Annotated in this window: 48 protein-coding genes (1 of these 48 cut by a window edge); 10 read left to right on the top strand and 38 right to left on the bottom strand. The window is 34.2% G+C overall.

Features of this window, described 5'->3' with window-relative positions; all coding sequences use genetic code 11:
- Positions 1-206: 206 nt before the first annotated feature.
- The 14 genes from CSW08_RS01740 to asnB all read right to left on the bottom strand — a co-directional run bounded on the left by CSW08_RS01740 (position 207) and on the right by asnB (position 17,608).
- On the bottom strand, positions 207-1,598 hold the full coding sequence (locus CSW08_RS01740) for a sugar transferase (protein ID WP_106658186.1): 1,392 nt from the start codon (positions 1,596-1,598) through the stop codon (positions 207-209).
- Positions 1,599-1,655: 57 nt separating this feature from the next.
- Positions 1,656-2,666 (bottom strand): glycosyltransferase family 4 protein, encoded by a 1,011-nt coding sequence (locus CSW08_RS01735; protein WP_106658185.1) that lies wholly within the window; start codon positions 2,664-2,666, stop codon positions 1,656-1,658.
- The gene (locus CSW08_RS01730) at positions 2,626-3,990 is read right to left on the bottom strand and encodes an O-antigen ligase family protein (RefSeq protein WP_238987177.1); all 1,365 of its coding nucleotides are present in this window, start codon (positions 3,988-3,990) and stop codon (positions 2,626-2,628) included. The genes CSW08_RS01735 and CSW08_RS01730 overlap by 41 nt, the downstream gene beginning before the upstream one ends.
- Positions 3,987-5,129 carry a glycosyltransferase gene (locus CSW08_RS01725; RefSeq protein ID WP_106658184.1) on the bottom strand — a complete coding sequence of 381 codons (1,143 nt, stop codon included), beginning with the start codon at positions 5,127-5,129 and terminating at the stop codon, positions 3,987-3,989. Before CSW08_RS01725 ends, CSW08_RS01730 begins: the two co-directional genes overlap by 4 nt.
- A gap of 565 nt (positions 5,130-5,694) precedes the next feature.
- The gene (locus CSW08_RS01720) at positions 5,695-6,807 is read right to left on the bottom strand and encodes a glycosyltransferase family 4 protein (RefSeq protein WP_106658183.1); all 1,113 of its coding nucleotides are present in this window, start codon (positions 6,805-6,807) and stop codon (positions 5,695-5,697) included.
- Positions 6,804-8,132, bottom strand: coding sequence for a glycosyltransferase family 2 protein (locus CSW08_RS01715; protein WP_106658182.1), 1,329 nt, complete (start codon positions 8,130-8,132; stop codon positions 6,804-6,806). The genes CSW08_RS01720 and CSW08_RS01715 overlap by 4 nt, the downstream gene beginning before the upstream one ends.
- Positions 8,122-8,967, bottom strand: coding sequence for an FkbM family methyltransferase (locus CSW08_RS01710; RefSeq protein WP_106658181.1), 846 nt, complete (start codon positions 8,965-8,967; stop codon positions 8,122-8,124). The genes CSW08_RS01715 and CSW08_RS01710 overlap by 11 nt, the downstream gene beginning before the upstream one ends.
- Entirely contained in the window at positions 8,957-9,976 is a 1,020-nt protein-coding gene (locus tag CSW08_RS01705) for an exostosin domain-containing protein (RefSeq protein ID WP_106658180.1), read from the bottom strand. Before CSW08_RS01705 ends, CSW08_RS01710 begins: the two co-directional genes overlap by 11 nt.
- A gap of 7 nt (positions 9,977-9,983) precedes the next feature.
- A complete protein-coding gene (locus CSW08_RS01700; protein WP_106658179.1) occupies positions 9,984-11,159 on the bottom strand; it encodes a glycosyltransferase family 4 protein in 1,176 nt (391 codons plus the stop codon).
- Positions 11,156-12,337, bottom strand: coding sequence for a glycosyltransferase family 4 protein (locus CSW08_RS01695; protein ID WP_106658178.1), 1,182 nt, complete (start codon positions 12,335-12,337; stop codon positions 11,156-11,158). The genes CSW08_RS01700 and CSW08_RS01695 overlap by 4 nt, the downstream gene beginning before the upstream one ends.
- 2 nt (positions 12,338-12,339) lie before the next feature.
- Positions 12,340-13,782: an asparagine synthase-related protein gene (locus tag CSW08_RS01690; RefSeq protein ID WP_238987176.1), complete on the bottom strand. Its 1,443-nt coding sequence runs from the start codon at positions 13,780-13,782 to the stop codon at positions 12,340-12,342.
- A complete protein-coding gene (locus CSW08_RS01685; protein WP_106658177.1) occupies positions 13,736-14,818 on the bottom strand; it encodes a glycosyltransferase in 1,083 nt (360 codons plus the stop codon). Before CSW08_RS01685 ends, CSW08_RS01690 begins: the two co-directional genes overlap by 47 nt.
- Positions 14,811-15,764, bottom strand: coding sequence for a glycosyltransferase (locus tag CSW08_RS01680; protein ID WP_106658176.1), 954 nt, complete (start codon positions 15,762-15,764; stop codon positions 14,811-14,813). Before CSW08_RS01680 ends, CSW08_RS01685 begins: the two co-directional genes overlap by 8 nt.
- Positions 15,761-17,608 carry an asparagine synthase (glutamine-hydrolyzing) gene (gene asnB / locus CSW08_RS01675; RefSeq protein ID WP_106658175.1) on the bottom strand — a complete coding sequence of 616 codons (1,848 nt, stop codon included), beginning with the start codon at positions 17,606-17,608 and terminating at the stop codon, positions 15,761-15,763. Before asnB ends, CSW08_RS01680 begins: the two co-directional genes overlap by 4 nt.
- Positions 17,609-17,886: 278 nt before the next feature.
- On the opposite strand from asnB, the gene CSW08_RS01670 reads away from it, so the two are divergent.
- The 8 genes from CSW08_RS01670 to CSW08_RS01635 all read left to right on the top strand — a co-directional run bounded on the left by CSW08_RS01670 (position 17,887) and on the right by CSW08_RS01635 (position 25,691).
- A complete protein-coding gene (locus CSW08_RS01670) occupies positions 17,887-18,666 on the top strand; it encodes a class I SAM-dependent methyltransferase (RefSeq protein WP_106658174.1) in 780 nt (259 codons plus the stop codon).
- Positions 18,654-19,394 carry a glycosyltransferase gene (locus tag CSW08_RS01665; protein WP_106658173.1) on the top strand — a complete coding sequence of 247 codons (741 nt, stop codon included), beginning with the start codon at positions 18,654-18,656 and terminating at the stop codon, positions 19,392-19,394. Before CSW08_RS01670 ends, CSW08_RS01665 begins: the two co-directional genes overlap by 13 nt.
- Entirely contained in the window at positions 19,387-20,745 is a 1,359-nt protein-coding gene (locus CSW08_RS01660) for a hypothetical protein (RefSeq protein WP_106658172.1), read from the top strand. Before CSW08_RS01665 ends, CSW08_RS01660 begins: the two co-directional genes overlap by 8 nt.
- 3 nt (positions 20,746-20,748) lie before the next feature.
- A complete protein-coding gene (locus tag CSW08_RS01655) occupies positions 20,749-22,185 on the top strand; it encodes an MBOAT family O-acyltransferase (protein ID WP_106658171.1) in 1,437 nt (478 codons plus the stop codon).
- 3 nt (positions 22,186-22,188) lie between these two features.
- Positions 22,189-23,148 (top strand): hypothetical protein, encoded by a 960-nt coding sequence (locus tag CSW08_RS01650; protein ID WP_106658170.1) that lies wholly within the window; start codon positions 22,189-22,191, stop codon positions 23,146-23,148.
- Between the two features lie 143 nt (positions 23,149-23,291).
- Positions 23,292-24,224: a hypothetical protein gene (locus CSW08_RS01645; RefSeq protein WP_106658169.1), complete on the top strand. Its 933-nt coding sequence runs from the start codon at positions 23,292-23,294 to the stop codon at positions 24,222-24,224.
- Between the two features lie 69 nt (positions 24,225-24,293).
- Positions 24,294-24,977 carry a class I SAM-dependent methyltransferase gene (locus tag CSW08_RS01640; protein ID WP_106658168.1) on the top strand — a complete coding sequence of 228 codons (684 nt, stop codon included), beginning with the start codon at positions 24,294-24,296 and terminating at the stop codon, positions 24,975-24,977.
- Complete coding sequence (locus CSW08_RS01635; protein ID WP_106658167.1) at positions 24,978-25,691, top strand: hypothetical protein; 714 nt, start codon at positions 24,978-24,980, stop codon at positions 25,689-25,691. It begins immediately after the preceding gene.
- A 4-nt stretch (positions 25,692-25,695) separates the two neighbouring features.
- Here CSW08_RS01635 and CSW08_RS01630 read toward each other — a convergent pair whose 3' ends face one another.
- The 18 genes from CSW08_RS01630 to CSW08_RS01545 form a co-directional block, all read right to left on the bottom strand.
- Entirely contained in the window at positions 25,696-27,285 is a 1,590-nt protein-coding gene (locus tag CSW08_RS01630; protein WP_162495536.1) for a glycosyltransferase, read from the bottom strand.
- 5 nt (positions 27,286-27,290) lie between these two features.
- Positions 27,291-28,256, bottom strand: coding sequence for a glycoside hydrolase family protein (locus tag CSW08_RS01625; RefSeq protein WP_106658165.1), 966 nt, complete (start codon positions 28,254-28,256; stop codon positions 27,291-27,293).
- Positions 28,243-28,797 carry a GNAT family N-acetyltransferase gene (locus CSW08_RS01620; RefSeq protein ID WP_106658164.1) on the bottom strand — a complete coding sequence of 185 codons (555 nt, stop codon included), beginning with the start codon at positions 28,795-28,797 and terminating at the stop codon, positions 28,243-28,245. The genes CSW08_RS01625 and CSW08_RS01620 overlap by 14 nt, the downstream gene beginning before the upstream one ends.
- Before the next feature lie 4 nt (positions 28,798-28,801).
- Positions 28,802-29,551: an SDR family NAD(P)-dependent oxidoreductase gene (locus tag CSW08_RS01615; protein ID WP_106658163.1), complete on the bottom strand. Its 750-nt coding sequence runs from the start codon at positions 29,549-29,551 to the stop codon at positions 28,802-28,804.
- Between the two features lie 3 nt (positions 29,552-29,554).
- On the bottom strand, positions 29,555-29,776 hold the full coding sequence (locus tag CSW08_RS01610) for an acyl carrier protein (protein ID WP_106658162.1): 222 nt from the start codon (positions 29,774-29,776) through the stop codon (positions 29,555-29,557).
- Positions 29,777-29,782: 6 nt separating this feature from the next.
- The gene (locus CSW08_RS01605) at positions 29,783-30,469 is read right to left on the bottom strand and encodes an acetyltransferase (RefSeq protein ID WP_106658161.1); all 687 of its coding nucleotides are present in this window, start codon (positions 30,467-30,469) and stop codon (positions 29,783-29,785) included.
- Entirely contained in the window at positions 30,466-32,025 is a 1,560-nt protein-coding gene (locus CSW08_RS01600; protein WP_106658160.1) for an amino acid adenylation domain-containing protein, read from the bottom strand. The genes CSW08_RS01605 and CSW08_RS01600 overlap by 4 nt, the downstream gene beginning before the upstream one ends.
- On the bottom strand, positions 32,026-32,730 hold the full coding sequence (locus CSW08_RS01595; protein ID WP_106658159.1) for a WbqC family protein: 705 nt from the start codon (positions 32,728-32,730) through the stop codon (positions 32,026-32,028).
- A complete protein-coding gene (locus CSW08_RS01590; protein ID WP_106658190.1) occupies positions 32,727-33,800 on the bottom strand; it encodes a DegT/DnrJ/EryC1/StrS family aminotransferase in 1,074 nt (357 codons plus the stop codon). The genes CSW08_RS01595 and CSW08_RS01590 overlap by 4 nt, the downstream gene beginning before the upstream one ends.
- 8 nt (positions 33,801-33,808) lie before the next feature.
- Positions 33,809-34,450: a sulfotransferase gene (locus CSW08_RS01585; RefSeq protein WP_106658158.1), complete on the bottom strand. Its 642-nt coding sequence runs from the start codon at positions 34,448-34,450 to the stop codon at positions 33,809-33,811.
- On the bottom strand, positions 34,443-35,363 hold the full coding sequence (locus CSW08_RS01580; RefSeq protein WP_262496528.1) for a glycosyltransferase family 2 protein: 921 nt from the start codon (positions 35,361-35,363) through the stop codon (positions 34,443-34,445). The genes CSW08_RS01585 and CSW08_RS01580 overlap by 8 nt, the downstream gene beginning before the upstream one ends.
- A 55-nt stretch (positions 35,364-35,418) precedes the next feature.
- A complete protein-coding gene (locus CSW08_RS01575) occupies positions 35,419-36,441 on the bottom strand; it encodes a glycosyltransferase family 2 protein (RefSeq protein WP_106658156.1) in 1,023 nt (340 codons plus the stop codon).
- A gap of 3 nt (positions 36,442-36,444) precedes the next feature.
- Positions 36,445-37,323, bottom strand: a complete 879-nt coding sequence (locus CSW08_RS01570; RefSeq protein ID WP_106658155.1) for a glycosyltransferase family 2 protein — start codon at positions 37,321-37,323, stop codon at positions 36,445-36,447.
- The gene (locus CSW08_RS01565; protein WP_106658154.1) at positions 37,316-38,398 is read right to left on the bottom strand and encodes a glycoside hydrolase family 99-like domain-containing protein; all 1,083 of its coding nucleotides are present in this window, start codon (positions 38,396-38,398) and stop codon (positions 37,316-37,318) included. Before CSW08_RS01565 ends, CSW08_RS01570 begins: the two co-directional genes overlap by 8 nt.
- Positions 38,391-39,179, bottom strand: a complete 789-nt coding sequence (locus CSW08_RS01560) for a class I SAM-dependent methyltransferase (protein WP_203226831.1) — start codon at positions 39,177-39,179, stop codon at positions 38,391-38,393. Before CSW08_RS01560 ends, CSW08_RS01565 begins: the two co-directional genes overlap by 8 nt.
- A 3-nt stretch (positions 39,180-39,182) precedes the next feature.
- Positions 39,183-40,310 (bottom strand): glycosyltransferase family 4 protein, encoded by a 1,128-nt coding sequence (locus CSW08_RS01555; protein ID WP_106658153.1) that lies wholly within the window; start codon positions 40,308-40,310, stop codon positions 39,183-39,185.
- Positions 40,311-40,318: 8 nt separating this feature from the next.
- On the bottom strand, positions 40,319-41,167 hold the full coding sequence (locus tag CSW08_RS01550) for a hypothetical protein (RefSeq protein ID WP_106658152.1): 849 nt from the start codon (positions 41,165-41,167) through the stop codon (positions 40,319-40,321).
- Between the two features lie 62 nt (positions 41,168-41,229).
- The gene (locus CSW08_RS01545; RefSeq protein WP_106658151.1) at positions 41,230-41,922 is read right to left on the bottom strand and encodes a sulfotransferase family 2 domain-containing protein; all 693 of its coding nucleotides are present in this window, start codon (positions 41,920-41,922) and stop codon (positions 41,230-41,232) included.
- 105 nt (positions 41,923-42,027) lie between these two features.
- On the opposite strand from CSW08_RS01545, the gene CSW08_RS01540 reads away from it, so the two are divergent.
- A complete protein-coding gene (locus tag CSW08_RS01540) occupies positions 42,028-42,705 on the top strand; it encodes a hypothetical protein (RefSeq protein WP_106658150.1) in 678 nt (225 codons plus the stop codon).
- A 12-nt stretch (positions 42,706-42,717) separates the two neighbouring features.
- On the opposite strand, the gene CSW08_RS01535 is transcribed toward CSW08_RS01540, so the two are convergent.
- Together CSW08_RS01535 and CSW08_RS01530 are read right to left on the bottom strand one after the other, a co-directional pair.
- Positions 42,718-43,923: an ABC transporter ATP-binding protein gene (locus CSW08_RS01535; RefSeq protein ID WP_106658149.1), complete on the bottom strand. Its 1,206-nt coding sequence runs from the start codon at positions 43,921-43,923 to the stop codon at positions 42,718-42,720.
- Between the two features lies 1 nt (position 43,924).
- Positions 43,925-44,764, bottom strand: a complete 840-nt coding sequence (locus tag CSW08_RS01530) for an ABC transporter permease (RefSeq protein WP_157831410.1) — start codon at positions 44,762-44,764, stop codon at positions 43,925-43,927.
- Between the two features lie 1,323 nt (positions 44,765-46,087).
- On the opposite strand from CSW08_RS01530, the gene CSW08_RS18410 reads away from it, so the two are divergent.
- On the top strand, positions 46,088-46,210 hold the full coding sequence (locus tag CSW08_RS18410; protein WP_262496525.1) for a hypothetical protein: 123 nt from the start codon (positions 46,088-46,090) through the stop codon (positions 46,208-46,210).
- A 253-nt stretch (positions 46,211-46,463) separates the two neighbouring features.
- Here the strand turns inward: CSW08_RS18410 and CSW08_RS01525 are convergent, their stop codons facing one another.
- The 4 genes from CSW08_RS01525 to CSW08_RS01510 form a co-directional block, all read right to left on the bottom strand.
- Positions 46,464-46,817 (bottom strand): GIY-YIG nuclease family protein, encoded by a 354-nt coding sequence (locus CSW08_RS01525; RefSeq protein ID WP_106658147.1) that lies wholly within the window; start codon positions 46,815-46,817, stop codon positions 46,464-46,466.
- A gap of 500 nt (positions 46,818-47,317) precedes the next feature.
- Positions 47,318-47,902, bottom strand: a complete 585-nt coding sequence (cysC, locus tag CSW08_RS01520; RefSeq protein WP_106658146.1) for an adenylyl-sulfate kinase — start codon at positions 47,900-47,902, stop codon at positions 47,318-47,320.
- 7 nt (positions 47,903-47,909) lie between these two features.
- The gene (cysQ, locus tag CSW08_RS01515; RefSeq protein ID WP_106658145.1) at positions 47,910-48,701 is read right to left on the bottom strand and encodes a 3'(2'),5'-bisphosphate nucleotidase CysQ; all 792 of its coding nucleotides are present in this window, start codon (positions 48,699-48,701) and stop codon (positions 47,910-47,912) included.
- A 40-nt stretch (positions 48,702-48,741) separates the two neighbouring features.
- Positions 48,742-49,341: the 3' end of an exopolysaccharide transport family protein gene (locus CSW08_RS01510; protein ID WP_106658144.1), read on the bottom strand. Its footprint extends 1,869 nt past the window's final position; the window shows 600 of its 2,469 coding nt (coding positions 1,870-2,469); the start codon falls outside the window, past its right edge; its stop codon occupies positions 48,742-48,744.

The following is a 49,341-nucleotide window of genomic DNA, read 5'->3' as shown; positions in this document are numbered from 1 at the left end:
GACCCAACAGCTAACGGCTAACAGCTAACAGCTAACAGCCAAAACCCAAGACCCAACAGCTAACGGCTAACAGCTAACAGCCAACGGCTTACAGCCAAAACCCAAAACCTTGAACCCAAAACCTTGAACCCAAGACCCAACAGCTAACAGCTAACAGCCAACGGCTAACAGCCAAAACCCAGAACCCAGAACCCAGAACCCACCAGCTACTGCCCCCTAAAAAATATCATGGTACTCAAGGTTTTTATCATAATATTGATGTCCAAGAAAAAACTTCTGTGTTTTATATAATACAAATCGTATTGTAATTTAAGCAGACTATCATCTACAGAAGCGCCATATCTGGTGTTAACTTGTGCCCAACCTGTAAGTCCTGGTTTTACAATATGCCTAGTTTCATAAAAAGGCAAGGTCTTCGATAATTCATTCACAAATCTTGGGCGCTCTGGTCTGGGGCCAATCAAACTCATGTCACCTTTTAAAATATTTAAAAACTGGGGGATTTCATCCAACCTCGTATTTCGCAAAAATTTCCCAAATTTCGTAATCCTTGAATCATTTTTTTCAGACCAAACGGCACCATTCATTTCGGCATTTCTAATCATGGTCCTAAATTTAATTATTTTAAAAATATGTCCATTTTTACCGACGCGCTCTTGTATATAAAATAAGGGGCCTTTACTGGCAAGAGCATTCCCCAAAAGAATCATTGGCATTAAGATAATCCCTCCTAAAATACCAATTACAGAAATTATGATATTAAATAAACTATTAAAAAACAGGTACATTTTGTTTTGGTTACTTCTGCTAAATGGGAAATACTTATAAAAATCCTTACCAACAAATTGAACAGGCACACGTTGTGTCATATCCTCATACACTTGTGTATACTCTTTTATAGAAAATCCGCTTTCCAGAAGCGTCATAAGATCTTTATAAATATCGGATGTTATGGTTTCAGCATTGTAACTGGCAATGACAATTTCCGATATGTTTTCTTCCTTAATTATCTGAAGCATGTCTTTTGGGCTATATTCCTTTATGCCTTTAAATGCTATGCTTTTGGTAGTATCGACTTCACAATTAACAAATCCTATAATTTTATAATTAGGGTCGGAATCATTAAACGCCTTAATAATGGTTTCAATGTTTGATGTTTCACCCACTATTAATACTTTTTTATAAAATCTGGGCGACACAACAAAACTGACATAAACAAATCGCCATATAAAAAGTGCCAAAATGATGGCTAAATAAAAGTATACTATTTGAAGCCTATTGTCCGGTAAAAAGGGTGTGAAATACGGCGTTAAAAAATAGAATAATACCGTCACCGAAGCCGTTAAAATAATATTGCCATAAATCAATTCAAATTTACTTGACTTTTGTAAATCATAAAGTTCGAAGATGGTTCCAAATATGGATAGGTATATAACAAGCACAAAAACCCAAATCCAATTTTCTTTGGTAATCGTTATATAATCAAACGCAAACGTCCGACTTACAAAATATAAAACAACCAGTACAGATAAAATATCAACAAGACGTAAAAGAATTTTTCGTTCTGAAATATTGAAATGGATACCTTTATGAGACATTTTGGATTTTTTTTGAGAGCGTTTAAAGGTAGTAAGAAATTTCAATTAACTGAAAAACTATCGTAAAAGTGAATGCCATTCCCGTTTAACGACCTCCCAATCAAATTGTTCCACCTTCTTCCTAGCATTTAAAGCCATCTTTTTAGTGTCATTTGGATGCGCGACTATCCATGTGATCGCGTTTACAAATTCATCCATGCTATTTGGATGTACCAACATCCCATCATGACCATGTTCAATCAAAAAAGGCATGCCTCCCACATTTGTGGAAACAATGGGCAAGCCTAAAGCCATGGCCTCTATAACGCTCACGGGCATATTATCAAAATTCGTGGTATTAATAAAGATATTATAGTCTTTTGAAAGTGCTATCCATTCTGGTTTTGTGAGCTTACCAGTAAACATGACTTCTACTTGCAATTTTTTAGCCAGTGCTTTAACTTCAGCTAAAGACCCATCAACATCTGGCCCCACCATACACAAGGAGGCTGTTATGCCTTTATTTTGTAAGGTTTTAAGTGTCTTTACCGCCAATGAAGGATTGTATATTTTTGAAAATGCACGTACCCAAAATAGTTTAACTTCTAGAAACCCACGTTGTTTAAAATCGTATAATTGTAACTCTATGGCATTAGGAATATAAACAATATTTGAATAACCGAATGCTTCGAAAGCATTTTTTAAATACAGTGAGGGAGACACATTTTTATAGGCATTTTTAAAAATGAGTTTACAAAACATGGCGTTTTCTCTAAGGCGTTTTGGTAAATTACCCCCATTTAAACTAGGAATATAATTTAGTTTTAAAATTCGACATAACTGGCTACATAAAAGAGCATAATAAAAATTCAGTGTACTATAGGTGTCTATGATAACAAAATCGACCTGCTTTCTATAACGAATGCAAGCCAAAAGCATTTCAAAAAGTCTTAAGCCTTTATTTATTCTAGACGAAGCATAGTAGAGCGTGTAACCTTCATTCTCAAATAAAGGTACCAAAGTATCAATAGATGTCACATTACTTTTCTTACTGTTTAATTTGTTTCCTATATAGAGTATTCTTTTCATTGGTCACATTTAAAAGTGTTAAGGCATAAATAAAAGATGGTGCGGCAATTCGCATCCCGGAGTGGTTGATGGTAGCAAACCAGAAAAAGTAAAATGCATAAAAAAACAGATTTTTTTTGTTTGAGCTATGGTAAGCAAGGGGCTTGATGACCAAAATCAAAATAATAAGAACCCCAAAAAATCCATGTTCTGATAGCAATCGCCCTATTTCATTGTGTGAAGGCAAATGACCTATGCCTTCTACTACACGAATATCCTTACCTCTGCTAGCGCCAATCCCTAAAAAAGGACTGCTTAAAAAACCATCAATCTCTTCCATAAAAATTTCCATTCGTCCTGTGGTGACATCACTTTTTTCACGCCCAAGGGCGTCTTCATTAGCATAACGTTTATCAATAAGTCCATAGGTTTGGTTGGAACTGATAACCCAAGTAATTAAGATGGCCATAGTAAATAATATAAAGGAGCCAATAATCCGTCCTTTTTGTTGATAACTGGACCTTAAATACAAAATCCATAAAAATGCAGCAATACAAATCATGGCCGCAATAACCCCTCCACGACTAAAAGTGACAATGGCACGAAAGGTCATGGCCCCTAAAATAATGAGATTTAAGAGTTTAAGAAATAAGCTAGGCGATTTTAAAAATATGCGTATTGTCATTACAAGCATCCCTAAACCTAAAATGGTAGCAACTTGATTGGGGCCAAAACCACCTGAAGCTTCAAGATTCGAAGCAGTTCCTGATAAAGTATCTCTGATACTCGGATTATATAAAAACAGATACGTGGTGGTTGTAATGGCTGGATAGACCATGAATTTAATAACATCTTGAAGGAGGTTATAGCTCACCTTTCTGTCATAACAGAACAAAGCGGCAATTCCCAAACAGACTGGGCCACTCAACACAAAAGCAATATTGGTCCTAAATCTTGCATCAAAGCTTAAAGTGATAGAAGCTACCAAAATAGAAGGAACAAGAACAATCAAATAAAAGAAATAGGGATAGCCTTTACCGGATAGCCCTTTAAAGAACATCCCCATCAACATAAACAGAATGACCAGATATTTAGACGCCTCATAAGCTATTCCGCCTTCGGTCATTCTAAACAGTACTTCAGCTCCTGTAAAGTAAGCACAGCCTATTAAAACTGCTTTTGTTTTTTCAGCATTTGAACTGACGATGATCCTCCAAATAAAATAAATCATGGCCATCATAAAATACAATTTGGACAAAGGCTCAATAATAAAAATTGCAATGCCTATCCCAATGTGCGCAAGCACTTGAACAACATATTTATCTTTTAAATAATGGGGCTTCAATGTATTTTATCTTCAGTTAATACTTGGGTTTTAAGTTGATAATGATAATGGGCAAAAGTAAAACGTTGTACAATCACTTCTTGTAAAGATAACATTCTTGTATAAATGTCCTGATCCAAATTAAAAAGAGTTCTAAGTTGCATAACCAAAGTATTTGCATCTACCTGATTCAATAAAAAACCCTGTTCTTGATGTTTGATATATTGACCAATGGACGAAATAGACGAAACAATGGGAATACATCCAAAAGCCATGGCTTCAGCCAAAACCTTAGGAAAGCCTTCAGAGGCCGTGGTGGGCAATAAAATGCTATGAGACTCACTATAAATCTCAAATACTTTATGCCTTGATAAAGCACCATGAAAATGAATAGGAATATTAATTTTAGCGGCTTGTAATTTAAAATCGTTTAGGGCAGATCCTGCTCCCACAAAATGTACCTTAGCAATGCGCTTTAATTCGGAATCCGACAATAGTTGTAGCGCATCAAGGATGCATCCTACTCCCTTTTCCGCTTCCAAGCGACCAACAAAACAAAGGGTCAATGGTCCGCTCATGGATTTTTTTTGACTCACTTTTAACCCCGTTGCCAAGTCTTCATCAGTCAAACAGGGATTTTCAAAGCTCAAACAATGGGAAGGTTGATCTGGCCATGACCCATTGATGGTCACCTTACGAGATTGGTGCTTTAGTATAAACCGTTGTAATCTATAACCTAAAGGTGGGTGTTTTTGATTCCAGTTACCAGCATATTTATACCAGCCGTTTCGTTTAGAAAACAAGGTAAGATAAGGGATTAAAAATACCCCGATACCAGTTGGGGTACGCAATTGAAAACGATCAACCTCTTTCAACACCTTTGATACTGTTTTGATAATTTTAGGAATATACCACAATACCACTAACTTATCAAATAGTGTATGACCACCAATAGCAGGAATTGAAATAAAAGTAATTCTGTTAGATTTATAAGCCATAGTACTTAAAGGAGGTACTGTTTCGTTTAACATAGCAATATGAACAATAGAATCAAATATTTCTAGCAAGTGATTAATTTCATTAACAGTAGGACTCCAACCCACAAGAGTGCCGTCATTGGCGGTATAATGTTCGGTATGGGAGATAATGGCTAAAGTCATATTTTGGTCATGTCAAGAGCAGTCAAGACAAATCTAATAAATTTCATTATTAATGTGGCCATGTCATGTGTAATCATGTTGAATTAAATTTTAATAGAAGTGATTTAAACTTTTCGCGTTTAAGCGAAAATTAGCTTTTTTTGTTCATTTGAAAGCTTTTTTGAGATACATAGCTGAGCTACGGAACGAAAAAAAGATGAAGAAGGGGCAAAAAGAGCAATTTTTTAGCAAATTGGAAAAGTTTAAATGACTTCATAATCAAAAATAGAATGTCCTTGCTAGCGTAACGAATTAATCTATCCAACAACAACCAAATCCAACCGTTGTCAAGTCAACCAAAGTTTAAACAAACAAAACTTCTTATCATTAAACCTGTTTCAGCATTCCTCTCTAATAATTAATAATGTCACTTTAAGCGTGTCACACGGAGTCTACCTGTCTTGAGCATTACAGAACAGCAAAATATACTTTGCTAAGAAGCGAGCGAGCAAAGCTTGTTGGCAGGTGTATCGATATACCATATCTCAAATTAATATTGAAACTCTTATAAAAACAAAAAATATAATTATATCAACGACTCAATAACCTCAACATAACGTTTAACAATCCAAGCCCATTCATGTTGTCTTGCCCATGCTTTAGCCCTGATTTCAAACCCATCCCTATCCTTTAAAAGGGTTTGTACAGCACTGATAAAAGCAGAACTATCTTCATAAGCAATGAGCAGTCCACTGTCACCATCCACAATAGCATCTGCGATACCGCTTCCGGTTGCCCCAATTGCGGGCAAACCAAAATAATTAGCTTCTAGAATGGCTATACCAAAGCCCTCAACATCTCCACTTTTAGTTGGATGACTTAACATCACAAAAATATCACTAGACTGATAAAAGGCTTTTAACTCGGCTTGGGTCTTAAGGCCATGAAACGTAACATAGGCGGTAACACCTAACTGTGCTGCTACAGCCATAAAACGAGAGGATTCAGTAGCAATACCAACACAATGGTAGTGAATCTCTGGATACACTGAAATCAATTTGGGCAAGTGCTTGATAACCTCCAGTTGCCCCTTACGATTACTTAATTGACCGACGGTTAAAAGTTTGGGAAATCCTTTTAAACCCATAGATTCCTTGGCATTCAAATCCCAGTCATAAGGATCAATAGCGTTAGGGATAACGGTTACGGTTTTTAAACCTAAATGCGCTACTAACGATTGGGTATAACGTGAAACAGCGATAACTCTATGAAATCGTTTCAGCGAACAGTCGGTTATAAATCGAAAGAGTCGATGCCTAAAATTAACTTCGCTACCATGAATCACTGCCAAATAATGCCTTTTAAAAAACAAGCTGTAAAAACTAACCAGCCATAGCGGAAACTTCCCTGTGGCAATCACCAATTCGTGGTGTGTAATTGTCTTTAAAACAACCACAAAACGATGCATATACATCAAAATCCGAAAGCGATGTAATTTGATGCGTTGTACATCAAAGCCCAACGTTTTATCAAAACAAAAATCCTCCTGACCTCCACTCCGCTGATCGGCAATAACGGTCACATCAAATCCTAAAACGCTCAAGTGCTTCGCCAATTGATACGCGTGGTTCCCTATCCCTCCGGGTTGTGGAGGAAATTCCGAAGTTACAATTAGAACGGATTTGGGAGTATTAATCATGATAATGGCTCTATGAAGGGACCTTGTTTCAATTTGATGCTGGACAAGCGCCAGGACTTAATTACTTGAAATAAGACTAATGGTAAGATTATAATTGACACGAAAACACCTAGCAATTGTAAGGCTTTGTTTGCCTTGAAACGATAAGGCATGATGGATAGTGGTACGGTTCTTAAAAGCGCTAATCGAGCTTGGGCATCACCAAAATAACGTCTAAAAAAATACAGTACACTGGGAATGGGTCGGGGTGCAAATAAGTTTGAGGTTCGAAAGGCATCCCAACTGCCCATCTGACGTAATCCTCCTTCACTTGCTTTAACATCTATACAGCTAGCGTATGGGTTTGAGATACTCTTTAACCCTTGTAAATAAACTCTCAGTCCAAACTCCCCATCTCCCATACGCTGCTTTTCAAATTGCCGATCAAATAATCCAACGGTATGAAAAATAGCTTTATAAACCATGGCGTTTCCAGTTGCAAATTGCGATGCAAGAGTAAAATAGGATCGCTCTTTAGGAATAGGTTTCCCTTCTGGGAAAAAAACACCTGCTGATATTTGAGTATTAAAAAAATCGAGGCACATTAAATGGGAAGAAATCCAATCGGGCTGTATTCTTACATCGTCTTCGGAAAAAGCAATTAATTCGCTATTGGCACTTTTAATAGCCGTGTTTCTAGCAAGCCATAAAGCCTTTTCTTTTTGATAAATGATTCTTATATTCAAATCGAATGATTTATAAAAATTTTCTTGAAAAGGTTCAGATTGATCTATTATAATCACCTCAAAATGCTTATAATCTTGTTGTTCTAGATCCTTTAAAACATCTTTTAAGAATGAATACCTGTTTAAGGTAGGAATAACAACACTTACAAAAGGATTTTGTTTAATAAGCTGAGAGGTGAAATTAGACCATTGATCATATTTTAAAGGATTACTTAAATACTTTATCCGCTTTGCGCTTCTTGTTTTAAACCATGCATAAAATTCTTTAAATGGGCTATTTAAACTTAACAAACGGATGATAAGCACATAAAAGACCCAGCCTGGATGAAAATATTTTCGTGCGAAACGATAATTATCCACTAAAGGTAAATCTTCAATATTGGAATAGGTTTTCGCATTGCCAATATAACCTTTATGAATGGCTTGCCAGGATAAATCGTAATGTTTTGCTATTTCACAAGTATAATGATCATCCTTAACAAGTTGTTCTAAAACAGCTTTAGGAAGTTCGTCTATAACTGGAAATATACTATCCCCATTAACTTTTAGTAATGAAAAATAATGCGTAGGCTGTAAATATTTTAAAAATTTAAATAGCATCAATTAAGGTATTTGGCAATGGTGCATTTTGCTTTATATTAATGAGATAAGTAGGGTAAGCTGTCGTTTCTGGCAAAAGTAATAGATGACATTTCCCCCTATCTTTAATGGTTTCTGCCTTGATAAGTTCTTTTCCTGTTTTTAAATACCAGGCTTTGTAATGCATTTTAGCACACCAATCCAGCATGAATTGACCTGCCTTCTCCATTCCCAAATCTTTTACAGTATGCATTTCAATAAAAAAGGCACATTGCATTTCTTTGGCTACTAAACACGCTCCTTCCATCACCTGTGTTTCTGCCCCTTCAACATCAATTTTTATTAAATCTGGTTTAATAGTATAAAACTTGTACAGATAGTCCAAGGTGATTGTATTCACTTCTATATGGGAATTAATCGCTGCTGCCGATGTAGCATGAGTTGTGTACATGCTACCAGCTGCTCCTGCTCCTATGGTATAAAATGTCACTCTTTTATGCGATGAATCACTTACAAAACCCAAATAATAGTGTGCTCTAAACCCCAAATTGTTGGATATTAGGTTAAGTTGGGCCTCATTCAAAGCGCTTGGATTAGGATCTACCAATAAATAGAATTTTTCAGGATCTTGAATAAGCGCAAGTAAAGCAGTATAACCAACATTACAACCGATATCAAAAATTGAATTATGGTGTTTAGACAGGTGAAAAAACCAAGCGTCATCTTGATCAACGGTTTTTCTTATAGTACCTCTTGTAGTTTTTAGGGGAATCCCACATAAACTTGTATCAACCAGCCTTGCTCTTTGATATTGAAATTTATAAGCTAGCCCTTTAAAAAATCTTCTAATTCGCATCCAAACAATGATTAAAAAATGAATACAATTGTAAATAATCTTCCCATAGCGCTCTGTTTTTTAAAAATAATGCATTCATGGAAACTTCGTTGTGCTTTTTATGAAATTCGGCTACTTTTTCAGCTATTAAATGTCGTTCATTATAGTCTACCCACACAAGATGCTCTTTCCAATTAATAACCTCTTCCAATGGCAATAAACAATCGGTATTTACAAAAATAGGAATGCGACCCATGGCCATCGTTTCATAAAATCGTGTCGAAAAATTTCCTCTACCACGCATACAAACAATATAGTCAGATTCTTTAATATTCTCATAGAATTGTAAAGTGGTTTGGTGTGTTTCTTTTTTAATTGTAACACCTGCCCTATATCTGTTTCTGATAATAAAATTACAAGTAATTTTATTTGACCTTTTTAAGGTCATTAAAATGTTCCAGCGAAAAAAAGTGGTAGACATCAATTGATCAACGTCTATCTGTCTAAAACCAAAACTTGACATTAAATTTTTCAGTACTGTTTTAAATAGTTGCTTCATGGTTTGAATTCCAAAACCATTGGCTTGCCCGCAAAACCCCACTATTGGGGTTTTTGAAACTGTTTTTTTAATAATAGCTTCTGAAGCAAAATAGGTTTTAATTGGATCGTTAACAAATATGGGGATGCCTCTGTGATTTTTGGGCAATTTAGATTTTCGTCCGCTGGTTCTAAAAACAATACCTTTAAATTGTTTAGGGACTTTAACTCCAAAATCCCCAAAAACAAAGGATACTACGGGAAGGTTATGAGGACTCTTTTTATAAAAATTTAGAACATCTTCAATTTTTTGGGAATTGTAATAATAATTCCAAGACATGGGCAGTATAATACAATCTGCATCCTTTAAATTTTCAGTAATAGATAAATTTTGCGAAGCATGATTTTCCTCTTTCATTAATGATTTTAATAAAGGAAAAATGTGCCATCTAGCGGAATGGTCGTAAAGCGATTTTGGGTAGTAAAATGTCATTATCTTATCAATTATTCTCGTAAAACCCAACAAATTCTTTTTGTTGCTTTTTAATATTAAACTCAAGCTTGACACGCTCTTTGGCGTTTTGACTAATGGTATCTTTTTCAGTTTGAGGCAAATTAATTATGTTTCTAATTTTTTCTAAAAGTAGTTTTGGTTGACGTAAAGGTACTACCCAACCTGTTTTGTTGTGCAAAACATTTTCCGATAGTCCTTCGGCATCAGACACCACACAAAGAAGACCTATGGCTTGGGCTTCTAACACTGAATTGCAAAAACCTTCCTGAATACTGTATTGTAAATAAATGTCCGCTTGTTCCAATTTTTTTTTAACTAATTCATGTGATAGTTTTCCTGTAAAAGTAACATAGTCATTAAGACCTAATTGATGGGTTCCAAATTTTAAATACTCTTCTTGCGGGCCATCTCCAATAATGGTATAATGAAAAGGAATGTTTTCTTCCTTTAATAAGGCTAAGGCTTCCAAAGTATAGTCCAATCCTTTTTTCCAATGTAAACGGGCAACGGTAATAAAATGAGGAATCTTGTTATATTCGGTTTTGTGATTATTTTTAAAAAAACGGATGTCTATAGCTGGAGTAATTTTTATAATGGGAACTTGATTATTAAAACCTTGTTTATAAACCAATTCAGAAATATCGTTGGAAATTACATGAATCTTATCCACTTTCTCCCAAAGTCTTTTATAGCAACCTGGATGCTTTACAGGATAAATTCCGATATCAAACCCTCTAAAGCTTACTGCCATTTTAGCTCCAATTGCTTTTGCTACATTTTCTCTGTTCAGGACCATGGTACCAAAACCAAAATGCAGCCAATCAACCGGTTCTGAAAATATATGGTTATTGATAATAATATTTTTAATCCTCTGGATAAAATTTATCCCGTCATCCCTATCTAAAATAAACAATCGCCTACTAACTTTAAAATGAAAAATTAAGGAATAAGATAATCTGTAAAAACTAATCATTCCTATACGAACCATATTACCTGAAAGCTTTGGCGCTACTTTAGTTTTTGTTGATGTCTTGGTCTTCCTATTACAGCTGTTAACAAAAAGAATAACCGTGTACCCATTTGCCTCTAATCCTTTAATTTTATTAGAAAAAAATGTTTCAGAGTACCCTGGAACCGCTGGTAACACTAATCCGATTCTCATAATTTATCATTTAAAACACCATGGTATAACGCTTTCATATCAACAATCATCTTTTTAATATGATGTTGTTGCTCAATAGAAACCCTAGCTGCTTTTGTCAATTTAGAATAATCGTCCAATGTCAATTGAGATACGTTTTGTATAGCTGAAGCCATTTCTGAAGGATTTCTAATAGGTATTAAAAACCCATTTTCTTTGTCTTTTATAACCTCGTCCATGCCTCCACAATCCGTTGAAACAACTAAAGTACCCAAGGCCATAGCTTCCAAAACAACATTGGCAATGCCTTCTTCCAAACTCGGCAGTAACAAAACATCTACGGCTTGAATAGATTTTAAAACAGCCTCAAAAGGCAATTCGCTTTTAAAAGTAACATCGTTTTCTATATCCAGTTGTGATCTTTGAAAAAGAAGTTCTTCATCATCATCTACACCAATAATGGTATAATGGAAATAAATATGCCGCTCTTTCAATAATTTCATAGCGTCAAGAGCATGATGATATCCTTTTGTCCAATGAGAACGCCCTACAGAAAGTATTTTTAAAGGCTCTTTTTTTACTGTTTTGGGCAGGAACATCATATCATCTAAAAGTAACCCACTGTAGATTATTTTAATTTTTGATGGTAATGCTCTATATTTTTGAGCTTCTAATGACATAGATTTGGACACGGCATGAAATCCATCAACTTGTGGAAATAGATGGGTGTATAAATCTGCCCAATAATCATTTCCTATTGGGCTTATGGTAATATGAGTACCTCTTAAACTTACAACTAATTTCATTCCAAATTCCTGCACCCAAACCCAATCTTCTATGCTTTTTGCCCATTGTAAATGAAAAATATCAGGCTTATAAAATAAAACCGGATAATACTTTAAACGTAACAAATACTTAGGTTCATGAGTATTGGCCTTAATAATTTCATCTAACCTTTTTTTGTCTTTAGGTTTAAATAGTGATAGCAATAATGTGTACTTGCACAATCTAAAAAGCTTGTTTACTTTACCCCTATACGTATAATATTTTACAGATTCAGAATAAAAAGATTTACCATTGTCAACTCCAAAAACCAGTACCTTCACATGGCTTTCAATCAAACCTTTAATTAAGCGTTCAATAAAAGTAGTGCTTTTACTAACTCCTGAATATATGGCTACTGTTATTGGTTTCTTCAAAATCAGTTTTTAGTGCTTTTTAATTCTTTTGATGAAAATAAGGATAAAGTAAGTAACATACTAACAGCATGCGAATAAAAAACCTGATCCTTAGTCTTAAATAAATTATAAAATTGTTGTGGAATCTCAGTAGAAATCATGCTCGAAAATCCTGGCGTATTAAAAAGTCTGTTTTCCAATTGGTTTTCGTTTTCGCTACCCAAAAATTGCAGCTCCCAATTGCGTTGTATATATTTATTATTAGAAGCTATACGACCTAACTTATTATATACGCGATACGGTAAATTCCATGGCAAATGATTGTATGTGTATGTATACAAATTAAAAGGGCGTTGCGCTTCCCAAGTTAGTTTAGCCAATGCTGGCATGCGTTTTTTAATATAGGCTATTTGAATTTGTCTGCCTGCCAAATATTTTTCTGGAACAGAGCAAATAAAAGCGCACATTCTATCATCATAATAAGGCAACGTTATTGGCTTTTTAGCTTTAAAGATTGATAAATTAATACTGGTCCAACGCGGTGCCCAATACAAGCTTTTAAAGGCTCGAATTTGAGCATTGGCGTTTTCAGGTATATTAATGGCTGTAAGCAAATCTGAAACACGTGCTTTTAAATAATCTGCGAAAGCACCTTTAAGTTGCCAATCCTTCCATAAAGAGTCTGCTAATTCTAAACCGCCTCTTTTAACTATCTTCTTTACTAGAAATGACACTTGATTTTCAAAAGATAAATTATCGTCAACCTTCATATCATCAAACAAAACGTCGCCCCAATGACCTAGACTAAAAACATCTCCTAAAACCTCATATTGGTTTATAAAAGCCATTTGACGAGCGTGCGTAAACTCTGAATAACAACCAGTCATACTAGCCAATTCGTCTACAGCATTCCATAAATAGCCTTTCGGTACGATCATCGCTTGAAATGGGAAATTACAAACCGTAGCTATTTGTTTCCCGTAATAGGTTTCATCATGGCCATCTTGAAATTTATAGCTATACGTATTTACAGGAATATTAAGATGTTTTAAAGCAACCGCCTGCGTTCTACTATCCAACCCTCCAGAAAGCGGTAAAATGACGTTAGTATCGCCAACTTGTTCTTTAATGATGGTTTCAAATAACTGGGCAAATTCATCAACAATTTCAGTAAAAGATCGTTCTACTGGAGAATAATGCCATTTAAAATAAGAGGTTTCCGAGAGAATCGTTTGGGTTTCATTATTAATCTCATACTTACACGCTGGTTTTAAAACGTTTTGTTCTTTAAAATAGGTGTCTTGATCTAAAAAGAAACCAGTCGCAGCGAACACACAAATAGCTTCTTTATTGAGTGTTATTTTTTCACCTACAAAGCGTTGCTTTACGGGAATAATTTCAGTTTTAATTTTCGATATATTAGTTTTTTCCTGCAAGTTTGAAATATAAGGTTTCGTGTGACTCAATAAAAGAATTTAGAGAGAAATGTGTCAAACAATAATCTCTAAGTTTTTTCCCTATTGCTTGTCTTTCATCTAAGGGTTTATCATATATCTCCAGAATTTTAATGCTCAATGCTTTCGCGTTGTTCGTCTCGTATAATAATTCGCTAAAATCTTTTAACACATAATTCACTCCTGGAATGTTAGAACCTAGAACAGGCAGTTGCATAGTCATAGCTTCTACCAAAGCCATAGGCATACCTTCTTTTTTACTCGGAATTATATATAAATCTGACTGCGCTAAAAAAGGACGTACATCGTTCTGTTTTCCTAAAAAAGAAACTTGATTCTCTATATCTAAATCTGTAACCATCTGCTTTAAATAACCGGCATATTCATCTGTATCATCTCCAATCACATCTAAAAAAATATCAGGTTTCTGAGTGATTTTAATGGCTCTTAAAAGTGTCTCTATCCCTTTTACCTTAACAAGATTTGCAACGGTTACAATTTTAAATTTTGAATTGCTGTCCCTTTTTAAAAACAATTCTGAATTATAATATGCTGTATCCAAACCAAAAGGAATAAGTCGTTGTTGCTTTTTGTATGGAAAGAAATCGGTCATCTCTGCGTTTGTAGTAATAATAAAGTTGCTAAGAAAGCTTTTTAATTTCCAATGTAAATTCCCCCAGCTCATCGCTTTTTTTGTAAAAACAAATGTAACGCCTCCTAATCTTGATGCTAATACTTCACTCCAATCGCTACTCCAATTCCAGGAATGTACAATATCTATGGATTGCTCTTTTAAAAAATCTTTATAAGGTTTTAGGCGATAAATTAAATTAAAATAAGGCCGTAAAGGTACTTTAGCATCTATAAAATGTATGGGTAAACCTAACGCTTGTACCTCTTTAAAAAAATCACCTTTATTGTGTTTACAAGCGATAATAACGTCAAATTTGGTCTTATCTAGACCTTTAGCAAGATCGTAAAGCACTTTACCGCTTCCCGCTGTATCAAAATTTGGAATGGTATATAAGACTCTAATTTTTTTAGTCATTACTTGCTACTTGCGTTTTGAAAAAATACCGATTTAACCTCAAAAAAGTCGAGCCTGATATCAAACGAAATTGGTACAAATTCAATAAAAAGCTACCCATTGCATAACCTGAAAAACCCAAATAATCTTTCTTATAAAACAATCTTAAATTTGGTTTTACAAATTCAATATGACGTCTATTTTCTGAACGTTCTAAGTACTTTGTGCACATAAAATAATAGGCTCTAACCAAATATTTTTGTTCTTTATTCAAATTATAAGTCTCTAATATATTTGACACCAAATAATGTACTGACTCACAAACAGGTTGTACAAAATTTTGTCTATTCCTTATGTTTGAAACGCAATAATAAAAATCAACCGAATTATTTAAAACCATATAATTATTGCTTTTAAATAAGGCACGTATAGACAGTTCTACATCTTGTAATCGTGTAAGTTTTGGATTAAATCCACCAATTTTAAGCAAAAAAGCTTTATTCCATAAGATGGCGGTTGTCTGCCAAATAAAATTTGCATTTAAAAAGTGGTTTAAATATTCAGAATTTGAAGCATTAGACTCTACACCATTACCCTCTTGATCTACTACTACCATGTTCTTAAAAACAGTAAAATCCAAAATTTCAATACAACGATTTTCCACAAAATTTAAGGCTATTTTATCATCTGAGTCTAAAAAAACTAATTTTTCATAACTACAAAATTCAATACCTTTATTTCTGCAGACAGATGCATTTGTTTTTTCTGCGTTAAAAATTATTTGTACTCTTTTATCATTAATGTTATTAAAAACCCTAGTTGTTTTATTCTTCTCAATTTCAGAAGAACAATCGTCAACAATAATCCATTCCCATTTTTCAACTGTTTGATCTTTCAACAACTGATATAGCTGTTCTAACCCTTTAGAGTCATTAAAATGAGGGGTTATAATGCTTAATCCTTTCAATTGCTAACTAATTTATTCTGAATTGCCCATTTCTGCCATGCATATAAATGCCATAAACCCCAAGGATCCACTTTTTGTGTATTTTTATAGAAGTCTTGTACTAAAGTATGCAAAACAGGTATATCTATATAGTCCTCGCCATAAAAAGGTGTATTAATAACTGTTTTTATAAAATCGGCTTTTAAATCATTCTTTAACCAATCTTTTATAGGCACTGTAAATCCTTTTTTCTCTTTTTCAACCATCTCTATAGGAATGTACTCATAAAGGGCATCTTTTAAAATTAGTTTAGGTCGATTGTGTGTTATTGTAAACTCTGAAATTATGGAATTGCTAAATGCAATCATTTGCTTATCTAAAAAAGGAACACGGACCTCTAAACTATTTGCCATACTAGTTAAATCAATTTTTCTTAAGGTGCGCTGCATATGGGCGTAAAATTCATTTTTCTTAAGATATTGTAAAACATGTGGTTTATCTAAGGTGTCATGTATGTCATAAAGCTTTTTTAAATCTTTAGAAAATTCATAATTAGGCATTAACTTATCCAATCCTGTAAAATGAGTTTGCTTGTTTAAAATCCAATCAGAAAACTTTTTTACAACCGTTAAAGCAGAAGAAAGGTTTTTGTCTTTTACCCTAAATATAGGGATTAAAAATTGGCGCAACCAAATTGGGTATTTGAACCAATGCGCCTGGTTAAGTGATTTTCGAAAACGAGGATACCCCCAAAACAATTCATCTCCCCCATCTCCTGATAACATAACGGTTGCGTATTTTTTTGCTTTTTTAGTGATTAAAAATGACGGTACTGAACTATAATCTCCAAAGGGTTCTGATATACTTTTAAAATGTACATCAACATTTGACAATAAATCATCTTTACTATCCTTTTCAATAACATGAGTAATCCCAAGATGTTTTGCATAGGCTTTTGCATGCTTTGATTCGTCAAGTTTTGAGTCACTTATACCGTATGTAAATGCTTTAATATTGCTTTTATGTTGTTTGGCAAACGTTGAAACCAAAGAACTATCATAGCCAGAGCTTAAAAACGTGGCAATAGGCACATCTGACCGTAATTGATTCATGACCACATGTTGCATCTCTTTAGTAAAATCTTGATATGTTGATTTTAAAGAATCTAGTTTGGAAGGATTTACACTCCAATTAAAATAATTAATTTTTGATTTTATGGCCCTTGTTTGATAGCTCCATATTATAATTTGGCCAGGATTTACTTGATACATATTTTCAAAAACTGTGTTTGGAGCAGACATATATCCCAGACCTAAAAACTCTTTCATTATGTCTGGTCTCAACTTTTTGGTGTTAAAATTTGGGTGTTTAAAAATCTGGTCGAATTGAGATGCAAAAACAATTCCCGATTTTGATAACCCATAAAATAAGGGTTTTATCCCAGCAAAATCTCTTATCAAATAAACCTCTTCACTTTCAATATTCCATATGGTTATAGCAAACATGCCATTCAATACTTTTGCGAATTCCTTAACGGGCATTTTCCCTATTAAATGACTTAATATCTCACCATCGGAAGTTGAACGAAGGTCGCTTTCTTTTATACTATAACGATGCTGAAGTTCTTTATAATTATATATTTCTCCATTAAAAACCAATATAAACTTTCCATTTGGACTCATTATTGGTTGGTTTCCATTTTCTGTTACATCTAATATGGCTAAACGATTAAATCCAATCTGGCATATTCTACTTGTCCAAAAACCTTGCTGGTCTGGACCTCTGCGAATACTTAAATCCAATAGTTTTTTAAAACTATGTTTATCTAATAAGGCATCGTTAACTTCTCCTAAAAATCCACACATAAAATAATAGTATTCTATTCTAAATAATAATTATGTAATAAAGATAAAATCTTCTGTGGCTTTGGCAATACACTTCCAATCATATTTTTAGACATCTTTTTTAATAGCTTAAACCGATGAAAGTAATCATAATAAATGTAAGCATGCCATTTAGAATTTTTAAATTTGGTCGTTGCAACTTTTTATGAGCTTGAGTAACTAAATAGTTCGTTTAAGACAAAAACGCAATATATTTATTATCATAATGCAAAAAAGTATTTATTTATTGAAATTAGACTATGGATTTAAAAGAATTATCTGAACAAAAAAAGAATAAAAACTCAAGACATCCATGGGAGCAAGCAAGGTTGGAATTCATCCATAAGAAAATAATAAAGTGCCTTGATCTTAATAAGGCTTTAGTCTTTCTAGATATTGGTTGTGGGGACACCTATGTAGCAGAACAATTAATGGTGCGAATCCCAAATAGTACTTTTTATTGTATAGACAATGCATTTACAGAAAAGCAATTATTATTTTATTCTAAAAAATATAAGAACTCAAAAATCAAAGTGTTCAATAATTTAAAAGAAGCCATCACACAAATAGAATCAGAAATTTCATTTATTTTAATTTTGGATGTTATGGAACATGTAAAATATGATGTGGAATTTTTAGTCCAAATTGAAAAATTGGATCAATTTAATTCAAAATCAAAAATGCTTATTACAGTTCCGGCTTTTCAAAGCCTGTTCACACATCATGATGTTATTTTAGGTCATTACAGACGCTACACCAATAGGTCTTTGGAGAATGCAACATTAAAAGCTGGCTTAAAAACAGTTCAAAAAGGCTATTTTTTTAGCTCCTTACTAGTGCCACGTTATATTTTAAAATTGCGCGAACTTATTTTTAAACCAAAAGCAAATACAACGGCAATAGCTTCATGGAACAAAGGTTTGCCCATTACCATTTTGTATAAAAATATACTTATATTAGACTTTTCAATAACCACATTTTTAGAAAAAATACATTTAAAACCAATCGGTTTGTCTAATTATATAATATGCAAAAAATAGGTGTCATAATTCCTTGTTATAATGAAGAAAACAGATTCCCTATCAATGAATTTTTAGGCAATTTTAACTACTTTGAAAATATAGATTTTTGTTTTGTAAATGATGGTAGCACAGACAATACCTTCATAATGTTAACCAATTTAAAAACCAAACTATCCAATATTACTGTTATAAATCTTGAAAATAATATGGGTAAAGCAGAGGCCATCAGGTATGCTGTATTAAATTTAGACCATTCAAAATATGCCTATTTGGGCTATTTGGATGCCGATTTATCGACCTCGTTACATGAAATGCTGCGGTTAACAACATTTATAACACCTGATACCAAATTCATAATGGGTTCAAGAATAAAAAAATTGGGTTCTATTATAAAAAGAAATCTTTTTAGACATATTTTTGGACGCATCTTAGCAACATTTGTGAGTGCATTTATTTTAAAAATTCCAGTTTATGATACACAATGTGGTGCAAAATTAATGGCTACTCCCCTTGCTATTGATTTATTTAAGGATCCTTTTGTAAGTAAATGGTTATTTGATGTAGAATTACTGTTACGTGTAATCAAATTAAAAGGTGAAAATTATTGTAATGATTCAGTTATTGAAATTCCCTTACTAAAATGGCATGACAAAGGCGATTCCAAAATTAAATTTATTGATTTTATAAATATCCCTTTTGACTTATTAAACATATATAACAACTATAATAGACGCCAAAATGTTTAAGAAATTTTATCATTATTGTTTAAATCGTCCCCTTTCATGCCTATTAATTTATGGGGCTATTTTAAGACTTCTTATTTATATTTTTTATAATGCCATTACGCTTTATCCCGATTCCAAAGGGTATATAGATTTATCAACGTTTATATCAAATTTAAGTTTAGATAATTATACAGGTGAGCGAACGCCAGGTTTTCCATTACTTATTGCCATAGCTGGAGGAAACCTTTACCTCACGGCTTTTTTTCAGATGATTATGGGATTGTTCAATATCGTCCTAATTTATGATTTCAGTAAAATGACCACAAAAAGCAAAGCGGTATCGTTTTGGATTACATTTATTATGGCTTCTTTTATACATATCCTGTTTTTTGAATTTGCCATCTTATCTGAAACCTTGACGCTGTTTTTGGTGTTATTGTCCTTTTGGTTTATTGAAAAATTTAACGTGCTGGAACCAACTACTTCCATAAAATACCTAGTTATTCTATCCGTGATTTTAAGTTTTCTATATATAACAAAACCCATATTTATTTATGTTCCTATTGGAGTTTTTATTTTTTATTTTGTAAAAAATTTCCATTTTGGATTCAGAAAAATTATTCTCAAAGCAACAACATTATTAATAGTACCCTTGTTAAGTTTTTATGGTTGGTGCTCATTAAACGAAAAGAACATGGGCTATTTTGCAAGCACGTATTATTTAGGAGTAAACCTATCACAAACAGCTACGCCCTTTTTTGAAAAAGCCCCTGAAGAGGATAAACTTATACGTGATATTTTGGTGAAGCACCGAGAATTAAACCCTATGTACAAATCAGATCGAAAAAACCCTATGACGGTTTGGTATGCATGGAATGAATTAAAGGAAAAAACAAAACTTTCTGGTCCAGATTTATCAAACGAACTTGGTAGAATTTCAATTGATTTATTTAAGAAGTATCCCGATTTATATCTTAAACAAGTTGTTGTCTCCTGGACAGATTTTTGGGGAACGTCTTTGTTTTTTTGGCGAACCGGATATATACATAACAAATTTGTAGAAAAATGGGCCTACCGTTTGTGGTATTCCTTTCAGCAATACCTATTAATAGGTATAAATATTTTATTTTTAGGTTTTGCAATAAAAAAAATATATCACTTTATTCAAACTAAATTTAAAATATTCGATTTAGATCTATTACTGGTGGCCATTATTTTGTCAGGGTCTTTAGCGCAAGCACTGGTTGTTTATGGTTCAAATTCCAGATTTTGTGTTCCTTTTTTTCCATTAATAGTCTACTTTGTAATGATCAATCTTTTTTCACTTAAAAAATTTAATAAACTTAACTCACCAAAGTTCAATACGCTATAATCTATGCTTTTCAATTCCATTGATTTTGCCATATTCTTACCCATTGTGTTTGTTTTATATTGGTTTGTTGTTAATAAAAACCTCAAGCTTCAAAATTTTCTTATTGTTGTTGCCAGTTATGTGTTTTATGCTTGGTGGGATTGGCGGTTTTTATCGCTCATAATGTTTAGCACTTTGGTTGATTATTTAGTTGGTATAAGTTTGGCTAAACAAGAGCATGCTGTAAGACGTAAAATGTTACTCTGGACAAGCATTTTAATAAACATAGGGTTTTTATGCTTTTTCAAATATTATAATTTCTTTATAGATAATTTTATCACAGCATTTTCTTTTTTTGGTTATAAAATACAACCAAACTCATTAAATATTATCTTACCGGTAGGTATCAGCTTTTATACGTTTCAAACATTAAGTTATTCCATAGATGTGTACAGACGGAAACTAGTGCCCACCGCAGATTTTATTGCTTTTTCAGCGTTCGTAAGCTTTTTTCCTCAATTAGTCGCTGGCCCAATTGAACGTGCTACAAATCTATTGCCTCAATTCTATAAAAAAAGATCATTTCATTATGGCAAAGCGGTCGATGGTCTACGTCAGATTCTTTGGGGTCTTTTCAAAAAAATTGTCATTGCCGATAACTGTGCCGAAGTAGTCAATCAAATATTTAATAACACGGGAGATTTTAGTGGAAGCACATTGGTCGTAGGAGCTGTTCTTTTTGCTTTCCAAATTTATGGGGATTTTTCAGGTTATTCCGATATTGCCATTGGTACATCAAGACTATTTGGTTTTGATCTAAAGCAAAATTTTGCCTTTCCTTACTTTTCAAGAGATATTGCAGAGTTTTGGAGACGTTGGCATATCTCACTTTCTACTTGGTTTAGAGATTATCTGTATATTCCTTTAGGTGGGTCTCGTGGCTCTAAATTTCAGCAAATTAGAAACGTATTTATAATTTTTGTGGTTAGCGGGTTTTGGCATGGCCCCAATTGGACCTTTATAGTTTGGGGCGCTTTGAACGCATTATATTTTTTACCTCTATTACTTGGCAGCAAGAATAGAAAGCATATTGAAATCGTAGCTCAAGGAAAATGGCTACCTACCATTAAGGAGATTTTATTAATACTATCAACATTTGCTTTAACTACATTGGCATGGGTGTTTTTTAGAGCTGATAACCTTAGTCATGCTTGGAGTTTTATATCAGAAATCTTTTCGTATTCTCTGTTTACCATACCTCAAATCCAGCCAAAAATTCTATCCATACTTATTCTATTTATGTTGTTAATAGAATGGTCTGGACGTGAAGAGCTTTATGGTATTGAACGTTTTGGAATTACTTGGAAAAAACCGTACCGCTATGCTTTTTATTACACCATCGTCTTTTTAATTTTTCTATTTAGTGGTGAAGAGCAAGAATTTATTTATTTTCAATTTTAAAAAATGCGTAAATTTTTAATTGCACTTTTATATTTTATTTTACCTGTAGTGATTGCTTCCTATGGCTTAGATGTCTTTATTTCAAAAAATTTACTAAAATCAAACACATCACCGGGGAATTATAATGCTTGGAATGACATTTACAAAGGCCAAGTTAATGCTGATGTCGTAATCTATGGGTCTTCCAGGGCTTCCATGCAGATCGACCCTCATATTTTGGAAGATTCCTTAAAACTTAAAGTGTATAACTTTGGGATGCTAGGGCATAATTTTTTAACCCAATATTTAAGGCACATTGAATATTTAAAATATAATCCACAGCCTAAACAAATTATTATGTGTGTGGATTATTTTAGTTTTGAAAAAAGAGAGGATTTATATGAATCTGACCAGTTTTTACCTTATATGTTATGGAATTTTAATATCTGGAGATATGCTAAATCTTATGATGGTTTTTCGCTTTTGGACCACGTGGTACCGCTTGTTAGGTATGTTGGAAAAGCCACCGCAAAAAAGAAAGCCTTCTCGATGGCATTTATGAAATCCAATATGAAACCTTTAAAATATAAAGGGTTTAAAAGCACTGATAAGCCATGGGATAAAACCATGGAAGAGGCAAGATTAAAAAGAGGAATTTACACAATTAGTAATGATACAAATACAGTTAACTTATTTTATCAATTTCTTCAGGAATGTGAGGAACAGAACATAAAAGTAACACTGGTTTATACGCCTGAATATTTTGAAGAAAAAAAACTGGTGTTAAATAGAGACGAAACCTTTAAGTTTTTTAAACAAGTTAGTACTCAATATAATAATACGTTTTTAAACTATGTTGATGATTCAATATGTTACAAAAAAGAATATTTTTATAATTCATTACACCTAAACAAAAAAGGTGTTGACTTATTTTCTAAAAAATTAGCCCACGATTTAAAAAAACTTGATGTAGTTGAAAAATAATATAGAGGTCGTTATGATGGACATATTTTTATAGAAAAGGAAAAATTTGCAATTATGAAATACCCATTAGCTAAATTAACGAACCAACCAAGAATGATTATTGGGATATTAAATCTGAGCTCTAAAAAAATAAATACTGACAGATGAAAAAGTTCATTAAACAGGTTTTCTTTTTCACTCTAATCTTTTGTTGCCTTTTTACTTGTATTATACTTACCACAAATATTATTGTAAATAATAAAGCTGATTTTAAAATTTCTAAAGAAAAAAAATATGTGCTATTTGGGCATTCACAACCCGAATGCGCCTTTAATGATTCACTAATTTCCAATTTTAAAAATTTTTCAAATGCTGGCGAAACCTATTTCTATACCTTTCAAAAAATCAAACAGATATTGCCACAAAATCCACAGATTGAAACGGTTTTTTTAGAATTCACCAACAATAAAATTAGTATATGGGCAGATAAGGATATTTGGAGCAATAAGTATATGAGGTTACGATATCCAAGGTATGCGTCGTTTATGAATTTGGAAGACAACCTGTTTTTAATGACAAAAAATGTAAAGGGATATGCAAAGGTGTTGCCTATTTCAATTAAATACAATCTTATAAGAATGAAGCTAAACGATTATTTTTATATCAATAAAATTGGAGGTTATAAGTACCTGGTAAGAAAAAAAACCGATTCTATTTTAAAGACCATGAATAAAACAGGGTTTTCAATATACCCCGAATACCAAAAAATGTCTGTGCATGAAATTCATTATTTAGAAAAAATAATACAGTTTTGTAAAGAGATGAACAAAAAAGTCTATTTAGTAAGAAGCCCCTACCATAAAAAATCATTTTATAGTCAAAATGAGGAAGCCTTACAATTATTAAAAAAACAAAAATTTGATACCATTAAATTTTTGGATTTTAAGGACTTTCCGCTTGATAATTCTGAATACGGTGATTTAGATCATCTTAATCATAAAGGTGCCAAAAAGTTCTCAAAGTGGTTTAATACACTGCTTAAAAAAGGACTATTAGATAGTATCAATAAGCAACAAATAATTGATAAAAAAATTTAAAAACTTAAATTTTAAAAAATATAAATTATTTAATGCAGTTAATATCAATATATATAATCATAATATTTTATGAATCATTCAAATAATACCAGATCTAAAATTATAGAGCTTTTATATAAGGAAAATCCTAGATTCCATGGTCGTGAAAATGCAGGATCAAAAAGTTATGCCATTAAACCAGATGTACTCAACTGGATAGCAAATAATATTCCTGCTGGAGGAAACACATTAGAAACAGGCTGTGGTTATTCTACCGTTTTACTAGCTTTATTATCAAAAAAACATACTGTTATATCTCCTTTTCCTCAAGAACATAAACTAATTAGAGAATGGTGTGATAACTTAGGAATAAACAATAATCATGTAAAAATGATTGCGAAAATATCTCAGGATGTGGTGCCTAGTTTAGAGAGTGATGATTTAGATTTTATTTTAATTGATGGTGATCATGCATTTCCAGCACCTTTTATAGATTGGTATTATACAGCAGATAAATTAAAAGTTGGTGGTATTTTAGCTGTAGATGACACACACATTCCTACTGGCACTATTTTAAGGGATTTTTTACTAAAAGAAGATACACGTTGGCATTTAATAACTGATGTTGGAACCACTGTTTTTTTTAAACGGATCTCCGAAGACAATGTGGCTAAAGATATTATTTGGGTACAACAAAAGTATTGTAAGCTTCCTAAACAGCCTTTATTGAAAAGAATAATTAATAAGATAAAGAGAATTTTAAGCTTAAAATAAATGAATGTAATTATTAGCTTTACCACAATACCTTCGCGAATTGGTAAAATCAAACCAATGATTGAATCTATTTGCAACCAAACTTTAAAGCCAGATAGTATTATATTATGGTTGCCAAAGGTGTATAAAAGAATTCAGCGGGAAACTATAATACCAGATTTTATTAAAAACGCACCTATAAAGATTAAACTTTGTGATGATGTAGGCCCTTTTACAAAATTATATTACTCCCTAAAACAAGAATGGGATAATAAGGAAACTCTCATAGTCACTGTAGATGATGATGTTTATTATCCGCCAAAGTTTTTAAAAACCTTATTAAAATACGCCAAAAAATACCCTGATAAAGCAATAGGCTATAGAGGTCGAATATTAAAAGATAAATGTGATTATTCTACAAGCCTGAAATTTTTTGGATCTCCTTCAAGAAAACCATTACAAGTCGATATTATTACTGGAACTTGGGGAGCTGCCTATCGTGTCAAATTTTTTGACCTTGATATTTTTAATGATGAAATTATAAAAAGTAATTTTATGGTAGATGATATTTGGATTACTGGAAACTTGGCAAAAAATGGTGTGGAACGTATTATCCTAAAAAATGTTGGGGTAAGGCTAATTAATGATATTCATGATATTGATCCGCTCTGGAAAATAAATAAAGAGAGTAACAACAACAACAAACTGCTTGAATATTTTAAAGGTATAATATAAGCCTTTATCTTTTTTTGCGGTAAATATAAAAATCTGCCATCGAGCTGTGATCCGGATTGTTACTATCAAAAGGATATTTGTTTCTAATATGTTCTAACAACTTCCATTCATTTGAGACATGAGCTGCTATCCAATTGGTAAACGTTCTGCATTTTACATGGACCACTTCATGTGCATCGTAATTACTAGAGTAGATAATTACATATGTTGTTGATGATTTAAATAATCGGTTCATATAGTTTTCAAACACGGCATCTTCTATCAAATGATAAATCACATCTAACGACAATACTAAGTCTGCTTTGGTATTCACAAAAGCCTCATCCTCCATACTATAAAAAGCTTTCGTTTGATCATTCTTAAAACGCTCTTTACATAATTCTAGTGCTTTTAGAGAAACATCAAAACCAATATAACTAGGATAATGGGCTAAACTTAATTGATGGCCATCACCACATCCAAATTCAATAACAGATTGTATGCCATTCTTTTGAACAAAAGCATTTAATACCTCAGCCTTAAATTCAGCCAGACGCCCATAACTTCCTACTCCAGAATTTTTATTGGCCTGATAACGTTGTTCCCAATAGTGTTGCGAACCTAAAAACTCCTTTTTTTTTGGCTTGTTTTGAAAGGCCATTTTTATTTTTTTAAACATCCAAATTCTTCTGCCCTTAAGCATCTGTTTTGTAATACGCTTATAATTACTCACAATAAAGTCAAAATCCTTCATGTAAAACCCAAATAAAAAGGCTTGTTTAAAGGCCGTAAAATAATGTTTGTGCACTAGTAATTCTTTAATATAACTGCTATGGAAATAGCGATACTTTATTTTAAGTTGTGGTATGTTTATATTTTTAAAATAAAGTTCCTTATAACATAAACTTGCCGTTTCAGCGCGTTCTAACGGCTTAGCCGATGAATGGATGCCTCCATCGTGGATTCTATAAACCGAACCATAAAAATTAAGGCAAACCCCATTTCCGCCTTTTAATAACTCTGTAAAAAGGTGAATATCCCTAAAATAGCGATACTTCGAAATCAAGTTAATATTAAACAGTCGGGCTCTAAAAACCAATGTAGGTGCCCCACCATACCAGCCTTTAGCGAATTTATCAAAATCAAATAATATATAAGCGTCTCCATCCTTAAAATATCGTCCATATTTATCATCACTTAACTTGGGTAAAGTATTATGTTTAACCTTAAATCTTGTAAACGACATAGAATATTCAGAGTTTTCCTCTAAAAAATCAATCTGTTTTTGCAGTTTTAGTGGATCAGTCCAATAATCATCCCCTTCCAACATAGCAATATATTTTGCCTTACTTGCTAAGCATAAGTTATATATGTTTTGTCCGTTTTTTTCATGACCCAAATTAGTTTCATTTAATATCAGGTCAATATTATCAGGGTATTTATCTTGTAGTCGTTTGCAAATAGACCGCGTAGTGTCAGTGGAATAGTCTTCTCCTATAATAAGTTTATAGTTAAAAGTTGTGTTCTGAACCATTACAGACTCCACGGCTTGTTCTATATAATCTTCGTGATTATAAGCAAGCATCCAAACAACAGCTAATAGCTTATCATCCAAGGCCATTATGATATTAACGATTTTATATTCAATTCAGCGTAACCAAACCCTTCTTTTCCAAAGTAGTTGCCATTATAAAATAACAGTAATTTTTCAAGATCTTTAATCATATAAGGGTAACACATCATCATACTGTCCCATCCAAAATCACTTTTGGAAATCCCAAGAGAACTTACGGAAATTCGCTCCCAATGTTCTAAATCTCTGGATATTGACAACCCCAATTGATATCCATTATCCGGTTTGCCTCTAAATTCTACACCTTTTCTGTAACAAAACCACATATAATAGATGTCTCCAACTTTTGAGACTCTTGGAGCGTTCTGAACTTCATTATCTATCAATGTATCAATACATAAATCATGGTTTGTCTCCCAATCGATTCCGTTTTTAGAGATTGCTCTTTTTATATAATAAAAAACTTCTTTTTTACCATGATGCTCTATCCATTTGGTGGCAGACGAATAAAACATATAATATATATCATCCTTCTTTATCACCGAAGGCCCATTCACCAAAATAGGGTCATACTTATTCAAACCTAATATTGGACCATCAAATAGTTTTTGAAACGACTTACAATTATCTTTGCTTATTGCAAGTCCTATACGCGTTACATAGGGTACCGATGCACTTCTGGACCAGCCCGTATAATACATATAATGGGTAGTTTCATCTATCTTAATAATATCGGCAGGCATTTGTCCAAATTCATCGAAAGCCCCCAACTTACCAAGTTGTAAAACAGGGGTGTTACTTATACGTAATATGTGCTTTAAATCATTCCTATCTACATCAATATAGGCAATAGAACTTATTGGAAGTGCATCCTTTTTTGGCTGGTGCCTAGTTGTAAAATAAATACGATAATAGCTATCAAATTTTACTGGTGTAGGCACTTGGGCATAGTCTTGCATCCATTCCGAATGGTTGTTCACATTATAAATTTTACCCTTTTTAATCCACTCCATTATCAGTATTATTTATATGTTCATACCAAATAAGATCATACCATTTATTTGTTTTAAAAAAAGCGTCGTGTTCATGTGCATATGGTACAAAACCCAATTTATGGCATATACGTTGGGATGCTATGTTTTCAACAGCATGAGCAATTATAATTTTATGGAAATCAAGGGTATCAAACCCGAACTTTACAACTTCTTTGGATGCCTCTGTTGCAAAACCTCTTCCTTGGTAATTAGAACCGATCCAGTAAGATAGTTCTGCTCTATTCAATACCCAGGTCCTTATGTTTCTTTTTACATCAATCAAAGAAACCAAGCCAACGATATGATTTTCTAAACATACGCACCAATGGTAACCTTTACCATCTTGTTGGGCTCCAATTAAACTTTGAATCACTCCTAAAGTAGTTCCCAAAGTAGTATGTGGTTCCCATGTTAAAAATTGGGTCAGTTTATCATCTGCCATTAACTCAAATAATTCTTTGGCATCACTTTCTAGTGGTGGCCTTAATACTAATCGTTCTGTTTTAATAACAAAGTCCATAATATTATAGTACTAAACCACCATTTAAACCTAGCACTTCACCATTATAAAAGTCGTTTTCAATCGCAAATTGAGCCGCTAATATAACCTCCTCAATGGCGCCTGTTCGATTTAAAGGGGTTTTGCTAACCCATTTATCAAGCATGGTTTTTTCTAAAGCCTCATGGGTGCCCATGGTATTCATAAACCCTGGAGCAATGGCTACAGAACGTATGCCAAAAACACCCAACTCTTTGGCCCATACTTTAGTCATCGCCTCAACAGCAGCTTTTGATGCTGAATAGGCTGTTTGTCCCGCATTGCCTGTTGCAGCTATAGAACTCATATTAATAACAACCCCTTTGTTCCTTTTTTTTATCATGTTGTTAATAAACGAACGTGCCATATAAAAAACGCCATTCTGGTTGACCTGAATAACCTCATCCCATAATGCCATGGAATGTCTGCCATCTGGCCTGTTTAAAACATTTACCAATGGGGCGTTTTTCATAATACCGGCATTATTTATCAGTACATTTATGCCACTGTGATTTTGAAATAGCGTATCAACAACCTCTTCAACATCACCATTATTTGAAACATCACATGTATAGGTATGAACCGTTTTGTCTTCCTTTTTTAGTTTTGATAGAGAGGTTCCATTAATATCTAAAGCGAAAACAGAGGCTCCTTTTGATGAAAAATATAAGGCCATAGCTTTTCCAAAACCGGATCCTGCTCCGGTTATAATAATGTGGGCTTGACGCAATTCCATAGGTTATATATATTTTGAAATAGTGGTTCTTATGGCATTAAATGTGGTCATTTCTGCAATATCATCACCAGAGAGTTCTATCCCAAAAGCATCTTCAATAGCAACAATCAAATTCATATGCGATAACGAATCCCAATGATCTACATCATCCATCCCTAAGTTTTCTTTGGTGCGTTCAAAAGGTATTTTTAAAGTATCTGCTAAAATATGATTGATTTTTTCCATAATGACTTATAAAGATTGTACTCTGAAACAAGAAGACATTTTAGTGAATTGATCAGAATTTAAACGATGGGATTCCGTTGATGGCGCAATAAGGACTGTCTTATCTGGAATGCTTTTGGTAATCAAAACCGATGCTCCTACCATGCATTGCTCACCAATAGTAATTTCATTCCCAATAGTAGCTCCTAAACCCACAAAAGTGCCTTTGCCCAATGTTGTAACGCCTCCAATTAAACAACCACCTGTCAACCAGCAATGGTCTTCTATAATAGCATGATGCCCTACCATAGTGCCTCCCCATACAATTACATTGTTTCCTAATTTAGCACAGGGCTGTAAAGCAACTTGATCCATGATAATCGAATTTCCACCAAGTGTAAAATTTCCTTTTACGTAAGGACTAACGTACGTGGCAAACGTATAACCCAATGCTTTAAAATGATTGTATTTAGACGCTCGTAATTGATTGATGCCCTGATACCCAACAGCAACAAAAACAGAATATTTATTTGCCGGAAAGCGGGTTTCAACCTCTGATAATGCTATAAGTGGTTTTTCTAAAAAATCAGCATTTTTTACAAAGGCATCGTCAACCACATAGGCTATAATGTCATATTCTGAATCTCTTTCAAAATAATAACTTATTGCCTGGGAAATTTTACCAGCGCCAAATATAATTAATGGTTTACTCATGAGTTAAGATCTTTTTTCAAGTGCAATCGATCGATTTTTCCGTTTTGATTTTTTGGTAAATCATCAAAGTAAAAATACAAATCAGGTAACATATACGAAGGTAAGTACTTTTTTAATACTTCAGTAATTTTAGCTTCATCTTTAAGGTCGGATGTTAAACAGGCAATTAATTTTGATGCATACCGACCATTATCAACATATACCACGGCACTTTCCTTTATAAAATCAATACTGTTAAAAGCGTTCTCAATCTCTTCCAATTCAATCCGATACCCCATACGTTTTATCTGGTTATCTTTTCTTCCACAAAACAAGAAAATCTTGCTATTTAAATCCTGTTTTACTAAATCACCGCTTAAATAAACTTGTTCCTGATGGGTTTTATTTACTGGATTGTCAATAAACACAGCTTTGGTTTTCTCTAAATCCCGGTAATACCCTATACCAACATTTGGCCCTCCAATGCAAAGTTCTCCGGTCTCTCCTAATGGCACCTCTTCATGCTGTTCATTAATCACCAATCCATAAAAACCAGAAGCCAAATGCCCTAATGGCAATAAATCATCCACTTCCATATCTTTGTTAGAAACGTCATAAGACGAGCAAATACAAGTACATTCGGTAGGCCCATAAACATTTACAAAACGAATACGATCACTCCAATACTTCCATAGTACACGAAGATGGTTTTTAGGAAATCCTTCCCCCCCAAAAGTAACGATGCGTAAAGTTGGCAAATCGGTGGACTTTAAGGCCCGCATATTCAACATATAAACCAGCATGGAAGGGACACTGAACCAAATGGTTGGTTCTGCCTCGTTTAAGGCATCCAGTAATTTTCTTGGATTACGGCTTAAATATTCATGAACCGGAATAATAGAGGCTCCCGTAAAAAAAGAGGCATAAAAATCGAAAACCGAATTGTCAAAATGCATCGGGTTAATATTGGTAAAGACATCTTTGGTTGTTGTTTGATAGGTTGTTTTGGACCAATTGATAAAATTTAAAACTTGTAGATGTGAAATAACCACCCCTTTGGGAAACCCGGTTGACCCAGACGTAAACATAATGTAAGCAGGGGTATTGCCGTGTACCTCTTTATTACAGTCGGGAAACTCATCATTATTTGTATTGATTTTTTTAATAAACCCATCACTGGAATAGTCTATGGACATGACCGATTTGGATGCAAAATCGTTAATTACCGAATTTTTATCCTGGAAATATAACAAAAGCTTGGGTTGGCTTATGTTAACCATTCTATGAAATCGTTCTATGGGACTTTTGGGATCTAGATTGGTATAAGGTGCACCTATCTTTAAACATGCCAACATCAACGCATAAGAAAGTTCAGTCTTATTATTCAATATGGCTACAACATCGTTTTTTTTGATACTTAAAGTGGATAGATAATGAGCAATCTTATTTGAAAGTTCTTGTAATTCTTTATAAGTGGTTAAAGTCCCGTCAATTGCTTTAATGGCGATAAAGTTTGGGTTATCAAAAGCTATCTTATTAAATAATTGGCCTAAATTATAATGATAATTATCAAGCATCTATATTAATTTATACGTTGTCAACATCGTTTGTATGTCTTCTTTAGAATTGAACATGACAACATCCAGTATGGATAACCAAGGTACAAATTCATTCTTAAACTGCTTGTAAGCTATGGGCTCACTCTGAAGAAAATATAAGTGTATCCCTTGGTTTTCAAAAAAGGCTTTTGAATATAATGACATACCTCCAATAGGATTGATATAGGTGGAAGCATTTTCTTTTTTGGCAATGGCCAAAATTCGGTTTTCTTTTTTTAAATGTTGTGATTCCTTATGGGTCTGTGAACTTATAACCCAGTTTTTATCCAATCCAAGATAATTTGACATTAACAAAACACTGTCTATGGCCATGTCTGAAATGGAATTGTAGGTACGCTTGTTAAAAAATGGCTCCATAAGTGGAAAAATAGTTTCAAAAAACGGAGCTTCTTTGTAGGCTTGGTGCAAGGTCTTTATAAATTTTGCTCGCAATTTTTCATCAAAATGCAAGGGCACATTCTTTATTAATTTGTTCTGGCTTACGGCACTACAGGGAATGGTAAATTGGTGTGCTTTACCATTGACCAATATGGAATTTCGGTTAATAAACCCTTTTTTTATAAAATTCACGTCGTCATAAAACACAAAGGTATCCACGGCTTGGATTAACTGAAAATAGCCAAGATATGGAAACACATAAGGTTGCATGATCGCCACCTTCATAACGCTTCTTTTAACAGTTTAATAATGCGCTCTTGGTCATCCTGTTTTAAATCTGGATACAAAGGCAAACACAAAACCCGTGATGCTATCGATTCCGAAATTGGGCAAACACTTTTTTCCACATAGTTTAAAGTATGTAACGACGGATAAAAATAACGCCTTGGGTAGATATATGCTTTATGGAGTATTTCTAAAACTTTTAATAACTGGCCTTCATCCTCAAAAATGATGGGATAGTAACTATAATTCCATTGTACATCTTCCCTAATGGATAAAGTTTGTAAACCAGTAAACATAAAGGCTTTGTTATATCGATCCACAACCTGTTGACGTTGTTTTAGTAAGTTATCCATATAAGGCAATACCGCCAGCCCCATAGCGGCCTGTGGTTCACTCATCTTGGCATTGATGCCTATCCCTTGAAATGTTTCTTCACCTTTGTGTCCAAAATTATGATGATAAAACAAGGTGTTAAGCAATGACCGATCATGGGTGAACATAGCCCCCCCTTCTCCAGTATGGAATACTTTGGTGGCATGAAAACTACAGGTACTCACATCTCCATAATTAAAAATAGATTGTCCCTTATAAGTGACCCCAAAACAATGGGCAGCGTCATAAATAACGCTTAAGCTATGTTTTTTTGCTATGGTATCAATAGCTTCAATGGCACAAGGGTTTCCATAAACATGGGTAGCCAATATGGCCGAAGTTTTGGGAGTGATAGCAGCCTCTATTTTGGTGTCATCAATGGTTAAATAGTCTGGGTGTATATCCACAAAAACCGGGGTACAGCCTTCCCAAACAATACTACTGGTGGTGGCTACATAACTAAAGGGCGTGGTAATAATCTCACCTGTAAGTTTCAATGCTTTTATGGCAATCTGCAAAGGTAATGTACCATTTGTTGTTGCGATGATATGCTTTACCTTTAAATAGTCTTTCAGCTTAGCCTCAAGTTCGTTTACCAAAATGCCCCTGTTGGTGATCCATCCCGAGTCCCAAGCCAATTTTAAAATAGCCTGGTATTGGTCTTGAGGTGGCAAAAAGGTTTTGGTGACTGGAATCATAAAAAGGGTTAAGTTTTGTTTTCCCAAGGAAAATCTTCACGAATTGGGCTTTTGTTCAAAAATTTACAAAGTCTAAAATAGTCATTTTTTTGAGATACATTAATGACCAACAATTTTTCTGGTCGACTTTTAAAATAATCCTTTACCATCGCATTGTGACCGTTATAAACTGAGATAAGCTGTTCTTTATTGTAAAGATCATCATCCGAGGTATTGTAAAGCAATTTAAAACTGTCATAGGCATAGCCTTGATACCTATACTTGGCATTTTTTAATTCATTTGCCGTTGGTGGTTTATCACCATCAGACCACAGTTTTGAATGAAATTTAGTCAATGAATCATACCATTGTTCAGGGGTATCCCGTTCGGTTAAAATAAATTGGGCATGTTTAAATTGTTGGTCCAATGCCATAAAGGTAAAGGGCAAAGAAAACGGTACATCCTGAAAGGCATCGGCTGTTTTACATAAATTGATAATGTTTTTAAAATCACGCTTGTACCAATCAAACACCAACAACTCCCCTTTTTCTTGATGGCCCATTTTATAATTAAAGTCCTTTAAAACCCGCTGTATAGTGGTGGTTCCGGTTTTTCCAAAGCCTATGCAAAACACTTTTGGTTTCGATGTGTTGAATATCCTATCAAACATGATTGTGGTTTTGAAATTTAATTCGTATCCTCCGCAATAAAACGAGTCCAATCTTAACTGGAAGTTTAGTCAGTACACTTATCAAAATAACAAAAATAGGGGAGTTCCAAGCCTTTAAACTTTTAATATTTGCATTAATATACTTTTTTTTATTTCCATTCAAAATTAATAAAGCAATCGTATTATTGATTAAATGTAAGGTAACCTGGTTTCTTATTAGGTCATCATCGAAATACATTGAATTTTTCAAAGTTTGGGATATAAAAGCAAGCGACTTACTTTTTTCAGTTTCTATAATATTTTTATTTTGTTCTGATAATTTATGATCTCCTTCAGTGTCTACATATAACAAGTGTTCATTTATTGCAATGATAGTATTATTATTTAAGGCTGCACAAATATCAAAGGCATAATCTTCCCAGTTACGGGTATTGATCCAGCCTTCATGTTTGTTCAATACATGTTTATCCCAAAGACAAGCCGGTGTATCCCAGGGCCTTCCCCTTATTAATAGGTTTGGTAATATAGTGCTTTCACTTATTTTACTTTTGTTGGCTTTCCCAAGTTCAACACCATTTTTAACATGTATCGTTTTTACATATACAAAAGCTACCTCTGTTCCTGATTGCTCAATAACTTCAACACAGCGTTCCAAAAATTTGGGATGCCAATAGTCGTCACTGTCCAAAAAACATACATAGTCACCTTTTGCAAGTTTTAAACCCACATTTCTGGAGTATCCAGGGCCTTCATTTTTGCTGTTTCTTACATAGTTTATGGCATTATTTTTAGGTATAATCGGTGTTTTTTCAGAACAATCATCAATTAAGATGATCTCAAAATCTTGATAGGTCTGATTCAACACAGCATCCAATGCACGTTGCAATTTGACAGGTCTATTGTAATATGGGATAATTATAGATACGATATCTTTTATTTTTACTAGTGTTCTTTAAATAAGTAGGTGCTTAATCACGATTCAACCTGAATTTTAAATAGTGTTTTAAAAGCCCTTTTAGCTTAGGGATTTTAAAGCCATACATCCTGTATAATAGGCTAAACACAAGGCCTTCCTTTTTTGTGAACAACCCATGTGCTACTCCTTTTTTTATAAACCCTATTAAGGATGTTAAATATTGTTTATCTACCAGTCTAAATCCATGTGTGCCAAGTATCGCTTTACATGCCTTACGGATTTTTAAGGGATCTACCATAATGGGATTTAAAAACAAACCATCAAGGGCATAACTATAGATGTGCATAAGCTCATGATAAACGATGCCGCTTTCCATGTTTACTTTGGTGACGTTAGCACTGTGCATTCTAAAATTATTGAGGGCAGAACCAATATAGGCAATATCGCCTTGAAATGACATGTAAATATAGGTAAAAATATCACCTGCATTTTTGTAGGTAACCAGTGTATTTAAAAATGGCTTTGCTTTTAGGTATTTGTTTCTAAATAAAACCGCACTGGCGTTGTTAATGGTAGTTTTGTACAGTAAATAATGTATAAGCTCATCGCTGCCAGCATTCATGTAAGCATCGCTCCATCTACTGGTTTTAAAAAATACGTTCTTTTTTTGGCTCCATAATTCCATTTTGGTAGTATTCCCGTCAACAATTTGGGAATCGGTATACACCAAACTTGCCATAGGGCTGTTCTCTAAAACGGCGACCGTTTGTTCTAAAAATTGGGGTTCCGCAAAATCATCACTCTCGGCAATCCATACATAATCGCCTTTGGCCAATTCAATTCCCTGTCGCCACGCCTTAAAAGGCGAGCCCGAATTGGTTGTGTTGACCATAAAATGGCTGACTTTGGGGTGGTTTTTATAAGGCTCCAAAATTTCTAAACTCCCATCGGTAGAAGCATCGTCCAATAATATCACCTCAAAATCCTGAAAACTTTGGTTAAACACACTATCTAACCGTTGTTTTAAATAACGCTCGTGATTATAGTTGGGTAAAATGACTGATACTTTTACCATACCTTAAAAATTCAATTTTCTTTTTACCTTTCTCATAAAACTTGAAATTTCAGTAAAATAAAACACCTCTTTCAATAATTTTTTTTGCTGGACACTATGCAATTTCCAAAAAATGGTTTGTAATAATAGTCTTGGTAATAAGCGTTTATCTTTTATTTTAATATTTCTATTAACTTGAGATGCTTGAGCATCATGAAGTCTAAATTTAATAAGCTCTTCATCTATAAAACCAATTTTAAAATAAGGCATTAAACGGTACCAATATTCTATATCTAAAGCTTGGCTCAAGTGAGTATTAAAATAACCCACCCTGTCAAAACATCTTTTATGTAATAATACAGCTGTTGGTTCGCCTATTTTGTTTTCAGGTTTATCTAATAATTTTTTATCTTTTAAATACACTTTACCATCTAATGTGCCTTGTTTAATCTCAAGCGATTCCCAGTCCAGATGTAGCGATCTAAAATTTTTCACCCAAGCCGTATCAAAGTTTTTATTTGAATCAAAAATAATCTGCCGTTTACAATAGACCAAACCTACATTCTTCGAACCTTCGGCCAAAGCTACCATCTTCTCTACACAATGCGGCTCTAAAACATCATCCTGAAATAAAAATTTAATATAATCTCCATTGGCTTGTTTGATACAATGATTCCAGTTAGCACCTATGCCACTGGGATTATGATGATGCACTTGAATGGGAATATGAGTCTTCTTTTTATAGCTTTCAATAATCTGTAATGTGGCGTCTTTAGATGCATCATCGCTTACCACAATTTCTATATTACTATAAGTTTGAGCCAAGGCAGACTTTAAAGCGTCCTCAATAAAAGAAGCTCCATTAAAAGTTGGGATACATATAGAGACTAATGGCTTATTCATCTTGCTCCAATGCTTTTTTGGTAGCCTCTAAATAAGCACTACCATATTTGATGCAAGGCTCCAAATGGTTACCTTCAGCCCATTCATTCATGGCATTAATAAAAATAAAATTTTCTTCACTTGAAAACGGTTTAAACGTTTTTACAATATGCCTAAACCATTCATAATAAACGTTGGGATTACTACCTATGCCGACAAAGGCTTGCATTCCCTTTCTTGCTGTGTTATCCCAAGATGGTGTTATACCTCTATACAACTTATAAGATGGCAAGTCTCTTTGCATTATTTTTTGTGCTCCTAATTTAAAATCTCGCAAGCTATATTGTTGATTTTTTTTATGCTTTAATCTATAAAGCCATTTATTAAATTGTGTTGGTTTTATAACTTCTTTCATTACTTGATGTGGAGCAAACTCTATAGCAGCATCAAATCCAATCGATTCGGGTTTTATTGCTTCATGAAAACTTTCAGTGATACATAAATACAAACCTTTATAACCAAATTCTTCCGTAGCTATTTTACGCCACAATCGAGACGTTTTCTCTATGTTCGGAAATAAGCTGTGTCTATAAATAATAAATACAGGACAACCATTAACTGTGATATATCGTGTATCTGTAAACACATGTTCACATAGCCAGCGCATATGATTTTGATCATCTTCAAAAGAATAGTCTTGTTTTATTAAAACTTCATCATCTTTTCCATCCCATCTGCGTGTCCAATTTTCGTTAGCCCAGCATAACATAAATGGCATTTCGGGTTTTTGTAAACGAAGTATTTCATCAATTGGGTAATTTAACAATCGTTTACCATTAAACCAGTAATGATAATAACAAAATCCATGAATACCATACTCTTTAGCTAGATTTGCTTGAGCTTCTCTTACCTCAGGTAAACGCAAATCATAATACCCTAAATCTGTTGGAACATGAGGTTGGTAGTGGCCTTTAAACAATGGTTTAGCTTTTTTTACATTAGTCCATTCTGTAAAACCCTTGCCCCACCATTCATCATTTTCAGGAATGGGGTGAAACTGTGGCAATACAAAAGCTATTGGTCTTAATTTAGGCATCTAACAACTTCTTTTTAGCGACAATGATTTCAATGTATTCTGCTCTAATACCATAATTTAAATCGTCAATATAAATAATTCCGCAATCGGCTCCTGTATATTTTTCTATATAATCTTTTATATCGTACCCCCAATGGAAAGTCACTGGAGAACCTTTATCGTCAATAGGGTTTCCATGCCATTCGGGTTCAAAAAGAAATTCTGGGTCGCCATTTACTCCTTTTTTAGCCCAACGCTGCGTAGGTTTATGTTTATTTATGATGGGTACAGAAAAAATATGTGCCCCTCCAGGCTTCAAGGTACGGTGTATTTCTTTAAACGCTTTTTCTGGTTCGTAAATATGCTCCATAACATCAGACGTAATTACCAAATCGAAAGATTCATCTGGAAATGTTTGAGCTTCTAAATCTTCATTTCTTATGCCATTGACAAAATCCCCTAAATGTTTATCAACAAAAAACTGGGTTTCTATATAATTTTTAACATGAGTTCTCAATGTGACACTATGCCCTCTGGTACCTGGTGACGATTCGTGAATTGTTAATGCTTTCCAATTAGGATACTTATTCTTAATGGTTAACATTAATGCACGCTCTCGCGGAATACAACCGCAATTGCTGCATTTAAAGTGGTCGCGCAACCAAGAATTTCTAGCGATAAATGTGGTGTCCTTTTCACAGCATGGGCAAAAGCCCTTTTGTTTGAAGAAAAATGTACCGAATCTAGATTCGTAAACTTCAACTACTTTGTTTTTTATATATTTTTTTATTATTCTTATCAAATGCTAATGCTTTAATGTTTCATTTATCACCTCGAATAATATAGGGCATATATTCTCGGGGGTAAACGCCTTAAATAGATTAGAAGCGTTTATGCCATCTTGCTTTAAATTTTCAGCATTGTTATAATAAGAAACAATAGCTTCTGCCATTGCTTCTATATCTAGATAAGGGACTACCTTACCACCTCCTTGTTTTACAACCTCTGCACTTCCTGATGCTCCTTCAAAACAAATGATAGGTTTTCGCAAATGCGCTAACTCTATACATACCAAAGGAAACGGGTCTTCTCTTGAAGGCAATAAAAGCACATCAAAACTCCGGAACGTCTCCGTAGGATCCTCTAATTCTCCTACAAATCGCACCTTATGCTGTAAGCCCATTTTTTTTATATCGTTATCAATAACAGGTTTATCCCTAAACTCATTTCCTACCCAAATAAACGCTACATCCAGTTCAGGATAATGCTTAAATAAGTATCTCGCAACTTGTAAGAACACATCATTTCCTTTGCGCCAGTAAGACAATCCGCTTGCTCCAACAATAAAAGAAGACTTTTTAGTAACCGTATCCGTTTTATTTGCCACTGGTTTCTCCAAAGCACATCCATAAACCACCGAAATTTTATTAGGATCAATTTGGTATCCAGTTAACAAATTAGCTTTCACTTGTTCCGATACTGCTATAAAATGGTCTACATCCCTCACCTGCCCATTAAAATTAGGTACTAATGTTTTTAAGATGATCTCCAACTCGTGTATATGAGCAATAAGTCTAGCACTTGTCCCCTTTTCTTTTATCCTCACCCCATGAGAGACAGATACTCCTGTATTGGCATAAATGACATGGTAAGGTCTTTTTGCCAACTGTTCATAAACACTTACTTTTTTGGTTTCAAAACCTAATTTACGTTTAATACGTCCAGCTAAAGAAAGTGGTTTATTAACTTTATTTTTAATATAAAATACCTCATCGCACAAACCATTAAATTCTGGTTCCATAACCCCACCATGCACATATAACATGTCAAAACTTATATCAGGAACATGCTTTCTTAGCCATTGCATTAAAAACAACAGCATCATAGGCGCTCCTGATCGTGAAGCATCATGGGTGATGAAAAGGATTTTCATGAATTCATTTAAGTAACGTTTTTAATAATGTCCAATTTTTTAGGGTGATATTTCATGATTAAATCTCTGTAGCTTTTTACATAGGGCTCTAAAAGGCTATCTTCTCCATTTAAGGCTCTTTTGATAGTATAAGTTACAAAATGTATAAAAATAATTGGGTATTTTCCTGAAATGATTACCTCTCCGTTAATTAAGGATCTAGGGCACTCAACCATATTCCATTCTGCAACATTACAGCCTTTATGTCTTATTATTTTTACATGTTCATCTAGAAGCGGGAGGAGGTCAAAATATTTTTGGTCATCATATAATGAAAGATTTCTATTTTTTTCACATTTATAAAAACACATTTCAAATAATGTATCCAACAAATCTAGACTGTTTTTATTGGCTCCAATAAAACCGGCGTTGTAGAGACCTTCATTGAAGTTTTTTTCGAAATTATTACTATCTTTCTTTGGGTCATATGATCTCCAATGTGGCGTAATAATTATTTTAAAAGCATCTAATTCTGAAAACAAAAAAGTAAAATCATTGTAAAAATGAATATCTGAATCTACATAAATAATCTTTTCACAACATTGATTCAAAAGAAAGGACATCAAAATAGGTTTCATACTCCATCTAAATTCATCAGTTATTCCATACTTTTCTAAAAGTCTTTGACATCTTGAATCCTTTGCTAAATCATCGATATTCAAAAAAATAAGATTCGACTCCTTGGTTCTAGTTTTAGAATCGCAAACTAAAACATAAAGTTCTATGTTTTTATCAATGGTCATTAAAGATTCCCATAATGTTCTTGCAAATGGCAAATAATCTGCTGTAATGATGGTACAAAAAGTACATTTTCTCATAATAAATTAATCGTTTTACATTTATTAAGAATCTTTAATGTATTAAAAAAAGTCTGCATATTTTATATAAAAAAAGATTTTAATTTATCTAAAAAATTCCTTTTATCATCAAACTCAAAATTAAAATATTTAATATCAGCTTTATACTTTTTTAAAACTAACCTTTTAGTTCTAAAATTATAAAATTTAGAATAATGTGATTTTCTATTAGTTTTAGATTGATTTAAGTGAATAGAGAAAAAGTTATTAGACAATTTTAAATCTTGAGCAACTTTATTAAGTCCTATATTTAAATTTTTAAAATCTATGATAGTATTGTAGGTTATCTCTTTACCATTTAAAAAAAAATAATCTTTTTGTAAATAAAGATGGTCCCCTGCATAAAGACTAGTACTATTATCAGTAAGTATTTTTTTAAACCTTCCCTCTTTGTTTAGAAAATTTCCGAATGTATCATTTACATTTTTTTCATTTTGAATCCATATATAATCAGAATAAGCTCTATCCCATGAATTTCTATAAACAATAAATTTGTAATAGGTATTCCAAATGTCATCAGTAATATATTTTAAATCAATTAATTGTTGTGGAGTGGCATGTTGTAGATATAATTTATTGGTATCGTCCCAGCCAAACAAAAAATTAGTCTCTTTTGTGTTGTAATTTTCTACATCAACCCCAAAAGCATGTTCAATGGATGTGCCTGCACACTTAGCAATGTGGATAAATATACATTTATGCTTATGGGAAATCATTTTACATTGAAATTTCAAAAATTCAAATATAATTTAATAGGATTAACCTATAGCCAATTAATATTATTATTTTAGCCTTTAAGCTTATATAATTAATTTTTTATAATGAACCTTTTACAAAAATTATTTTCATTTAATAAAAAAAATAAATCAACTATTCCACATGGGAAAAAAGGTGTTGATAAAGTTGGGCATAGAACTTATGTTGGTGGGCTTTGGGATGAAATAGGAAAATTACAATTTGATTTTTTAGTAGCAAAGGGATTAAAACCTTCTGATAAATTTATGGATATTGCTTGCGGGAGTTTAAGAGCGGGGGTACACCTAATTCCATATTTAGAAAAAGGCAATTATTTAGGTATAGATAAGGAAAAAAAATTAATTGAATTGGGTTTATCTCATGAGTTGGATAATAAATGGATGACATTGAAAGAACCCGAATTTATAATTTCTAATAAATTTGAGTTTGAAAAATTTACAAAAACACCTAATTATGCCATAGCTCAATCTTTGTTTACGCATCTTCCTCCAAAATTAATAAATGAGTGTTTTAGTAAGCTAAAAGACCATTTCGATAAAGAGGGTGTTTTCTATGCTACTTATTTTATTTCAGAAGAAAAACATAAAAATCCCAATAAACCTCATGATCATGGCATATTTAAATATACTATTGAGGAAGTCAAACAATTTGGGGATTTAAATGGATGGAATGTAGAATATATTGGGAATTGGAATCATCCTAGGAATCAACAGATAGTAAAATATACATTAAAAAACAATTAATCATTATTGTTTTTATTTTTGAATGAATGTTGATTCAAGTAAAAAAGGTTGAAAATGATCTTCTTTATGTAATATCTGAAAGGTTATGACACCATTCATTCGCAATATAGGTTCATTACTATTTCTCTTGAAAGCCGTTACATTTATGGAGTAAACTCCTTTTGATAACTGTAAGCCTTCATGAAGTACATTAAAATCTAAATAACCTTCATTAATGGTTATTAAATCTGGATTATAATTGGGGTCAAAAATTGCTAAAGGTCGTTGTTCTTTATCATAAATTAGGATACGAAATAGAGGAACTTCTATCTTTTCTTTTAATTTAAATTTAAAATTTAATACCAAATCTTCTTTCCAATTAATTTGAGGTATATTATCTATACTTTTTGTAGAGTTTAGAAGATTTGCGCTTAATAATTCTAAGCTTCCATTGGTATAAATTACTTGAGTGTCATTATCACCAAAACTTTTATAATATAGATCTATGGCTTTCCCTACTTCATCCCCTTGAAAAACACTTTTCCCTTTTTCCATTAAAATGACGTGATCACATAACCTTGAAACGGTTGGCATATTATGAGATACATAAATAATAGCGGTATTATCCAAGAGATTATCAATAGTTTTAAAACATTTCATAATAAACCCAAGGTCGCCTACCGCCAACACCTCATCAATAATCAATACATCGGGTTCCATTTGTGCCGCTACGGCAAAGCCCAAACGTACTTTCATACCGCTGCTGTAGTTTTGCACGGGCATGTCTATAAACTCACGTATTTCGGCAAAATCAATAATATCTTCTACTTTGGCATTTATCTCTTTTTTGGTAAAACCCAGTACCGCACCATTGTTATAAATGTTTTCACGCCCTGTTAATATGGGGTTAAAGCCTGCGCCCAGCTCAATGAGTGCCCCAACGCGCCCCTTGATGGTGACTTTGCCGGCATCGGGCATTAATAAACCGTTTAATATTTTAAGTAAGGTACTTTTACCAGCGCCATTGTGCCCTATTAGCCCCAAACACTCGCCACGGCGTAACTGGAAACTCACGTCTTTTACCGCCCAGAATTCTTTGTTACGTAACGCTCTCTCATTTTTATTTCCATAAACATTGGAAACCAAATCCTTAACGCCATACCACAAGCTGGTTTTTAAATCTTTACAAAACTTTTTGGAAACCCCTTCCACGTTTACCAATACCTCGTTCTCTTCCATATTACGCATTTGAACGTTCAACAATAATAGGAATAGAGATGCGATAAAACACCAAGGCCAAAAAACACAAAGGAATACACGCCAATACAACCCAAATATAATAGGCTACATAATCTAGGCTGCCCCCCACAACAAAGTCTCGCGAGGTTAAAATTAAAGCGGTTAGCGGATTCCATTCCATCACCGTTTTCATTAATCCTGTTTTGGGTACCGCATACACAACGGGTGTGATATACATGACCAAACCCAAGCCCATGGTCAGTAGTTTTGAAATGTCATGATACAACAAGCCCAAGGGAGCCATAAACATGCCTAAAGTAACACCAAATAATATCAAGCCCAGTATGGCAAACGGAAACAACAACATGGACGCATGGAAGCCAACCCCATAAACGAACACAAAAAACAAAAGAATAATAATTTTAATGCTACTATCAAACAAGAGCTTATAGATGCTCGACACGATAAGGGCCTCTTTAGGAAAGTTTATTTTACTGATGATGCCTTTGGCCGATTTGGTACCATTTAACGGCGCATTTATGGCTCCTACTATAATAGACCATACAAGCGTACCCGAAAAGGCATAAACGGGATAGGGCACACCGGTATCCGATAGTTTAACCGTTCCTGTTCCATTTAAAAAAATCCATACAATAGCCGTAGTAAGCGGCATGATAAAAGCCCAAATGATACCTAAATACGATTGTCTGTACTGGGCACTGATATCGCGAACCGTAAGCTGCCTAGCCAAAAAACGCGAACGGTACATATCATTTAAGCTCGCTTTTAAAAGCTTGAAAAAATTTAGATTATTTTCCTTTTGGTAAATTTTGGTTTCCAATGACATAGATTTTCAAAGCCGTTTACGCTTTGTATCGCAATTTACTAAATGACTTTGGTATACAGAGTAAATATAGAAAGGTAAATGCTTTCAAAAAAATGATTGGGGCATATTTCCCTGATTTTTGTGTTATTTGGGTTGTACTTGGTATTCCTAACTTGAAATTTGTCTCCTGAACTTACTAAGACTTGTCACCCATATCCCTTCCGACTTGTCACCCTGAACTCGCCTGTAACAAACTTTGTTAGGACTTGTCACCCATACCCCTTAGGACTTGTCACCCTGAACTCGTTTCAGGGTCTAACTCCAACGTAACCAGAGATGCTGAAATAAATTCAGCATGACAAACATTGGAACAGCAGAACAAATCAACAAATCAACAACAAACACCCCTTTTTGACCCCTAAGCCCCCTACGACTTGTCACCCTGAACTCGCCTGTCCTAAACTTTGTTAGGACTTGTCACCCTGAATTTATTTCAGGGTCTAACTCCAATCTAACCCAAGATGCTGAAATAAATTCAGCATGACAAATCAATCATATTTTGTCATTCCGAACTCGCCTGTGCTGAACTCGCCTGTGCTGAACTGGTTTCAGTATTTCAGGGTCTCACCCAACCTTATCTAGATGCTGAAAACCCAAATTTATTACCCTAAGCCCCCTAGGACCTGTCACCCTTACCCCTTCAGACTTGTCACCCTGAACTCGTTTCAGGGTCTATCTCCAATCAAACCCGAGATGCTAAAACCCAAACTTGTCACCCAACCCGATCTTGTCACGCTAAGCCCTCTATGACTTGTCACCCTGAAATCGAAGATTCAACGAAGTTAATTTATTTCAGGGTCTCACCCAACTTAACCGAGATGCTGAAACAAGTTCAGCATGACAAACATTGAGAATTATAGGGCAAGAGTTACGTTCATCTAGACAAACATGATAAAATCACCTTGGCTTTATCTCCCTCAATTAGCCTGTGCTGAACTCGCCTGTGCTGAACTCGCCTGTGCTGAACTTGCCTGTGCTGTCCCGATAGCTATCGGGATTGTTTCAGTATTTCAGTATTTCAGTATTTCAGGGTCTCATCCAACCTTATCTAGATGCTGAAACTAAAACTCGTCCCCCTAAACTCGCCTGTACTGAACTCGCCTGTGCTGAACTTGCCTGTATTGAACTTGCCTGTGCTGAACTTTGTTAGGACTTGTCACCCATATCCCTTCCGACTTGTCACCCTTATCCCTTCAGACTTGTCACCCTGAACTTGTTTCAGGGTCTCTCCAAATTGAACTGAGATGCTGAAACCATCCCGATAGCTATCGGGACAGCATGACAAACATTGGGACAGCAGAACAAATCAATGATGTTTTGTCATTCCGAATTTATTTCGGAATCCATCCAAATCTTAAACGAGATGCTGAAACCATCCCGATAGCTATCGGGACAGCATGACAAAGGTTGGAACAACAGGACAACTAAACAACAAACACCTAAACAACAAACACCCTTATTTGTCATCCTGCGCAGGCAGGAATCCACTAAAAACCCAAGAAACACCATCTTTTTGCCCCCTAAGCCCCCTACGACTTGTCACCCTGAATTTATTTCAGGGTCTAACTCCATCATTAACCGAGATGCTGAAACCATCCCGATAGCTATCGGGACAGCATGACAAACATTGAGAATTATAAGGCAAGAGTTACGTTCATCTGGTCAAACATGATAAAATCACCTTGGCTTTGTCACCCTCAATTGTTTTAGGGTCTAAAGCTACCCACAAATTTTCCCATTCCGGATTATCTGCTTCAATAAGATTGATTTTCCATTCCCGATGCCAGTTCTTTAACTGTTTCTCACGCTTTATAGCATCATCTATATACTGAAACTCTTCAAAATAGACCAATTGCTTGAGCCTATACTTTTTGGTGAACTTTGAGCCCTCCCCTGCCACATGGCGTTCCATACGGTCATCAATGCCTCCTGTTACACCTATGTAAAGGGTACCTCTGGGTTTGTTGGTTAGAATGTAAACCCAGTAATTGTGATAGGCTCTTTTCATGCTTTATGAATTTATATTATGTATTGTTTTAGTTAGAGGTGCTGAAAACAAACTTTTCTCCCTGAGCCCACTATGACTTGTCACCTGAGCCCCTCGGACTTGTCACCCTTATCCCCCTAGAACTTGTCACCCTTAGCCCTTCGGACTTGTCACCCTGAATTTATTTCAGGGTCTAACTCCAAACTTGAACGAGATGCTGAAACCATCCCGATAGCTATCGGGACAGCATGACAAACATTGGGACAGCAGGACAAACCATCCATATTTTGTCATTCCGAACTTGCCTGTGCTGAACTTGTTTCAGTATTTCAGTATTTCAGTATTTCGGAATCTCATTCAATTTAATCCAGAAACTGAAAACCCGAATTTATCCCCTGAGCCCCCTTCAGACTTGTCACCCTGAATTTATTTCAGGGTCTCCACCCAACTTGAACTGAGATGCTGAAACTAGTTCAGCATGACAAACATTGGGACAGCATGACAAATCAATCATGTGATCGTTACAACCGCCCCTTCAAAACCTCCAAAATCCGAGCCACCGCTTCCTCCGGGCTCTCATTCACCGTTTGAATTTCAATCGTGGGATGCAAAGGCACCTCAAAAGGCGCACTAATACCCGTAAAGTTCTTAATCTCGCCCGCTCTTGCCTTTTTATAAAGCCCTTTAACATCGCGTTGCTCACACACTTCCAAAGGGGTATTGACAAAAACCTCAATATAAAATGGCTCGCCAATAATGGCTTTGATATCTTCCCTGGTTTTATTGTAAGGCGTTATAAATGCCGCAATAACCACCAAACCGGCATCCAATAACAATTTCCCGACTTCGGCAGTACGCCTTAAATTTTCTATACGGTCTTCTTTCGTAAAGCTTAAATCTTTATTGAGTCCCCTCCGCAAATTATCGCCATCTAAAGTATAGGTATGGATGTTTTGGCTATATAATTCCTTTTCCAATAAATTGGCAATGGTAGATTTACCAGAACCCGACAGACCCGTAAACCAGATTAAACACGTTTTATGTTTATTAACCTGTGTTCTATCTTGTTTTTTAATACTGTAATCCTGTTTATTTACATGCTCCATAGTGTCTCTAACAAACTAAAAAAAAGGGATTCAACAAATGTTCTTTATTGTATTGCAATGCTTCATGGGTATCCACCTGTGTCACTTTTAAGCCTACGGCATTACAAATGGCATGGCCCGCTGCCGTATCCCACTCCATCGTCGGTGCAAATCTGGGATAAATATCCGCTTGGCCTTCTGCCACCAAGCAAAACTTTAAAGAGCTGCCTTTAGATACCAGTTGGATGTCTTTGCCTTGGTCTTTTAAGGTTTGTATGTAACGGTCGGTAGCTTCACTGGCATGCGATTTACTGCCTACAACCACCAGCGTATTAGTGTTGTTGGTATTTGGATGCAATGCTGTGCTGTTTTGTAATAAATCCTCGTTTGAAAACCTATGACCCAACACCACACTTTTATAGGCCTTCCCTTCCAAAACATCACCATAATATAAAGTATTTGTAACAGGTATATAAATGACGCCCAATATGGGTTTGTTATCTTTAATTAAGGCGATGTTCACTGTAAACTCACCGTTGCGTTTTACAAACTCCTTGGTTCCGTCCAAGGGATCGACCATCCAACAGGTATCCCAATGCTTTCTGATGCTATAGTCGGTTTGCTTATTCTCTTCACTAATGATAGGGATGTTGGTGTTTTCCAGATAGGCGTTTATCACAGCATTGGCGTTTGCATCGGCTAAGGTTAACGGCGAACTATCTGATTTATAAACCACGTCAAAATCACCTGAATAGATGTTCATGATGTCTGCGCCAGCCTTGATGGCTGCTTCAATGGCCAATATAAGTAATGCATTCATTGAAATCTAAACGGATTACGGATGTGTTCCACTCAAAAACCTATCTCGAAAACCACCGCTTAATCTTAGTAAACAGCGTTTCCTTCTGCCCTTCCAAATAAGACTCTCCATACACACCATAACCATAACCATAGCCGTAACCATAGCCATAGCCATAATTCTGATTGGTTTTGTGCTTATAAAAGTTTAAAATATAACTGACATTTTTTACTTCTCCAGTTCTAAACTTGGAATTAATAAGTTGTAGCATGCCCTTTTTGGTATAATCTAAACGGACCACGAAAAAAGTAACATCAGCAAATGATGATAATTCAAAAGCATCAGTCACCAGTCCTAAAGGAGGCGTATCCAATACAATAATATCATACGTTTCACGTAACTCGTCCATAAGGGTCCCCAACGAGCTGTCCATTAACAACTCCGAAGGATTGGGCGGTATAGGCCCCGAGGTAATCACATGCAAGTTTTCAATATGAGTGTTATTGGTGATTTCGGCAATAGAATGATCTCCTAATAAGTAATTAACAAGCCCGAGGTCATTCTTGATATCAAAATCATTGAAAATCTTTGGCCTTCTTAAATCGAATCCCAACAAAATCGTTTTTTTTCCAGATAAGGCATAGGCAGAGGCTAAATTGAT

Origin of the sequence: Confluentibacter flavum (assembly GCF_002843175.1) — a bacterium.
Lineage (GTDB): Bacteria > Bacteroidota > Bacteroidia > Flavobacteriales > Flavobacteriaceae > Confluentibacter > Confluentibacter flavum.
The sequence above is the reverse complement of the archived record's forward strand: the minus strand, read 5'-3'. Positions and strand labels throughout refer to the sequence as shown.

Excerpts from the sequence above, each read along its gene's own strand:
- CSW08_RS01740 (WP_106658186.1), bottom strand. The coding sequence starts at position 1,598 with ATGTCTCATAAAGGTATCCATTTCAATATTTCAGAACGAAAAATTCTT.
- CSW08_RS01735 (WP_106658185.1), bottom strand. The coding sequence starts at position 2,666 with ATGAAAAGAATACTCTATATAGGAAACAAATTAAACAGTAAGAAAAGT.
- CSW08_RS01725 (WP_106658184.1), bottom strand. The coding sequence starts at position 5,129 with ATGACTTTAGCCATTATCTCCCATACCGAACATTATACCGCCAATGAC.
- CSW08_RS01720 (WP_106658183.1), bottom strand. The coding sequence starts at position 6,807 with ATGATTAATACTCCCAAATCCGTTCTAATTGTAACTTCGGAATTTCCT.
- CSW08_RS01715 (WP_106658182.1), bottom strand. The coding sequence starts at position 8,132 with ATGCTATTTAAATTTTTAAAATATTTACAGCCTACGCATTATTTTTCA.
- CSW08_RS01710 (WP_106658181.1), bottom strand. The coding sequence starts at position 8,967 with ATGCGAATTAGAAGATTTTTTAAAGGGCTAGCTTATAAATTTCAATAT.
- CSW08_RS01705 (WP_106658180.1), bottom strand. The coding sequence starts at position 9,976 with ATGACATTTTACTACCCAAAATCGCTTTACGACCATTCCGCTAGATGG.
- CSW08_RS01700 (WP_106658179.1), bottom strand. The coding sequence starts at position 11,159 with ATGAGAATCGGATTAGTGTTACCAGCGGTTCCAGGGTACTCTGAAACA.
- CSW08_RS01685 (WP_106658177.1), bottom strand. The coding sequence starts at position 14,818 with ATGACTAAAAAAATTAGAGTCTTATATACCATTCCAAATTTTGATACA.
- asnB (WP_106658175.1), bottom strand. The coding sequence starts at position 17,608 with ATGTGTGGATTTTTAGGAGAAGTTAACGATGCCTTATTAGATAAACAT.
- CSW08_RS01670 (WP_106658174.1), top strand. The coding sequence starts at position 17,887 with ATGGATTTAAAAGAATTATCTGAACAAAAAAAGAATAAAAACTCAAGA.
- CSW08_RS01665 (WP_106658173.1), top strand. The coding sequence starts at position 18,654 with ATGCAAAAAATAGGTGTCATAATTCCTTGTTATAATGAAGAAAACAGA.
- CSW08_RS01660 (WP_106658172.1), top strand. The coding sequence starts at position 19,387 with ATGTTTAAGAAATTTTATCATTATTGTTTAAATCGTCCCCTTTCATGC.
- CSW08_RS01655 (WP_106658171.1), top strand. The coding sequence starts at position 20,749 with ATGCTTTTCAATTCCATTGATTTTGCCATATTCTTACCCATTGTGTTT.
- CSW08_RS01650 (WP_106658170.1), top strand. The coding sequence starts at position 22,189 with ATGCGTAAATTTTTAATTGCACTTTTATATTTTATTTTACCTGTAGTG.
- CSW08_RS01645 (WP_106658169.1), top strand. The coding sequence starts at position 23,292 with ATGAAAAAGTTCATTAAACAGGTTTTCTTTTTCACTCTAATCTTTTGT.
- CSW08_RS01640 (WP_106658168.1), top strand. The coding sequence starts at position 24,294 with ATGAATCATTCAAATAATACCAGATCTAAAATTATAGAGCTTTTATAT.
- CSW08_RS01635 (WP_106658167.1), top strand. The coding sequence starts at position 24,978 with ATGAATGTAATTATTAGCTTTACCACAATACCTTCGCGAATTGGTAAA.
- CSW08_RS01625 (WP_106658165.1), bottom strand. The coding sequence starts at position 28,256 with ATGGAGTGGATTAAAAAGGGTAAAATTTATAATGTGAACAACCATTCG.
- CSW08_RS01620 (WP_106658164.1), bottom strand. The coding sequence starts at position 28,797 with ATGGACTTTGTTATTAAAACAGAACGATTAGTATTAAGGCCACCACTA.
- CSW08_RS01615 (WP_106658163.1), bottom strand. The coding sequence starts at position 29,551 with ATGGAATTGCGTCAAGCCCACATTATTATAACCGGAGCAGGATCCGGT.
- CSW08_RS01610 (WP_106658162.1), bottom strand. The coding sequence starts at position 29,776 with ATGGAAAAAATCAATCATATTTTAGCAGATACTTTAAAAATACCTTTT.
- CSW08_RS01605 (WP_106658161.1), bottom strand. The coding sequence starts at position 30,469 with ATGAGTAAACCATTAATTATATTTGGCGCTGGTAAAATTTCCCAGGCA.
- CSW08_RS01600 (WP_106658160.1), bottom strand. The coding sequence starts at position 32,025 with ATGCTTGATAATTATCATTATAATTTAGGCCAATTATTTAATAAGATA.
- CSW08_RS01595 (WP_106658159.1), bottom strand. The coding sequence starts at position 32,730 with ATGAAGGTGGCGATCATGCAACCTTATGTGTTTCCATATCTTGGCTAT.
- CSW08_RS01590 (WP_106658190.1), bottom strand. The coding sequence starts at position 33,800 with ATGATTCCAGTCACCAAAACCTTTTTGCCACCTCAAGACCAATACCAG.
- CSW08_RS01585 (WP_106658158.1), bottom strand. The coding sequence starts at position 34,450 with ATGTTTGATAGGATATTCAACACATCGAAACCAAAAGTGTTTTGCATA.
- CSW08_RS01575 (WP_106658156.1), bottom strand. The coding sequence starts at position 36,441 with ATGGTAAAAGTATCAGTCATTTTACCCAACTATAATCACGAGCGTTAT.
- CSW08_RS01570 (WP_106658155.1), bottom strand. The coding sequence starts at position 37,323 with ATGAATAAGCCATTAGTCTCTATATGTATCCCAACTTTTAATGGAGCT.
- CSW08_RS01565 (WP_106658154.1), bottom strand. The coding sequence starts at position 38,398 with ATGCCTAAATTAAGACCAATAGCTTTTGTATTGCCACAGTTTCACCCC.
- CSW08_RS01555 (WP_106658153.1), bottom strand. The coding sequence starts at position 40,310 with ATGAAAATCCTTTTCATCACCCATGATGCTTCACGATCAGGAGCGCCT.
- CSW08_RS01550 (WP_106658152.1), bottom strand. The coding sequence starts at position 41,167 with ATGAGAAAATGTACTTTTTGTACCATCATTACAGCAGATTATTTGCCA.
- CSW08_RS01545 (WP_106658151.1), bottom strand. The coding sequence starts at position 41,922 with ATGATTTCCCATAAGCATAAATGTATATTTATCCACATTGCTAAGTGT.
- CSW08_RS01540 (WP_106658150.1), top strand. The coding sequence starts at position 42,028 with ATGAACCTTTTACAAAAATTATTTTCATTTAATAAAAAAAATAAATCA.
- CSW08_RS01535 (WP_106658149.1), bottom strand. The coding sequence starts at position 43,923 with ATGGAAGAGAACGAGGTATTGGTAAACGTGGAAGGGGTTTCCAAAAAG.
- CSW08_RS18410 (WP_262496525.1), top strand. The coding sequence starts at position 46,088 with ATGACAAACATTGGGACAGCAGAACAAATCAATGATGTTTTGTCATTC.
- CSW08_RS01525 (WP_106658147.1), bottom strand. The coding sequence starts at position 46,817 with ATGAAAAGAGCCTATCACAATTACTGGGTTTACATTCTAACCAACAAA.
- cysC (WP_106658146.1), bottom strand. The coding sequence starts at position 47,902 with ATGGAGCATGTAAATAAACAGGATTACAGTATTAAAAAACAAGATAGA.
- cysQ (WP_106658145.1), bottom strand. The coding sequence starts at position 48,701 with ATGAATGCATTACTTATATTGGCCATTGAAGCAGCCATCAAGGCTGGC.